Consider the following 57,671-nt stretch of genomic DNA (forward strand, 5'->3'; position numbering starts at 1 on the left):
GTCGGCGGGTCGGCGGGTCGGCGGGTCGGCGGCTCGGCGGGTCGGCGGGTCGGCGGGTCGGCGGGTCGGCGGGTCGGCGGGTCGGTGGCTCGGTGGCTCGGTGGCTCGGCGGCTCGGCGGCTCGGCGGCTCGGCGGCTCGGCGGCTCGGCGGCTCGGCGGCTCGGCAGCTCGGTACCGAGGAAGCGGCGCGCGGCACGACGACCGCCGCCGCGCCGCTCATATATCGAGCGGATCGACCTCGACGCTCCACCGCAGCACGCCCTTCAGCGCGCGCAGTTCCGGCTGCCATGCGCGCAGCGCGTGCTGCAGCGCGGCCCGCGACGCGCTTTCGAGCAGCAGCTGCGCGCGGTGGACGTTCGCGACCTTCACGATCGTCATCGGCACCGCGTCGTACACGGTCACGCGATCGGCACCCGGCAGCCCCGGCAACGCAGCCGCGGCCTGCAGCAGGAACGCGAGCGCCGCGTCGAGCGTGCGCCCCTCGGCGCGCAGCAGCGCCTGGTAGACGAACGGCGGCAGGTGCGCGTCGCGGCGCTCGCCGAGCGTCGAATTCGCGAAGCCGACGTAATCCTGCCGGCCGAGCGCGTGATACAGCGCGTGACGCGGATAACGCGTCTGCACCAGCACCTCGCCCGGCAGCCCCGCGCGCCCCGCGCGGCCGCTCACCTGCATCAGCTGCGCGAACAGCCGCTCGCTCGCGCGGAAGTCGTGCGAGAACAGCGCGGTGTCGGCATTGAGCACGCCGACGAGCGACACGCGCTGGAAGTCGTGCCCCTTCGCGATCATCTGCGTGCCGACCAGGATGTCGACTTCACCGGCGTGCACATCCGAGAACAGCGCCTGCGCACTGCCCTTGCGCCGCGTGCTGTCCGCGTCGATCCGCAGGATCCGTGCGCCCGGCACGGCCTCGGCGAGCGCCTCCTCGATGCGCTGCGTGCCGCGCCCGAGCGGCGCGATGTCGACGTTCCCGCATTCCGGGCACGAACGCGGAATGCGCGCTTCCCAGCCGCAGTGATGGCAGCGCAACGCGTGCTCGGGTTTGTGCAGCACGACATAGGCGCTGCAGCGCGGGCAACCGGCGACCCAGCCGCACGCGTCGCACGCAAGCTGCGGTGCGTAGCCGCGCCGGTTCAGGAACACGAGGCTCTGCTCGCCGCGCTCGAGCCGCGCCTTCAGCGCCGCGACGAGCGGGCCCGACAGCCCGCCCATCGACGCGCGCCCGCGCCGCCGCTCCTCTTCGAGATCGATCAGCCGCACGGTCGGCAGCGTCGCGTCGGCCACCGCGCGGCGCGACAGCGTGAGCCGCGTGTAGCGCCCCTGCTCGGCCTGCCACCAGGTCTCGAGCGACGGCGTCGCCGAACCGAGCACGACCGGAATGCCGAGATGCTTCGCGCGCCACACCGCGAGATCGCGCGCCGAATAGCGCAGCCCTTCCTGCTGCTTGTACGCGGGCTCGTGCTCCTCGTCGACGACGATCAGCGCGAGCGTCGGGAGCGACGCGAGCACCGCGAGCCGCGTGCCGAGCACGATCCGCGCGCGGCCCGTGTGCGCGGCGAGCCAGTTGCGCGCGCGTTCGCCTTCGGCGAGGCCGCTGTGCAGCGTGACGATCGCGTCGTCGGCGAGCGTGCCTGCGAAGCGCGCGCGAAACGCGGCCTCGAACTGCGGCGTCAGGTTGATTTCGGGCACGAGCACGAGCGCCTGCGCGTCGGGCCGCGCATCGAGCAGCGCGGCGAGCGCATGCAGATACACCTCGGTCTTGCCGCTGCCGGTCACGCCATGCAGCAGGAACGGCGCGAAGCCCTGCGCGGCGCGGATCGCGTCGAGCGCCTCGACCTGCTGGTCGGTGAGCGCCGGCGGCACAGTTCGTCCACCGGTTGTCGACAGGTTATCCACAGCTTTGGGCACAGGCGCGTCGGCCCAGCCGATTTCCTCGATCGCGACCCAGCCGCGCGCCGCCCAGTCGTCGAGCGTGGCCGCCGCCTTCGGGTGCAATGCGCGCGCATCGGGCAGCGTCAGCGAATCGGTGTCGGCGAGTGCCTGCGCGAGCCGCCGCAGCGCGGCCCCGCGCGCGGGCAGTGCGTCGGGGAGCGCCGCGCGGCCGGCTTCGGTCAGCCGGTGACGCACTTCGGGCGCCAGCAGCCGCCCCCAGCGCTCCGCGTCGCGCAGCGCCTGCGGCAACGCCGGCAGCGCGACTTCACCGCGACCGCGCTGGTAGTAGTCGGCCGCGAAGGAGACGAGCGCAAGCCAGTCCGGCGCCAGCGGCGGCAGCTCGGTACAGATCGCGTCGATTGCCCGCAAGCGGGACGGCGGCACGTCGGTGTGAGTCGTCACTTCGCAGACGAGGCCGACGACCTGCCGCTTGCCGAACGGCACCTGCACCAGGGTGCCTGGCTCGGGCGCCGGCTGGACGTCGCAGCGGTAGTCGAACAGGGTGGCGAGCGGATGGTCGAGGGCGACCCGCAGGTAGGTGCCGTCCATCACCGCGCTCCGGCGGCAGCGCACAGCGCACGGACGACTTGCATCCGAGTCCGCATCACGGTGACGGACTTAAAGTAAAACTTCAGATTCGGCGCTAAGTTTTGGATTCGCATTAGGAATCGCCGTATACCCTGACCAGCCTGTGGATAACTTTGTTGAGAACTCCCCGTCCAATCGCCGCAAAGCGCGCGGGGCCGTGCTTTCCGCTGTTTCCGGCCGCCGTGTGCCGCGCCCCGCGGAGCCTTATTCCATAAGGCTGCTATTCAAATTACCCAACCATAGCGAGACAATTCGACCGATGCAGGGCTCTACCGCGCTGCAACGTGGAAAATGTGCATAAGTCAAGTCTTGACAAGCGACGGATCGGCAACCGGGGCGGGGTTGCGCCCTGTTTAGCGCCGACAGCGAAACGCCGTCATCCCGCAACGCAGCATGACAGCGCTTGCGCTCAGCCCGCTGCTCCGCTACGAATCCTGCGGCTGTGCGCGTGCACTTCGTCGACGAGTTCGGCGACGTGGTCGGGCGACGTGAACTGCGAGATGCCGTGGCCGAGGTTGAATACGTGGCCGGGATGATTGCCGTAGCTGTCGAGTACCGCGCGAGCCTGCTCGCGCACCGCGGCCGGCGGCGCAAACAGGATCGTCGGGTCGAGGTTGCCCTGCAGCGCAACGCGCCCCGCGACGCGCTCGCGTGCGGCGCCGAGGTTGACCGTCCAGTCGAGCCCGACCGCGTCGACGCCGGTCGCCGCGATTTCCTCGAGCCACAGCCCGCCGCCCTTGGTGAACGTGATCACCGGCACGCGCTCGCCGTCGTGCTCGCGCTTCAGTTGCGCGACCACCCGGCGGATGTAGTCGAGCGAGAAGCGCTGGTATGCGCCGTCCGCCAGCGCGCCGCCCCACGTATCGAAGATCATCACGGCCTGCGCGCCGGCTTCGATCTGCGCGTTCAGGTACGCGGCCACGGCCTGCGCGTTCACGTCGAGGATGCGGTGCATCAGGTCGGGGCGCGAATACGCCATCGACTTCACCGTGCGGAAGTCGTCCGACCCGCCGCCTTCGACCATGTAGCACGCGAGCGTCCACGGGCTGCCCGAGAAGCCGATCAGCGGCACGCGCTGGCGGCCCTGGCCGTCGGTCAGTGCGCGGCGAATCTCGCGCACGGCGCCCGTCACGTAGCCGAGCGTTTCCTCGATGTCGGGCACCGCGAGCTTCGCGACATCGGCCTCGGTGCGCACCGGATGCGCGAACTTCGGCCCTTCGCCGACCTGGAAGTCGAGGCCGAGGCCCATCGCGTCGGGAATCGTCAGGATGTCCGAGAACAGGATCGCGGCGTCGAGCGGGAAGCGCTCGAGCGGCTGCAGCGTCACTTCGGTCGCGTAATCGGGATTCTTCGCAAGGCCGAGGAAGCTGCCGGCGCGCGCGCGCGTCGCGTTGTACTCGGGCAGGTAGCGGCCAGCCTGGCGCATCAGCCAGATCGGCGTGTAGTCGGTCGGCTCGCGCAGAAGCGCACGCAGGAAGGTGTCGTTGAGCAGGGTATGGGCCACGGTAGGAGCGACGATGCGAAGGCAAAGCGGCATTTTACCGGAGCGGGGCCGCACGGCTGCGTATGTCGATGCGATGGCGGCCATATGACGCGCGCGATGGCTCCGTTATGATCGGACGCTGATATCGAACCGATCCACGGAGGAGACCGATGAAGACATTTGCCACGCGCGCCGCACTCGCCGCCGCCACCCTGCTTTGCTGCGCCGCCGCGCACGCGCAGGGTACGACCGCACCGTCGTCCGCGGCCGCGGCCGGCTCGCGGCTCGACGACGTGCTCGCACGCGGCACGCTGCGCGTGTGCACGACGGGCGATTACAAGCCGTATTCGTACTACCGGAGCGACAGCCGCTTCGAAGGCATCGACATCGACATGGCCGAGTCGCTCGCGAAATCGCTCGGCGTGAAGGCCGACTTCGTGAAGACGAGCTGGTCGAACCTCACCAACGACTTCGTCGCGAAGTGCGATATCGCGGTCGGCGGCGTATCGACGACGCTCGAGCGCCAGAAGCGCGTGTTCTTCACGCAGCCGTACGTGGTCGACGGCAAGACGCCGATCGTGCGCTGCGCGGACGCCGACAAGTACCAGACCGTCGCACAGATCGACCGGCCCGAGACCCGCGTGATCGTGAACCCGGGCGGCACCAACGAGCGCTTCGCGAAGCAGTTCTTCACGCACGCGAACCTGACCGTCTACCCTGACAACGTGACGATCTTCAAGCAGATCATCGCGGGCAAGGCGGACGTCATGGTGACGGACGCATCCGAGACGCTGCTGCAGCAAAAGCTGAATCCGGGCCTGTGCTCGGTGCATCCGGACAAGCCGTTCCAGTTCGGCGAAAAGGCGTACATGGTGCCGCGCGGCGACGTCGTGTTCCAGCAGTATGTCGACCAGTGGCTGCACCTCGCGCTGTCGACCGGCGAATACCAGGCGATCGCCGACAAGTGGCTGAAGTAAGCACGATCGCGGGCGGCGACGGCGGCCGATAGCAGACACGACCCCGCTATCGCAGCAGGCGAACGGGGCGCGGGCGGCAGTATGGCCGTCCGCCGCCCCCCGTTACACACGGCGCAGGGGGCTGAAGACGTAAAACCGCGAAAATTGGCCGAATAGCCGACTACCGCGCGCGCCGATCACGTTTCAAAATCTTTCTGACGAATGAATCGTCATATGCGATATGTGCCGCGCGATGCACATTCGGGCGTGTAAATCGGCCATTCACCGATGCTGATACGCATGAAAAACGCATTATGTGCAACCGCTGACAACTCTGCGGAAAAGATGGGTAAATATGACCTTTTTCAGGACCCCGAAAACAGCAAAAAATCCCGGAAAGCCTTATCTGGCGGGCGTTACAACCTGAAACACTTTGTTACCGCGAGGGGTGAGCAATTCGCCCACAATGGCCTCAACGGTTTCAACACGGATGCGGTCTCGTGTGCCAAGTGTGAGCGGACGCGAAGCGCTGCGAGCCAGTCGGTCACGTACCGAAGCCCTTCCGAGGGGCATCCCTGTTGGAGTCGTTTCCGGCCCCCGCCGGATCCGGTTTCATCTTTGGTCTCCTCGCGCTAACCCCGTAGCGTGTGGTTTTTAGCGGGCTAATAAGCCCGCTTTTTTTCGTCCATCGAAAACGCAACGGCCCGCAGGCCGCCGCGTTTTTTCCTGCCGCCGGCCAACCGGCCTCTCACGCGGTCTTCTGCACGTCCAGCTTCAGTTCCTCGATCATCCGGTCGCGCATCACGAACTTCTGCACCTTGCCCGTCGCCGTCATCGGCAGCTCGTCGACGAAGCGGATGTAGCGCGGAATCTTGTAGTGCGCGATCTGGCCGCTGCAGAACGCGCGCACGTCGTCCTCGGTCATCTGCTCGTCCGTGCGCAGCACGATCCACGCGCACAGCTCCTCGCCGTATTTCGGATCCGGCACGCCGAACACCTGCGCGCTCTGAATCTTCGGATGCCTGAACAGGAATTCCTCGATCTCGCGCGGATACACGTTCTCGCCACCGCGGATCACCATGTCCTTCAGCCGACCGACGATATTGCAGTAGCCGTCCGCGTCGAGCGTCGCGAGGTCGCCCGTATGCATCCAGCCGTCGACCAGCACCTCGCGCGTCTTCGCGTCGTCGTCCCAATAGCCGAGCATCACCGAATAGCCCTTCGTGCACAGCTCGCCCGTCGCGCCGACCGGCACGATCTCGCCGTTCGGATCGACGATCTTCACCTCCAGGTGCGGCTGGATGCGCCCGACCGTCGTCGTGCGCTTCTCGAGCGGATCGTCGGTCGAACTCTGGAACGACACGGGGCTCGTCTCCGTCATCCCGTACGCGATCGTGATCTCGCGCAAATGCATCTGCGACACGACGCGCTTCATCGTCTCGATCGGGCACGGCGAGCCGGCCATGATGCCGGTGCGCAGCGTCGACAGGTCGAACTTCGCGAAGTCCGGATGATCGAGTTCCGCGATGAACATCGTCGGCACGCCGTGCAGCGCGGTACAGCGTTCGTCGGCCACGGCCGCGAGCGTCGCGACCGGATCGAATGCCTCGCCGGGGAACACCATCGCCGCGCCCTTCGACACGCACGCGAGCACGGCCAGCACCATCCCGAAGCAGTGATACAACGGCACCGGGATGCAGAGCGAATCCTGTTCGGTGAAGCGCATCGCCGCCGCGATCGAGCGTGCGTTGTTGACGACGTTGCGGTGCGTGAGCGTCGCGCCCTTCGGGCTGCCGGTCGTGCCGCTCGTGAACTGGATGTTGATCGGCTCGGTGGCCACGAGCGTCGCGCCGATCGCGTCGAGCCGAGCGACATCGAGCGTGTCGCGGCCGCGCGCCATCACGTCCGCGAAGCGGAACATGCCGGCCGGCGCCGCCTCGCCCATCGAAACGATCGTTCGCAGGCTCGGCACGCGCGCCGCATGCAGGTCGCCCGGCGTCGCGCTCGCGAGCTCAGGCGCGATGGTCTGCAGCATCTCGACGTACGCGGACGTCTTGAAGCGCTCGGCCGCGATCACGGCCTTGCAGCCGACCTTGTTCAGCGCGTATTCGAGTTCCGCGAGCCGGTAGGCCGGGTTGATGTTGACGAGCACCGCGCCGATGCGCGCGGTCGCGAACTGCGTGAGCAGCCATTCGCTGCGGTTCGGCGACCAGATGCCGACGCAGTCGCCCTTCACGATCCCGAGCGCGGCGAGGCCCGCCGCGAGCACGTCGACCTCGTGTGCGAATTCGCGCCAGGTCCAGCGCACCTGCTGTTCGCGAAATACGACGGCCGGACGATCGGGAAAGCGGCCGGCCGTGTCGAGCAGGAACCGGCTGATCGTCGCTTCGGATAGCGGCACGTCGGTCGCGCCGCGCACGTACGACAGTCCGTTTTCGGGCGCGATCAGCGCCCCCTTGCCAAGGTCTGCTGCCATCGATGTCTCCGTCCGTTTTTGTCTGATCGGCCCGGCGCGCGGCTCGCGCGCCTGCCTGCTCCGCCACGATCGCGGCGGACTGCCTCTGCCGGATGATGCCGCGCTCTGCTGACGACACTCTGACATCAAATCGCGGCGGACGGATGAAATAGCACGACCGGACGATACGATCCGGCCCGCAAAAAACAGACGAAAACGACGGGCGAAAAAAAAGCAGCCCGAAGGCTGCTTTCTTTCGCGGGATACGCGCGCGCGGCTCAGTGCCGGCTGCGGATCTTCGCCAGACGCTGGATCGCTTCGAGCTGCGCCATCGCGGTCGCGAGCTCGGATTGCGCCTTTGCGAGGTCGAGGTCCGACTTCGCGTTCTGCAGCGTTTCCTCGGCACGCTTGCGCGCTTCCTCGGCTTTCGCCGCGTCGAGGTCCTTGCCGCGGATCGCGGTATCGGCGAGCACCGTCACGGCGCCCGGCTGCACTTCGAGAATGCCGCCTGCGACGAACACGAATTCGTCGTTGCCGCCCTCGACTTCGATGCGCACCGCACCCGGACGAATCCGGGTGATGAGCGGCGTGTGGCCCGGCAGAATGCCCAGCTCACCCGTTTCGCCCGGCAGCGCGACGAATTTCGCCTCGCCCGAGAAGATCTGCTCTTCCGCGCTGACGACGTCTACTTTGATGGTTGCCATATCGACTCCAATCTCATCCACGGGTTGAGCGTATTGCGGCCGGCGCGAGCAGCCGGAACAAAGTCATCGCTGACTGATTGCTCCGGCCGGCACACGCCGGCTTGCGACTCACTCAAGCCGTTACTGGATCTTCTTGGCCTTTTCGAAGGCTTCGTCGATCGTGCCGACCATGTAGAACGCCTGTTCCGGCAGGTGGTCGCACTCGCCGTCGACGATCATCTTGAAGCCACGGATCGTTTCCTTCAGCGGCACGTACTTGCCCGGCGAGCCCGTGAACACTTCTGCGACGTGGAACGGCTGCGACAGGAAACGCTGGATCTTACGCGCACGTGCGACCGACAGCTTGTCTTCCGGCGACAGTTCGTCCATGCCCAGAATCGCGATGATGTCGCGCAGTTCCTTGTAGCGCTGCAGCGTCTGCTGAACGCGACGGGTGATCGAGTAGTGCTCTTCACCGATCACGTTCGGGTCGATCTGGCGCGACGTCGAGTCGAGCGGGTCGACCGCCGGGTAGATACCCAGCGAAGCGATGTCACGCGACAGAACGACGGTTGCGTCCAGGTGGCCGAAGGTGGTTGCCGGCGACGGGTCGGTCAAGTCGTCCGCAGGGACGTACACGGCCTGGACCGACGTAATCGAGCCCTTCTTGGTCGACGTGATGCGCTCTTGCAGCTTGCCCATTTCTTCAGCGAGCGTCGGCTGATAGCCCACTGCCGACGGCATACGGCCGAGCAGTGCCGACACTTCGGTACCGGCCAGCGTGAAACGGTAGATGTTGTCGACGAAGAACAGCACGTCGAGGCCTTCGTCACGGAAGTGCTCGGCCATCGTCAGGCCGGTCAGCGCGACGCGCAGACGGTTGCCCGGCGGCTCGTTCATCTGGCCGTACACCAGCGCGACCTTGTCGAGAACGTTCGAGTCCTTCATTTCGTGGTAGAAGTCGTTCCCTTCACGGGTACGCTCGCCCACGCCCGCGAACACGGAGTAACCGCCGTGTTCCTTCGCGATGTTGTTGATGAGCTCCATCATGTTGACGGTCTTGCCCACGCCAGCACCGCCGAACAGGCCAACCTTGCCGCCCTTCGCGAACGGGCAGATCAGGTCGATGACCTTGATACCCGTTTCGAGCAGTTCGGTCGACGGCGACAGTTCGTCGAACGCCGGAGCCTTCTGGTGGATCGAACGCGTCGTTTCGCTTTCGATCGGGCCGGCTTCGTCGATCGGACGGCCGAGGACGTCCATGATACGACCGAGGGTCGGCTTGCCGACCGGAACCGAAATCGGCTTGCTCGTGTTCTTCACGGTCAGGCCGCGGCGCAGGCCGTCGGATGCACCCAGACAGATGGTACGGACCACGCCGTCGCCCAGCTGCTGCTGGACTTCGAGCGTCAGTTCCGAGCCATCGAGAATGAGCGCGTCGTAGATCTTCGGCATGCTGTCGCGCGGGAATTCCACGTCGATAACGGCGCCGATGCACTGTACGATCTTGCCTTCTACCAAAGCAGCAGTACTCATCGCTTTTCCTTTAAATACCTGATTCTTTACTCGCGCAAGGGCGCAGTTGTCGTCCGTGGCGCGCGCTTAAACAGCGGCTGCGCCGCCGACGATCTCCGACAGTTCTTTCGTAATCGCGGCCTGGCGGCTCTTGTTGTACACGAGCTGCAGTTCGCTGATCACCGTCTTCGCGTTGTCGGACGCGGCCTTCATCGCGACCATCCGCGCCGATTGCTCGGACGCCATGTTCTCCGCGACGGCCTGGTACACCAGCGCCTCGACGTAACGCACGAGCAGTTCGTCGACGACTGCCTGCGCGTCCGGCTCGTAGATGTAGTCCCACGACGTGGCCGGCGTACCGTCATCGGCTTCGAAGTGTTCCGACGACAGCGGCAGCAGCTGCTCGATCACGGCTTCCTGCTTCATCGTGTTGACGAAGCGCGTGTAAGCGATATAGACCGCCGACAGCTTGCCTTCCGAGTACAGATCGAGCTGCGTCTTCACGGCGCCGATCAGCTTGTCCAGATGCGGGGTGTCGCCGAGGTGCACGACCTGCGACATCACCTTCGCGCCGAAGCGGTTCAGGAACCCGAGGCCCTTGCCGCCGATCGCGGTGGCTTCGACCTTCTGGCCCTTCTCTTCCAGCTCCTTGAACTTCTGCACCGTCGCACGCAGCACGTTGGTGTTCAGACCGCCGCAAAGACCCTTGTCCGTCGTGACGAGGATGATGCCGGCCGTCTGCGCGCCGTCGTTTGCCACCATGAACGGGTGGCGGTACTCCGGGTTCGCACGGCTCATGTGCGCGGCGATGGCACGGACCTTGTCTGCATACGGACGAGCGGCGCGCATGCGTTCCTGCGCGCGACGCATCTTCGATGCAGCCACCATCTCCATCGCCTTCGTGATCTTGCGCGTGTTCTGCACGCTCTTGATCTTGCCGCGAATTTCCTTCATTCCAGCCATAGCTTGCTCCTTGACCGAAGCGGCGCGGGCGCATCAGCACCCGCGCGGCCTCAGTGTGTCACTCGCGGATCAATAGGCACCGGACTTCTTGAAGGATTCGATCGCCGAGCGCAGTGCGCCTTCGTCGTCCTTCGAGAGATCCTTGGTGTCTTCGATGCGCTTGATGAGGTCAGCGTGGCTGGTCTTCAGGTTGTCGCGCAGGCCCTTCTCGAACGACAGCACTTGCTTGACGTCGAGATCGTCGAGGTAGCCGTTGTTCGCGGCGTACAGCGACACGGCCAGTTCCCAGACCTGCAGCGGCTGGTACTGCGGCTGCTTCAGCAGTTCCGTCACGCGGCGGCCGCGCTCGAGCTGCTTGCGGGTCGCTTCGTCGAGGTCCGATGCGAACTGCGCGAATGCGGCCAGTTCACGGTACTGCGCGAGGTCGGTACGGATACCGCCCGACAGCTTCTTCACGACCTTCGTCTGAGCGGCGCCGCCGACTCGCGACACCGACACGCCAGCGTTGATTGCCGGGCGGATGCCTGCGTTGAACAGGTCGGTTTCCAGGAAGATCTGGCCGTCGGTAATCGAGATCACGTTCGTCGGAACGAACGCGGTCACGTCGCCAGCCTGCGTTTCGATGACCGGCAGTGCCGTCAGCGAGCCGCTCTTGCCCTTCACTTCGCCGTTCGTGAACTTCTCGACGTACTCTTCCGACACGCGAGCAGCACGCTCGAGCAGACGCGAGTGCAGATAGAACACGTCGCCCGGGTATGCTTCACGGCCCGGCGGGCGGCGCAGCAGCAGCGAGATCTGACGGTATGCCCAAGCCTGCTTGGTCAAGTCGTCATAGATGATCAGCGCGTCTTGGCCGCGGTCGCGGAAGTATTCGCCCATCGTGCAGCCGGCGTACGGCGCGAGGTACTGCATCGCTGCCGAATCCGAAGCCGAAGCGGCGACGACGATCGTGTATTCCATCGCGCCCGTTTCTTCGAGCTTGCGAACCACGTTCATGATCGACGAAGCCTTCTGGCCGATCGCGACGTAGATACAGATCAGGTCCTTGCCCTTCTGGTTGATGATCGCGTCGAGCGCCACCGCGGTCTTGCCGCACTGACGGTCGCCGATGATCAGCTCACGCTGGCCACGGCCGATCGGCACCATCGCGTCGATCGACTTGATGCCCGTCTGCACCGGCTGCGACACCGACTTACGCCAGATCACGCCCGGGGCGATCTTTTCGATCGCGTCGGTCAGCTTCGCGTTGACCGGGCCCTTGCCGTCGATCGGGTTGCCGAGCGCATCGACCACGCGGCCGACGAGTTCCGGACCAACCGGGACTTCGAGAATGCGGCCCGTCGTCTTGACGATGTCGCCTTCCGAGATGTGTTCGTATTCGCCGAGAATCACCGCGCCGACCGAGTCGCGCTCGAGGTTCAGCGCGAGGCCGAACGTGTTGCCCGGAAACTCGAGCATTTCGCCCTGCATCACGTCCGACAGGCCGTGGATACGCACGATACCGTCGGTCACGGAGATCACGGTGCCCTGGTTGCGAACGTCTGCGCTCGCTTCAAGGCCCTGGATCCGGCTCTTGATCAGCTCGCTGATCTCAGAGGGATTGAGTTGCATTATTCGCTCCTGATAGTCAATTCTGTTGCGTGCCGGCGTGGCGCTCAGGCGGTCAAGGCAGCCTGCATCGATGCGAGGCGCGCGCGAACCGAGGTGTCGAGCACTTCGTCGCCGACCGTCACGCGCACGCCGCCGATCAGCGACGAATCGACTTCGACCGTCGGCTTCAGCTTGCGCTTGAACTTGCGTTCGAGGCCAGAGACGAGGCTTTCGAGATCCGCGCCGTTCAGCGGGAACGCGCTCACGATCTCGGCGTCGGCTGCACCTTCACGTTCGTTCTTGAGCGCCTCGAACTGCTCGGCGATTTCCGGCAGCAGCGCGATGCGATGATTGTCGACCAGCATCTGCACGAAGTTCTTCGCTTCGGCGCCGGCCGCGACCGGCGACTTCACCGCAGCAAGCAGCAACTCGGCTACTTGCGTGCGCGTCACCTTCGGGCTCGACGCGACCGACAGCACTTCCGGCAGACGCGCAACCTGGGCCAGCTCTTGCACGAGCGTGGACCAGGCGGCGATGTCACCTCCCTCGGCCACGCGGAACAGCGCTTCTGCGTAAGGGCGGGCGATGGTTGCAAGTTCGGCCATGATCAGAGCTCGGCTTTCAGTTGATTCAGCAGTTGGGCGTGGGCCGTTTGATCGACTTCGCGCTTCAGGATCTGCTCGGCGCCCTTCACGGCCAGCGCGGCGACTTCGCCACGCAGCGCTTCGCGCGCCTTCACGATTTGCTGTTCTGCTTCCGCTTTCGCCTGGGCGACGATGCGGGCGGCTTCAGCCTGGGCGTTGGCCTTGATTTCCTCGGCGACCGCCTGGGCACGCTTTTCAGCGTCGGCGATGCGCTGCTGGCCGTCGTTGCGGGCCTGCGCGAGTTCCTGGTCCACGCGCTTGTGCGCTGCGTCGAGTTCCGCCTTGCCCTTCTCCGCGGCTGCGAGGCCGTCGGCGATCTTCTTCGAACGTTCGTCGAGGGCGTTGATCAACGGCGGCCACACGAACTTCATCGTGAACCACGCGAGGACCAGGAACACGACCATTTGCGCAAACAGAGTTGCGTTGAGATTCACGGTGTTTCCTTATCTGCTATTCCGGAAAAATGAAACGGTAAGGCGCTCATCGAGTTGCATTCGATCAGCGCCCCAAGTCTCCGTTCCGCCCTGCGCCGGCTCACGCCGGTCGCATATTTCCGAGGAACCTTAGCCTGCGACGAGCTTCGACAGGAGCGGGTTCGCGAACGCGAACAGCATTGCGACACCAACGCCGATCAGGAATGCAGCGTCGATCAGGCCGGCCAGCAGGAACATCTTCGTTTGCAGCGGGTTGATGAGTTCCGGCTGACGTGCGCAGGCTTCGATGTACTTGCCACCCATCAGCGCGATACCGATACAGGCGCCGATTGCACCCAGGCCGATGATGATGCCGATACCGATGGCGGTCAGACCCTGGATGTTGGCGATGTAAGCTTGCATGATCACTCCTTTGTGAAAAGACTTGGAACTGAGATTTAAAAAACTAAAACGGAAACTCTTTTTTGCACGCCGCGCTTAGTGCTTGTCGTGCGCTTGGCCGAGATACACCAGCGTCAGCATCATGAAGATGAATGCCTGCAACAGAACAATCAGGATGTGGAAGATTGCCCAGACGCTACCCGCGATCACGTGACCAACGAAGCCGAGGAACGTTGCGTCGCCACCGAAGCTCCACATGCTGCCGAGCAGGGCGATCAACAGGAACAACAGCTCACCCGCGTACATGTTGCCGAACAGCCGCATGCCGAGGGAGACGGTCTTCGCGAGATATTCGACGATGTTGAGCGCGAGGTTAGGGATCCACAGCAGCGGGTGGGCACCGAACGGGGCCGACAGCAGCTCATGCACAAAGCCGCCCGCGCCCTTGATCTTGATGCTGTAGTAGATCATCAGGACGAACACGCCGAGCGCGATGCCGAGCGTGCCGTTCAGGTCGGCCGTCGGGACGATGCGATGGTGGGAAATCACGTCCGACAGACCGAGCAGGCCGATCACGCGGCCCGGCAGGTCGACGGGGAGGAAGTCGAGGGAGTTCATCAGCGCGACCCACACGAACACCGTGAGGGCGAGCGGAGCGATGAAGGTGCGGTTGCCGTGGACGATGGCCTTCGATTGATCCTCGACCATTTCGACGAGCATCTCGATCGCGCACTGGAAACGGCCCGGCACGCCCGACGTCGCCTTGCGGGCGGCCAGACGCAGCAGGAGGATCGTCACGATGCCGCACACGATCGACCAGAACAGCGTGTCGAGGTTCCAGACGTGGATGTCGAAAATCGACGTCTGATGCGAGGTGGAGAAATTCTGCAAGTGGTGCGCAATGTACTCGGACGGATCCGGACCGCGCGTGCCTTCGCTAGCTGCCATATCGTTAATGCCACCCAAATTGTCGAAAATCGTTTTGCCCCGTTCCGCAATACGCTATTGCCGCGATTGCGGGAACGGGCCGGTGCGATTCGTTGTCGAAACCGCACGCTGCTTGTTGCTTACCGCCAGGCCAGCGCGATCCAGTACGTCTTCAGCACGACGAGGTAGGTGACGAGGAGTGCCGGCCAGTGCACGCCGGCGTAGCCGTACGCCACTGCGGCGAACATCCCGATCGTCACACCGAGCTTCAGGGCTTCGCCCATCACCCAGCTCATCACGGTGGCCGAGCCACCTGCCTTCAGTCGTGCCACGAACAACGCGCTTGGCACCCAGCCGATCGCCCCGCCCAGAAACGCGGATTGCGCAGCGGCACCCGGCGACTTTGAAAACAGCCACCACGCCAGCGTTGCAACCAGGGACAAGACCACCTGCGCGATCACCACCTTGTAGGGGGTCACGCGCGACGGCTTGCTCACGTCCGGACCGAACAACCTCTCGGCTTCCGTCCGCGTGAGCGGAACGATGTTGTTATCTTGCTGCTCGGCATCCCAGTCGTCGTCGGACTCGCGCCGCTCGCCGGCCGCTGAAGCGGTGCGTTGCGCTCGGTGATCATCGTGCCCGTCGTTCGGCGCCTGACCCGCCATCGCAATCTTCCGCAAAATCCTTGAACCCGGCCCCTGCTTTCCGAAAGCTTTCAGGGGTGCCTAGCTAACAAATCCGGGCGATTGTAAGCGATAGTTGCAAGTGATTCAAGGCTTTAGACGCGACAAAAACCTGCGTAAAACGACGCCTCATCATGTGAAAAACGCGCGAATCCACGACGTACGATGACAGTTGTAAGGTCGCTTTTTTGCACGGGTATTTCTTGCCCGAAAAAGTCCGGCGACGAGGCAATGACGTGGCATCGACGCCTGGTGCGGGCGACACCGGCGCGACGCGTTTGCAACAGGAATTCCGCTGTGACGCGATCACGGAAAATGATCGGGCGCAGCGATGCGAAGGAGAGGAAATACTGTGACCACCGCGACGAGCGCGATGCGCGAAATACGCTCGCACGCGAGCGCGTCGATGCCTGCAATCAGTTGTTGTGCCGCCACAGTCGATCGACTGTGGATCGCCGCACTTATCAACAGCCCCGGCTTCTCACCCACTGCGAATGCTGTGCCCCACCCCGCCAAGCTTGCAGCGCGCCTGCACCGCAGGCGGCCGCATCGCTTAACCGCGCACGAGCAACCATGCACCCAATGCCGCGCTCACGAGCGCGAACGGGATCGACACGAGGTGAAACGGCAGCCACATGCGCGGCTCCTTCGCGAGACGCACCGCGATCAGGTTCGCGAGCGAACCGATCGCGAAACCGAAACCGCCGACCGATACGCCGAACGCGAGCGCCCGCCAGTCGTGCGTGAATTCCGACAGCAGGATCGCCGCCGGCACGTTGCTGATGCCCTGTGACAGCACCGCGCCTGCCGCGAACACGCGCAGCGGCGAATCGAGGTGAGTCCGCGCGATCGCGTCGTGCACGACGGGCAGCGCGGCCGCGCTGCGCAGCACGACGAACATCAGCACGAAGATCAGCAGCAGCAGCCAGTCGATCTTCAGGACTGCATCACGTCTCGCCACCACCAGCGCGATCACGACGGCAATCAGGCCCGGCACGGGATGGTGCGCATCGGCGAGCAGCACGAACGCACCGAACAGCACCGCCGCGAGCAACGCATGCAGGCGCTGGACGGGGACGGCCTGAACGTCTCCCGACAGATCGAGCGGCTTCGCGCGAAACGCACACGCCGTCAGCACGAGCAGCAGCGCCATCAGCGCCAGCGCGAGCGGCCCGAGCGTGACGACGAAGCGGCCGAACGACACGCCGCTCAATTGCCACAGGAACAGGTTCTGGGGATTGCCGAGCGGTGTCGCGACGGACCCCGCATTGACGGCCAGCGCGACCACGATCACGAGCCGCCGGAAAGGCAGCGGCGTCAGCAGGCGCAGCGACACCATCAGCGGCACGACGACGAACAGCGCGACATCGTTGGTGAGCCACATCGCGAGCGCCGCCGCGAACACGACGAGCAGCATCGCCAGCCCGCGCTCGGAATGCACGTGATGCACGATGCGATGCGCGAGCCACATCAGGCACCCGGACAGCTCGAGCGCCTTGGTCAGCATCAGCAGACCCGCGAGCGTCGCGACGGTCTGCCAGTCGACGAGACCGGCCAATGTGGCAATTGGTTGCGGACGCAACCATTGAAGAATAATCAGTGCAAGCGCCAGTACCGCCAGCACCGGCTCCTGCATCAGCCATCCGAGCCATCGGCGCGGCGCTGCCGCGCCCATGTTCTCCGTCAATCGCACCTCGTTACTCTTCCGTCGCGACGTTGCCGCGAAGGCGCGCGAGAATGCCCTCGAGCGCGTCGAGGTTGCCGAAGTCGATCAGCACCTGCCCTCGCCCGCGGCGGCCGAGCTTGATCTTCACCGTCGACGCGAGCAGGTCGGACAACTCCTCCTCGAGACGGCGCGTGTCGCGGCCGCCGTCATCCTTCGCACGCGCCTTCACCGCCGGCGCTTCCTTCGTCGTGTGCGCGACCAGCTTCTCGGTCTCGCGCACCGACATGCGCTTGTTCACGACCTGATGCGCGAGCGTGATCTGCGTCGCGGCGTCGACCGCGAGCAGCGCGCGCGCGTGCCCCATGTCGAGATCGCCGGCCAGCAGCATCGTCTGCACCGGCGAAGCGAGGTTCAGCAGGCGCAGCAGGTTCGATACCGCGCTGCGCGAACGGCCGACCGATTCGGCCGCCTGTTCGTGCGTGAAACCGAACTCGTCGAGCAGACGCTGGATACCGTGCGCCTCTTCCAGCGGGTTCAGGTCCTCGCGCTGGATGTTCTCGATCAGCGCCATCGCCGCGGCTGCCTGATCGGACACGTCCTTCACGAGCACCGGCACTTCGTCGAGGCCAGCCAGGCGTGCCGCGCGGAAACGCCGCTCGCCTGCGATGATCTCGTATTTGTCAGACGAAATGGGCCGTACCAGGATCGGCTGCATCACGCCTTGCGCGCGAATGCTGGCCGCCAGCTCCTGCAGGCTGCCTTCGTCCATCCGCGTCCGCGGCTGGTACTTGCCGGCCTGCAGCTTGCCGAGCGCGAGCGTGTTCGGTGCCCCTTCGATCTTCACCGCTTCGGTGATGTCCGCACTGCCGCCGAGCAGCGCTTCGAGGCCACGTCCCAAGCCCTTCTTCTTTGGTACCGCGTTCATGTCTTTCTTCCTCGCTTCGCTCATGTCCGGATCACGACACCTCGAACGCGCGCACGCGATCGATCATCTCGGCACCGAACTGGAGATACGCCTGCGCACCGCGCGAATTGCGGTCGAACACGACGCCCGGCAACCCGTAACTCGGCGCTTCCGCGAGGCGCACGTTGCGCGGAATCACCGCGTCGAACACCTTGTCGCCGAAGTGCGCTTTCAGTTGATCGGAGACTTGCTGCTGCAGCGTGATGCGCGGATCGAACATCACGCGCAACAAGCCGATGATCTTCAGGTCGCGGTTCATGTTCGCGTGAACCTGCTTGATCGTGTTGACGAGATCCGACAACCCTTCCAGCGCGAAGTACTCGCACTGCATCGGGATCACGACGCCATGCGCCGCGCACAGCCCGTTCAGCGTCAGCAGCGACAGCGTCGGCGGGCAATCGATCAGCACGAAGTCGTAGTCGTCGGCCACATGCTCGAGCGCGGCCTTCAACCGACGCTCGCGGTTGTCGATGCTGATCAGTTCGATCTCGGCACCCGACAGCTCGCGGTTGGCCGGCAGCACGTCGTACGTGACACCCTCCGGACGCACGCGTGCGTCCGTCACCGAGACGCCGTCAACCAGCACTTCGTACACAGTCGACTCGCAGGCGGCCTTGTCGATCCCGCTACCCATCGTCGCGTTGCCCTGCGGGTCGAGATCGATCAGCAGGACTCGTTGCTCCTGCGCTGCAAGGCTTGCGGCGAGATTGACCGATGTCGTCGTCTTGCCGACGCCCCCCTTCTGGTTCGCAACGCAGAAGATCTTTGCCATCGTTGGTGTGTTCCCTTTACCTTCAAACAAACAGCGCGCTACCGCGCGCCTTCAATTCGCCTCGTCGACGGTGACCTCGATCAGATGCCGTTCGGCATCGAGCATCGGTACCGCCAGCCGCATCGTCTGCTTTACGCGACTGCCTTCCGGCAGCCGTGCAATTTCGTCGTCCGGGTGGACACCCTTCATCGCCCAGATCGATCCGCCGGGCGCGACGAGATGTCGAGCAAGTTTAACGAAGTCGGATAGATCCGCGAAGGCGCGGGATACGATCATGTCGAATTTTTCCGGCACTTCGACACCCGGCTGCAGCGATTCGACCCGCCCGGTGACGACCGACAGGTTCGCGAGCTTCAGCTCCGCACGCATCTGAGTCTGAAATGCAGACTTCTTCTGCACGATATCGTTCAGCGTCACTTGCCAGTCCGGCCGGACGATCGCCAGCACGATACCGGGCAACCCGCCGCCCGAACCCACGTCGAGCACGCGCGCCGATGCACGGTCGCGCAGATGCGGAACGATGGAGAGTGAATCAAGAATGTGCTGGATCAGCATCTGCTTCGGGTCGCGGATCGCGGTCAGGTTGTAGACCGCGTTCCACTTGCCGAGCAGCGCGACGTAATCGAGCAGCTGGTTGCGTTGTGTATCCGTCAATGCGATGTCGAGCGCGGCCGTGCCGTCGACGAGCATTTGTTCAAGTACGTCCCGATTAACCGCCGGCGCGCGACGCGCCGTCATTGTTGCGTCGGGACGGTGCCGTCCCCCTGCTCGGTCGCCTCTGCGGCAGTGCCATTACGACGGCCGAGGCCACGGCGCTTCAGGTGCACCATCAGCAGCGAGATCGCAGCCGGCGTGACGCCCGAGATCCGCGATGCCTGGCCGATCGTTTCCGGCCGGAACTCGTTGAGCTTCTGGCTCACTTCGAACGACAGGCCGCGCACCTCGCGATAGTCGATACCGTCCGGCAGGCGCGTGTTCTCGTTCGCATCGTTGCGCTCGATCTCGCTCGCCTGGCGTTCGATATAGCCCTGATATTTGATACCGATCTCGACCTGCTCCTTGATCTGCTCGAGCAGCACCGGATCGTCGGCCAACGGCTCCGCCGGACCGCATTCGCCGCCCTTCAGGCCACACACGCCATCGTAGCTGATACCCGGGCGACGCAGCAGCTCCGCGAGGCTGTACTCGTGATCGATCGCCTTGCCGAGCAGCGCGGTCGCCTCTTCCGGCGGCAGCGTCTTCGGCGTGACCCATGTCGACTTCAGTCGTTCGGTTTCACGTGAAACAGCGTCGCGCTTCCGGCTGAACGCATCCCAGCGCACGTCGTCGACCAGGCCCAGCTCGCGGCCGATCTCGGTCAGGCGCATGTCCGCATTGTCTTCACGCAGGCTCAGACGATACTCCGCACGGCTCGTGAACATCCGGTACGGCTCGGCCACACCACGCGTAACGAGGTCGTCGACCAGAACCCCAAGGTACGCCTGGTCGCGACGCGGGCACCATGCGTCCTTCTCCTGCACGTAACGGCCTGCGTTCAGACCGGCCAGCAGGCCTTGAGCGGCCGCTTCTTCATAGCCCGTCGTGCCGTTGATCTGGCCCGCAAAGAACAGCCCGTTGATCGCCTTCGTCTCGAGCGATGCCTTCAGCGCGCGCGGGTCGAAGTAGTCGTATTCGATCGCATAGCCGGGGCGCAGGATGTGCGCATTCTCGAGGCCGCGCATCGAGTGCACGAGTTCGAGCTGCACATCGAACGGCAGGCTCGTCGAAATCCCGTTCGGATAGAACTCGTTGGTCGTCAGCCCTTCCGGCTCGAGGAAGATCTGGTGCGATTCCTTCGACGCGAACCGGTGGATCTTGTCCTCGATCGACGGGCAGTAACGCGGGCCGACACCTTCGATCACGCCTGTATACATGGGCGACCGGTCGAGGCCGCCGCGAATGATGTCGTGCGTGCGCTCGTTCGTATGCGTGACCCAGCACGGCAACTGCTGCGGATGTTGCTCCGCACGGCCCAGGAACGAGAACACCGGGATCGGATCGAGGTCGCCCGGCTGCTCGTCCAGCTTCGAAAAGTCGATCGAGCGGCCGTCGATACGCGGCGGCGTACCGGTCTTCAGGCGGCCCTGCGGCAGCTTCAGTTCCTTCAGACGCGCCGACAGCGACACGGCCGCCGGATCGCCCGCGCGACCGCCCGTGTAATTGTTCAGGCCGACGTGGATCTTGCCGTCGAGGAAGGTACCCGCCGTCAGCACCACCGCACGTGCGCGGAATCGGATGCCGATCTGCGTGACGGCGCCCACCACGCGGTCGCCTTCGACCATCAGATCGTCGACGGCCTGCTGGAACAGCCACAGGTTCGGCTGGTTCTCGAGCCGATGGCGGATCGCAGCCTTGTACAGGATACGGTCGGCCTGCGCACGCGTCGCGCGCACGGCCGGGCCTTTCGACGAATTCAGGATCCGGAACTGAATACCGCTCTCGTCCGTCGCAGCGGCCATCGCGCCGCCGAGCGCATCGACTTCCTTGACCAGATGGCCCTTGCCAATACCGCCGATCGACGGATTGCAGCTCATCTGCCCGAGCGTTTCGATGTTATGGGTCAGCAGCAGCGTCTTCGCACCCATACGGGCCGATGCCAACGCGGCCTCCGTGCCGGCGTGCCCGCCGCCGACGACGATGACGTCAAATTCTGTGGGAAAAAGCATGGTGGATTCCGCGCGCAGGACTGCGCACGAACCTATCTGAGAAATGTATGGGCCGAATTATAGCGGGTTCGCTTTTCACCCGAAGGCCGTCCGAATGGTAGGGACCGTTCATTTAGCCGGTTTTTTTTCGGCCGATCGGCCGAGCTGTGCCGCCTAGCCGGCCTTGGCGGCGCTGGCGCGACCTCACCGCACATCGCCAAGCTGTGCAAAACCGAGGACCCGGTAGCGGCTCGTGAACCGACATCACCGTGACATCACAGTATTTCCGGTCAATCGCCCGGCACTTATCCCCTGTGGCGACCGACCACCGTCAACGCTCATTCCCTGTGCAACCCGACGCGATGAGCCCGCACTCTCGTCACAGTGCTTCCGCTGGTTGCTCCGGCACTTATCCCCACACTCGATTCACCGTCACGTCGCCCTCCCCCGAAACAAAAACGGCGTGTTTCACGTGAAACACGCCGCCCGTTTCCCGCCCACCGCCTCACACATCAAGCCGTTTTCTTCGCAAGCCCCAGATACGTTTCGATTACCTGCGGATTCTGCGCCAACTCGGCAGCCGGCCCTTCCAGCGCAAACTCGCCGGTCTCCAGCACATAGCCGTAGTCCGAGATCTGTAGCGCGGCCCGCGCGTTCTGCTCGATCAGCAGCGTCGCGACGCCCGTGCCACGCAACGCGCTGATGATATGAAAAATCTCTTTCACGATCAGCGGCGCCAGCCCGAGGCTCGGCTCGTCCAGCATCAGCAGGTCGGGCTTACCCATCAGCGCGCGGCCCACCGCAAGCATCTGCCGTTCGCCGCCCGACAGCGTGCCGGCCGCCTGCTTGCGCCGCTCCTTGAGCCGCGGAAACAGCGCGAACACATGATCGAGCTGGTCGAGGAAGTTCGACTCACCCGCGACCTTGCGGCGATACGCGCCCAGCACGAGGTTGTCCTCGACGGTCATCGTGCTGAACAGCTCGCGCTTTTCCGGCACAAGGCACATCCCGCGCGCGACGCGCTGCTCGACGGGCAATGCGCCTACGTCGTTACCGCGGTAAACGATCGCGCCCGACGCGTGCCCGGTCACCGGCAACGCGCCCATGATCGCGTTCAGCAGCGTCGACTTGCCGGCTCCGTTCGGGCCGATCACGCTGACGATCTGCCCTGCGCCGACCTTGATCGCCGCACCGTGCAGCGCCTCGACCTTTCCGTACCGCACCGCCAGCCCGCGTACCTCGAGAATCGGCATCGTCGTGTCCGTCATCACTCCACCCCGCCCAGATACGCTTCGAGCACCGCCGGATCCTGCTGCACGTCCTGCGGCAGCCCTTCCGCGATCCGCGTGCCGAATTCCATCACCACCAGCCGGTCGGTGAGGTTCATCACGAAATCCATGTCATGTTCCACGAGCAACACGCTCATCCCTTCGGCCTTCAGGCGCCGCAGCAGGTCCGCGAGCTGCTGCTTCTCCTGGTAGCGCAGCCCGGCCGCCGGCTCGTCGAGCAACAGCAGCGTCGGATCGCAGCACAGCGCGCGCGCGATTTCGAGAATCCGCTGCTGGCCAAGCGCGAGGCTGCCCGCTTCGTCGTACATGTGCTTCTCCAGCCCGACGCGGCGGATCTGTCGTGCCGCTTCAGCCAGCAGCTGCGCTTCCTCATGTGCATTGAGCCGCGCGATGCTGCGCCAGACGCCCGTATGGCCGCGCAAATGCGCGCCGATCGCGACGTTCTCGAGCACCGTCATCGTCGGCAGTAGCTTCACGTGCTGGAACGTCCGGCCGATCCCGCGGCGGACGATCTGGCGCGACGTGAGCCCGTTGATCCGCTCGCCGCGGAACGTGATCGTGCCGCCGGTCGGCTGCAGCACGCCGGTCACGAGGTTGAACGTGGTCGACTTGCCCGCGCCGTTCGGGCCGATCAGGCCGACGATCTGCCCCGCTTTCACATCGAAACTGACGTCGTTGACGGCCACCAGCCCGCCGAACTGCTTGCGCGCGTTGTCGACCACGAGCAGCGGCTCGCCCGCCACCGGCTTCGCGCGCTGCGGCAGCGGGTCGGCATGGTCGGGCACATGTGCGCGCGGCCCGCGTGGAAACAGCTTCGCGACGAACGGCCATACGCCCTGGCGCGCGTACTGCAGCAACAGCACCATCAGCACGCCGAACACGATGATCTCGAAGTTGCCTTCCGAGCCGAGCAGCTTCGGCAACAGCGTCTGCAGGTAGTCCTGCAGCACGGTGAGGATCGCCGCACCGAGCACCGCGCCCCATACGTGCGACACGCCCCCGACCACGGCCATGAACAGGAATTCGATCCCGTGGTTCAGGCCGAACGGGGTCGGGTTCACCGCGCGCTGCAGGTGCGCGTACAGGAAGCCCGATACCGCGGCGAGCACGGCCGCGTAGGTGAAGATCACGACGCGCATCCACGCGGTGTTCACGCCCATCGCTTCGGCCATCACGCCGCCGCCGCGCAGCGCGCGGATCGCGCGGCCGGGCCGGCTGTTGAGCAGGTTCTGCACCGACACGATCGCGGCCAGCACGACGGCCCAGATCAGGAAGTACAGGCTGCGGCCGCTGCCGAGCTCGATGCCGAACAGGTTCAGTGCCGGAATCCCGTTGATCCCGTCGTACTTGCCGAGCAGCTCGAGGTTGCCGAACAGATAGAACAGCGCGAGCCCCCAAGCGATCGTGCCGAGCGGCAGGAAATGCCCGGACAGGCGCATCGTGACCGCGCCCAGTACCAGCGCGACGAGCGCCGTCAGCACGACGCCGACGATCAGCGCGAGCCACGGCGACACGCCGTATCGCGTGGTCAGGAATGCGGTCGCATACGCGCCGATGCCGACGAACGCGGCCTGCCCGAAGCTCGTCATCCCGCCGACGCCCGTCAGCAGCACGAGCCCGATCGCGACGATCGCGTAGAGGCCGATGTAGTTCAGCAGCGTGATCCAGTATTCGGGCACCTGCAGCGCGCCGGGCAGCACCGGCAGCGCGAACAGCACCACGAGAAACACCCAGAAGGTCTTGTTGCGTACCATCGTCTTCATCGCGTCACTCCTCTTCCTCTTCCGCATGCGGCGCCGCGAAACTGCGCCACAGCAGCACCGGGATGATCAGCGTGAACACGATCACTTCCTTGTACGCGCTCGCCCAGAACGACGAATACGATTCGAGCATGCCGACCAGCAGCGAGCCGGCGGCCGCGAGCGGATAACTGACCAGCCCGCCGATGATCGCGCCCACGAAACCCTTCAGGCCGATCAGGAAGCCGGAGTCGTAATAGATCGTCGTCAACGGACCGACGAGGATGCCGGACAGCACACCGAGCCCGGCCGCCAGCGTGAATGCGAGCCGCCCTGCTTCGGTCGTGCCGATGCCGACCAGCCGCGCGCCGAGCCGGTTCACCGACGTCGCGCGCAGCGCCTTGCCGGCGATCGTGCGGCCGAAGTACACGTAGAGCGCGCCGATCAGCACCAGCGCGGTCACGACCACGAGGATGCTCTGCACCGACACCGTCATGCTGCCGACCGACAGCGACGCATCCGCGAAGCCGTTGGTGCGCGAGCCTTCAGCGCCGAACATCACGAGCCCGAGGCCGACCATCGCGAAATGGACGGCGACCGACACGATCAGCAACAGCAGCGTCGTGCCTTCGGCGATCGGCTGGTAGACGAGCCGGTAGACGAACGGCCCCATCGGCACGACGATCGCGAGCGTCAACGCGATCTGCGCAAGCATAGGCAGCGGCTGCGCGGCAAAGCTGCGCGTGATCGCGAACACCGCGAGCGGCAGCAGCACGTAGCGGCTGCCGAGCGTCGCAAGCGTGCGGCCGAGTTGATGGCGGCGTTCGCGATGGCGGACCAGGCCGCCGACTTCCAGCAGGAAGCACGCGATGCCCATCACGAACAGCAGCCAGCAGGTGGCGGGAAATTTCTGCGCCTGCAACGCCGCAAGCGTGAGCGCACCGTAGGCGACGAATTCGCCCTGGGGAATGAAGATCACCCGCGTGACGGAAAACACCAGCACGAGCGCCAGCGACAGCAATGCATAAATGGCGCCGGTCGTGATGCCGTCTTGCGCGAGGATCGCCGCAATCGAGAGATCCATACGTTTCGTGTATCGAGAATGCTGCGGAGAAACGGCGACGGGAGCGGCCCGCGCGCGGACGGCAAGACCGGGGGTCAGGCGTCGCGTTGCGGGCTTCCCGGCATTCCATGCGGCGCGAGCACGGATCGCCGCGCCGCCGACGGCGCGCACGGCACCGTTCGCGCCGCGCCCGCCGGTTTCACGTGGTGCTTACTCGGCCTGCAGCTTCCACTTGCCGTCGACGATCTGCACCATCACGCGTGCCCGCGTGTCGAAGCCGTTGTGATCGGTCGCCGTCGTGTTGATCACGCCGTGCGACACGGGCAGATCCTTCACGCTCTCGAGCGATGCGCGCAGCGCCTCGCGGAACGCCTCGGTGCCCGGCTGGCCCTTCTTCAGCGCATCGGGAATCGCACGCTGCAGCAGCAGGCCCGCATCCCATGCATGGCCGCCGAAGGTCGCCAGCGAACCGGCCCCGTACGCCTTTTCGTATGCGGCCTTGTAGCCGAGCGCCGGCTTCTTCACCGGATTCGAATCGGGCAGCTGGTCGGTCACGAGCACCGGGCCGGCCGGCAGGATCTCGCCTTCGCAATCCTTGCCGCACACGCGCAGGAAGTCGTTGTTCGCGACGCCGTGCGTCTGGTACACCTTGCCCTTGTAGCCGCGCTCCTTCAGCGTCTTGGCCGGCAGCGCGGCCGGCGTGCCCGAACCGGCGATCAGCACCGCGTCGGGATTCGAGCCCAACAGCTTCAGCACCTGCCCCATCACCGACGCGTCGGTGCGGTTGAAGCGCTCGTTCGACACGAGCTTCAGGCCGTTCTTCTCGGCCGCCGCGCTGAACGTCTTGTACCAGCTGTCGCCGTACGCATCGGCGAAGCCGATGAAGCCGACCGTCTTCACGCCGTGCTTCGCCATGTAGCCGGCGATCGCGTCGGCCATCAGCTGGTCGTTCTGCGGCACCTTGAACATCCATGCGCGCTTCGCGTCCATCGGCGAGATGATCTGCGCGCTCGCCGCGAGCGAGATCGTCGGCGTCTTGCCCTGCGACACCGGATCGAGCATCGCGAGCGAGTTCGGCGTGACGGACGAGCCGATGATCGCGTCGACGTGATCCTCGTCGATCAGCTTGCGCGCGTTCTGCACCGCGCGGCTCGTGTCGGACGCATCGTCGAGCACGATGTACTGGACGCTCTTGCCCGCGATTTCCTTCGGCAGCAGCGCGATCGTGTTCTTTTCCGGAATCCCGAGCGAGGCGGCCGGCCCGGTGGCCGACAGCGTCACGCCGATCTTCACCTGCGCCGACGCCGTGGCCGCCGCACCCACGAGGCCCGCGGCAAGCAGAACCTCCATCCATCGATTCATCTTCATTTACGTTGTCTCCAAACGCTGCTCGAAAAATCCGTGGGTCGCTCGGGCGGCTCCCGGTCCTCAAACAAGTTAATAAATTAACTATCTCGCCGTACCGCGTCTACGCTCGTTTTCCCGTGAAACGCCGGCGTCGCAATCGAGCCCCGGCGATCGCACGCACGCACGCGCCGCGGCGCGTTCCGAAACGGTCGTTCGACCGCCACGATGGCGGCAGCAATGTCGCCAGGATGAAGGGAACGGGGAAACGCAGCGTTGCGCGAGACGCGATCGATGCGAATGCAACGATCGCGGGAAGGTCGGCCGGCCGAGCCTGGTTCGGCTCCGCAAGCGCGCGGCACACGATCGGAAACCGGCGGTTCATGCGCATCCGAACGACGCGTCGGATGCGAACGCAACGACCGGAGAAGCCGCCGTGCCGGGCAATCGCTCCAGAACGCGCATACCGTCCGCAGGACGGCTCGTGAAAGCCCGGGCATACCGATGCACCGCCGCACCCGAACGAGCGGCGCCAGCCGCCCCTCGCACCCCGATCCATCGTCCCGCGCTTCTCATCCAACCGCACTCCCTCTTCTGCATTTTGCTTGTAGGAGAACTGCCGACTATTTTCCCGACCGCACGGTCGGCGAAAGCTGAGTGTAACGGACGCTTTTTGCGCACGCCAACCGGGTAAGCCCGGACGGCATGCGCGTGGCTGCGCGCCAGCGGCGATCGACCGGCAGGGGTGGACGAAAACGGGGGGACGGGATGAAACGCGAGCGATGCAAGATGAGGTGAGGCAGAAACGGGCGGGAAACGCGGCGCCACTCGCCTGCACCATCAATGGAAATTCGCGCACACAAATGAAAAAGCGCTGTTGGATTCCGTCCAACAGCGCTTTGGGGTCCGGGCACTTTGTGCCTCGATTGTCTCCTCGTTCTCCACCTGCAAATTCGTTTCGCGGTGCATCAGAACTGAAACGAAGATTAAAGGACCTTTCACCCTGCGACAACTTAGCATTTACCCCTATGGTGCATCGCCGCACGAAAATGGGGCACCAGCCTTGCCGCGCGGCACCGTCCCGAGGCCGCCGCGACGCCCTTCCCGGCCGCGCCGGATGGTGCTTCGCATCAACGCGTCGCCACGCCGCGGCGCGCTGCAATCAGGACGGCCTGAGCGTCTTGACCCGTGCGACCATCTCGCCGACGATCCCGCGCCGGAACGCAAGCACGCATGCGATGAAGATCAGCCCGGTGACGATCGTCGCCGATTCGCCGAGCGAGTGGAACCAGCCGATGCCCGTCATCGACGCGAGCCATTCGCCGATGTCGCCGAGCCGGTCCTCCAGCGCGACGATCAGCGCCGCGCCGAGCAGCGGCCCGAACAGCGTGCCCATCCCGCCGACGAGCGTCATCAGCACGACGAGGCCCGACATCGTCCAGTACGCGTCGGACAGCGTCTCGAAGCCGAGCACCAGCACCTTCAGCGAACCGGCCAGCCCCGCGAGCCCGGCCGACAGGATGAACGCGAGCAGCTTGAAGCGGTCGGTGTCGTAGCCGAGCGAGATCGCGCGCGCCTCGTTTTCCTTGATCGCGACGAGCACCTGGCCGAACGGCGAGTGCACGATGCGCACGATGAACGCGCACGCCGCCACGATCACCGCGAGCACGACGTAGTACAGCGCGACGTCGTTGGACAGGTCGACGACCCCGAACAGATGCCCGCGCGGCACGCCCTGCAGGCCGTCCTCGCCGTGCGTGAACGGCGCCTGCAGGTAGATGAAATAGACCATCTGCGCAAACGCGAGCGTGATCATCGCGAAGTAGATGCCCTGCCGGCGGATCGCGAACAGGCCGACGACGAGCCCGAGCAGCGTCGCGGCGAAGGTGCCGACGAGCACGCCGAGCTCCGGCGTGAAGCCGAGCGTCTGGATCGTATAGCCGGTCGCGTAGCCGGCGGTCGCGAGGAACATCGCATGGCCGAACGACAGCAGCCCCGTATAGCCGATCAGCAGGTTGAACGCGGCCGCGAACAGCGCGAACGTGAGCACCTTCATCACGAACACCGGATACGCGCCGATGAAGGGGGCTGCGAGCAGTGCGGCGAGCAGCACGCCGTAGAGCACTTTTCTCTGCATCATTTTTCCTTGCCGAACAGGCCAGCCGGGCGGATCAGCAGCACGATCGCCATGATCACGAACACCACCGTGGCCGACGCTTCCGGATAGAACACGCGCGTGAAGCCCTCGATCACGCCGAGCATCAGCCCGGTGATGATCGAGCCGAGAATCGAGCCCATCCCGCCGATCACGACCACCGCGAACACGGTGATGATCATCGGCTGGCCCATCAGCGGCGACACCTGGATCACCGGCGCCGCGAGCACGCCCGCGAATGCCGCGAGCGCGACGCCGAAGCCGTAGGTGAGCGTGATCATCATCGGCACGTTCACGCCGAACGCCTCGACGAGCTTCGGGTTCTCGGTGCCCGCGCGCAGATAGGCGCCCAGGCGCGTCTTCTCGATCACGAACCAGGTCGCGAGACACACCGCGAGCGACGCGACGACCACCCACGCGCGGTAGTTCGGCAGGAACATGAAGCCGAGATTGGTCGCGCCGGACAGCTGCGAAGGCACGTCGTACGGCTGGCCGGACGACCCGTAGACCGAGCGGAACACGCCTTCGACGACGAGCGTGAGGCCGAACGTGAGCAGCAGCCCGTACAGGTGATCGAGCTTGTACAGCCAGCGCAGCATCGAGCGCTCGACCAGGATCCCGAACGCGCCGACGATCAGCGGTGCGAGCGCGAGCATCGCCCAGTACGGTAACCCGAAATACGACAGCCCCATCCACGCGAGCATCGCACCCAGCATGAACAGCGCGCCGTGCGCGAAGTTGATCACGTTGAGCAGCCCGAAGATCACCGCCAGCCCGAGGCTCAGGATCGCGTAGAACGAGCCGTTGACGAGCCCGAGCAGCAACTGGCTCAGCATCGCCGGCAACGGAATGCCAAAGATTTCCATCGACTTAGCCGTCCGAATGAGTTTCGTTGCGTGCGCAACCGTCATGCCGTCGCGCATGCGGGCGGTGCAGCGGCCACATCGCTGCGGCCGCGCCCGCGCTTACTTCCATGCCGCGCAGCGCGTCTCCTGCTTGGTCGTGAATGCCTGCTCGCCCGGAATCGTCGCGAGCACCTTGTAGTAGTCCCACGGCTCCTTCGATTCCGACGGCTTCTTCACTTCCATCAGGTACATGTCGTGAATCATGCTGCCGTCCTGGCGGATGTAGCCCTTCGCGTAGAAGTCGTTGATCTTCGCCTTCTTCAGCTCGGCCATCACCTTGTCGGAGTCGGTCGTGCCGGCCGCCTGGACCGCCTTCAGGTAGGTCGTCACCGACGAGTAGTCGGCCGCCTGCAGGCTCGACGGCATCTTCTTCATCTTGCCGAAGTAGCGCTGCGCCCACTGGCGCGCCGTCGCGTCGCGGTTCCAGTACCAGCTGTCGGTCAGCACGAGGCCCTGCGTCGTCTCGAGGCCGAGGCTGTGCACGTCGTTGATGAACATCAGCAGCGCGGCGATCTTCATCGTCTTCGTGATGCCGAACTCCTTCGCGGCCTTGATCGAGTTGATCGTGTCGCCGCCCGCGTTCGCGAGGCCGAGGATCTGCGCCTTGGACGACTGCGCCTGCAGCAGGAACGACGAGAAGTCCGACGCCGACAGCGGGTGCCGCACCGTGCCGAGCACCTGGCCGCCACTCGCCTTCACGACGTCCGACGTGTTCTTCTCGAGCGCCTTGCCGAACGCGTAGTCGGCGGTCAGGAAGAACCAGCTCTTGCCGCCCTGCTTCACCACCGCCGAGCCGGTGCCCTTCGCGAGCGCCATCGTGTCGTATGCGTAGTGGACCGTGTACGGCGTGCACTGCTCGTTGGTCAGCGTATCGGCGCCCGCGCCGATGTTGATGTAGACCTTCTTCTTCTCGGCCGCGACCTGGTTCATCGACAGCGCGGTCGCGGAGTTCGTGCCGCCGACCAGCAGGTCGAGCCCGCCGCGGTCCATCCATTCGCGCGCCTTCGACGCGGCGATGTCCGCCTTGTTCTGGTGATCGGCATAGACGACCTCGATCGGCTTGCCGAGCACCTTGCCGCCGAAGTCGGCGACCGCCATCCGGATCGCCTCGAGGCCGCCCTGCCCGTCGATGTCCGCGTACAGCCCCGACATGTCGGTGATGAAGCCGATCTTCACGCTATCCGCGGCGTGTGCGGCGCCGGCGGTGAACGCTGCGGTCGCGACCGCCAGGCACGCGTGTGCGAGGGTCTTCATTTTCATTGACGTCTCCTGTTGTTCTGATGCGTTGTGGTTGTTCGTAGGCCGCCACGGCTAGCGGCAAGGGAAACGGGGCGGCGTCACACCCCGAGCAGGTCGTGAAGGATCGGCATCTTGCCTTCCAGTTCGGATGAGCGGAAATGCTCGACGATGCGGCCATGTTCCATCACGTAGAAGCGATCGGCGAGCGGCGCGGCGAAGCGGAAATTCTGTTCGACCATCACGACCGTGTAGCCGCGCGCCTTCAGCGCGACGATCATGCGCGCGAGCGCCTGCACGATCACCGGCGCGAGGCCTTCGGAAATTTCATCGAGCAGCAGCAGGTTCGCGCCGGTGCGCAGGATCCGCGCCACCGCGAGCATCTGCTGCTCGCCGCCGGACAGCCGCGTGCCCTGGCTCTGCCGGCGCGACGCGAGGTTCGGGAACATCGTGTAGATCTCGTCGAGCGACATCGCGTGCTCGCGCGGGCCGATCGGCGGCGGCAGCATCAGGTTCTCCTCGCACGACAGGCTCGAGAAGATTCCGCGCTCCTCCGGGCAATAGCCGACGCCGAAATGCGCGATGCGGTGCGTCGCGAGGCCGATCGTCTCGTTGCCTGAAACCTTGATCGAGCCGCTGCGCCGGCCGGTGAGGCCCATGATCGCGCGCAGCGTCGTGGTGCGGCCCGCGCCGTTGCGGCCGAGCAGCGTGACGACCTCGCCGCGATGAACGCTCAGGTCGACACCGTGCAATATGTGGGATTCCCCGTACCAGGCCTCGAGGCCCGTGATCTCCAGCGCGGGCGTGCCGCTCTCGACGCCGCTCAATTCGCGTTCCTCCCGTTCGCTGTGCTTCATGCGTGCGCCCCCGCGAGCGCCGCATCGGCGCTGCCCATGTAGGCCTCGATCACCAGCGGATTCTTCGACACTTCCGCATACGAGCCCTCGGCCAGCACTTCGCCGCGTTGCAGGACGGTGATCGTGTCGGAGATGCCCGCGATCACGTTCATGTTGTGCTCGACCATCAGGATCGTGCGGCCGCTCGCCACCTTCTTGATCAGCGCGGTCACGCGATCGACGTCCTCGTGGCCCATCCCTTGCGTGGGCTCGTCGAGCAGCATCAGTTCGGGTTCCATCGCGAGCGTCGTCGCGATCTCGAGCGCGCGCTTGCGGCCGTATGCGAGTTCGACCGTCGGCACGTGTGCGAAATCGGTGAGGCCGACCTGCGTGAGGAGATCCATCGCGCGATCGTCGAGGCGCCGCAACGTGCGCTCGCTGCGCCAGAAATGGAATTCGGTCCCGAGCGCGCGCTGCAGGCCGATGCGCACGTTCTGCAACGCGGTCAGGTGCGGGAATACCGCCGAGATCTGGAAGGAACGGATGATGCCGCGCCGCGCGACCTGCGCGGGCCGCTCGTCGGTGATGTCGATGCCGTTGAAGACGATCTGGCCGGCCGTCGGTGTCAGGAACTTGGTCAGCAGGTTGAAGCAGGTGGTCTTGCCCGCGCCGTTCGGTCCGATCAACGCATGGATCGCGCCGCGCCGCACACGCAGGTTGACACCGTTCACGGCGGTGAAGCCCCTGAATTCCTTCGTCAGTCCGCGTGTTTCGAGAATCGTGTCGCCGAGAATCATGTTCCCTTCCGTACGAAGTCAGGCGAAGCACCGGGAGGATTCGCGCAAGCGACCGCGAACAAGTCCGCGGATCAGCGGGCTGCCCCCGGGGCGCCGTATTACGCCTCGAGGGTGGTCTCCCGCGCCGACGCGTATGCACACTGCGCAACATTGTCGCGCCGTTGGTGCAGTGCAATCATCGGGATTTGCACTTATAGGGCGGGCTGCCATATCGGGCGCGGCTGAGCGAGAATTTTCGACGCGCTTTTTTGACGCGCGCATCATCAAGGTGCGCATGCTCGCATCGGACGTGCCTGATTGAACGCATGCATGTGACGCTGCGCGTCATGTCGTCGCGCAAAAAAAGCCGCGTGACATAAGCGATAAGCGGGTGCGCGAAGCAATTGCCGTGCGCATCGCTGGCCCGTGTCATTGTGATGCTCGCGCGTCACCTTTGCTTCGCATAGCGAAACAGCGGGCGCTCGGATGACAGCCCGCTGTCGCGCGTGTCAGCGTGGCGTCACGCAGCCGTCATCGTCGCGTCCGTTCGCACCTGCGTCGCGTCGTGCGCCGCGCGTCGATCGGCGCGAATCATGTCGCTTGCGCGCTCGGCGATCATCAGCGTCGGCGAATTCGTGTTGCCCGACGTGATGAACGGCATCACCGATGCGTCGACGATCCGCAGCCCGGCGATGCCGCGCACGCGCAGCCGGCTGTCGACGACGGCACGCGCGTCGTCCGCGCGCCCCATCCGGCACGTACCGACCGGATGGAAGATCGTCGTGCCGACCGCGCCCGCCGCTTCGATCAGTTCGGCTTCGGTCCGGTATCGCTCGCCCGGCAGGATCTCCTCCGGACGGTAGCGCGCGAGCGCCGGCGCGGATGCGATGCGGCGCGTGAGGCGCAGCGCGTTCGCGGCGACCTGGCGATCGTGGTCGGTCGACAGATAGTTCGGTGCGATCGACGGTGCCACGCCGGCATCGGGGCTCGCGATATGCACGCTGCCGCGCGAACTCGGCCGCAGATGGCAGACGGACGCCGTAAAGGCGTTGAAGCTGTGCAGCGGCTCGCCGAAGCGCTCGAGCGACAGCGGCTGCACGTGATATTCGAGATCGGGGCGCGTGAGCGAGGGATCGTCGGGATCGGATTTTGCGAACGCGCCGAGCTGCGACGGCGCCATCGACATCGGCCCGCGTTGCAGCAGCGCGTATTCGGCACCGATCATCAGCTTGCCCCACCAGTGCGCGGACAGCGTGTTCAACGTGCGGACGCCTTCGACGCGAAATGCCATCCGCAGCTGCAGGTGATCCTGCAGGTTCTCGCCGACGCCCGGCAGGTCCTGCACGACGTCGATGCCGAGCGCCTGCAGCCGTGCGCCCGCACCGATGCCCGACAGTTCGAGCAGCTGCGGCGAATTCACCGCGCCGGCGGTCAGCAGCACTTCGGCGCGTGCGTGCGCGACGTAGTCGGTGCCGCCGCCGCGATACTCGACGCCGACCGCGCGCCGCCCGTCGAAGATCACGCGCTGCGCATGCGCGCCGGTTATCACGGTCAGGTTCGGGCGCGTCATCGCGGGGCGCAGGAACGCTTTCGACGTATTCCAGCGCACGCCGCGCTTCTGGTTCACCTCGAAATAGCCGACCCCGCTGTTGTCGCCGCGGTTGAAATCGTCGGTCGCCGGGATGCCCGTCTGCTGCGCGGCCTGCGCGAACGATTCGAGGATCTCCCAGCGCAGCCGCTGCTTCTCGACGCGCCAGTAGCCGCCTGCGCCGTGTGCGTCGCTCGCACCCGCGTGGTGGTCCTCGCTGCGCTTGAAGATCGGCAGCACGCTGTCCCACGACCAGCCCGCGTCGCCGGTTTCCTGCGCCCAGCTGTCGTAATCCTCGCGCTGGCCGCGCATGTAGATCATCCCGTTGATCGACGAGCAGCCGCCGAGCACGCGACCGCGCGGATACGACAGTGCGCGGCCGTTGAGCGCCGCCTCTGGCTGTGTCTTGTACAGCCAGTCCGTGCGTGGATTGCCGATGCAGTACAGATAGCCGACCGGGATGTGGATCCAGTGATAGTCGTCCTTGCCGCCCGCTTCGAGCAGCAGCACGCGGATCTCGGGATCCTCGGTCAGGCGGTTCGCGAGCACGCAGCCTGCGGTGCCCGCGCCGACGATCACGTAATCGAATTCGCCCTCGAGCGTGCGTTGAGTCGTCACGACTTGTCTCCTGTCGACCCGAGTTAGCGCTTTAGCGCTTACTCGGGTCCCATGGCGTGGCTGGATGGAGTTGGCGCTTCAGCGCTTACTCCATCCCCACGGCGGTCGACCCGAGTTGGCGCTTCAGCGCTTACTCGGGTCCCATGGCGTGGTTGGATGGAGTTGGCGCTTCAGCGCTTACTCCATCCCCACGGCGGTCGACCCGAGTTGGCGCTTTAGCGCTTACTCGTGCCCCGTGCTTTGCGGTCGACCCGAGTTAGCACTTCATCGCTTACTCGTGCCCCATGCAAAGCGCATTGTTGTGTCCCGCGCGGCGCAATCCCGCGCGTCGTTTTCAGCATAGTGCGTCGCGGGCGACGCGATCGATGAAGCGTACTCCGCCTGCTGTCCACCGATCCAATGAGTTATGCTGAACTGCGTTATAAGCTGCACTCATATCACGACGATGGATCTCACCCTGCTCCGTGCGTTCGCGACGGTCGCCCGCGAAGGCAACCTGACGCGCGCCGCCGTGCAGTTGCACCTGACGCAGCCGGCCGTCAGCCTGCAGATCAAGCATCTGCAGGAAACGCTCGGCGTCACGCTGTTCACGCGCACGTCGCGCGGGCTCGCGCTCACACGCGACGGCCAGACGCTGCTGCCGCACGCGGAGCGCGCGCTGGCCGCAGCCGCCGACGTGCAGCGCGCCGCTGCCGCGCTGCGGCACGAGGTGCGCGGCCGGTTGCGGATCGGCACGATTCTCGACCCCGGTTTCCTGCGGCTCGGCGGCTTCCTGCGCGCGCTGGTCGAAACCCATCCGCAGATAGAAACCGCGCTGCGGCACGGGATGTCCGGCTGGGTGCTCGAGCAGGTGCGCGCGCGGGCGCTCGACGTCGGCTACTACATCGGCCGTCCCGGCGAGGACGAGCCGCGCGACGACACGCTGTTCCACACGGTCACGCTCACGCGTTTCCAGTACCGCGTGCTCGCGCCGGCCGGCTGGAAGGAGCGCGTGCAGCGCGCGCACGACTGGCGCGCGCTCGCCGCGCTGCCGTGGATCTGGACGCCGCCGGCGTCCGCCCATCACCGGCTGCTGTCGCGGCTGTTCGCGGCGGCCGGCGCGCAGCCGGTGAAGGTCGCCGAGGTCGACCAGGAGCAGTCGATGCTCGATCTCGTGAAATCGGGGATCGGGTTGACGCTCGCGCGGGACTCGACCGCGCTGGCCGAAGCGCACGCGCACGCGCTGACGATCGTCGAACGCGTGACGGTGCCGACCGAGCTGACTTTCGTGGCACTCGTCGAACGGCGCGACGAACCGGCAATCGCGGCCGCGCTGCGACTGATCGAGACGCAGTGGGCGATATGAGCGTGGCTGATGTCGGTGTGACGGGTCGTGCAGTGGACTTTTGCGGCTGACTTGCGGATCTTGCGGATCTTTCAAATCGCCAACTCGCCCGCGCATGACCGGCGAAAATCACATACGAGCCCCAATCGCCCGCTCCGCGTCGCGTTGCCGCGCGCCAGTCGCTCGTCACGCCACCATCGCAGGCTTTTTGCTAGATTGTCCGTTCGCACACCGCGAGACCCCTGATTGAAGGAGACCCGCATGGCCCGCAACATCGAGATCAAAGCCCGCGCCCGCGAATTCGACCAGCTGCGCGAACGCGCCGCGACGCTCGCAACCGAAGCACCGCTCTTCTACCGCCAGCAGGATTTCTTCTACGACGTGCCGCGCGGCCGGCTGAAGCTGCGCCGCTTCGAAGACGGCACGCCGGCCGAACTGATCTTCTACCAGCGCGACGATCGCGACGGTCCGAAAGCGTCGTACTACACGCGCAGCCCGGTCACGAACCCGGACGCGATGCACTCGCTGCTCGCGACTGCGCTGACCACGCGCGGCATCGTGACGAAGGAACGGCACGTGTACCTCGTCGGCCGCACGCGGATCCACCTCGACCGCGTCGACGGCCTCGGCGACTTCATCGAACTGGAAGTGGTGCTCGGCCCCGACGACGACGAAGCCGGCGGCGAAGCCGAGGCGCATGACGTGTTCGCGAAGCTCGGCGTGGCGCACGAGGATCTCGTCGCGGTCGCGTACGTCGACCTGTTGAACGCCGACGCGCAATCCGCAGCGGCCTAATCGAGCCCTATCCGCGGGGCGGCGCCTTGCGCCCCGCCGCCAGCCCTGCCGCCGCGTCACGCGGCGCCGGGCGCCAGGTGCGCGAGCGGCAGCGCGCCATTGCGTTTGAACGTCGTCAGCACGATGTTCGAGCGCACGCTGTCGACGCCCGGCACGCGCATCAGCTTCTTCATCACGAACTGCGACAGCGCGTTGAGATCCGGCGCGACGATCCGCAGCAGATAGTCGGCATCGCCCACCACGGCATGGCATTCGAGCACCTCAGGCAGCACGTCGATCTGTTGCTGGAACTGCTCGATGATCGAATCGCCGTGGTGCTTGAGCTTCAGGCTCGTGAACGCGGTGACGCCGAGCCCGAGCTTTTCGGGGCGCAACATCACGCGATAGCCTTCGATCACGCCGGCCGCCTCGAGCCGCTGCAGCCGCCGGCCGATCTGCGACGGCGACAGCGGCACCTCCTCGCCGAGCTGCTGGTGCGTCGCGCGGCCGAAGCGCTGCAGCACGTCGAGAAGCGCGAGATCGAAGTGATCGAGTTCCAGCATGAGTATTCTCCGCATTGATTCCGATTTTGATGCGCGATTATCGCATCATCAGGCGAATCAACGCCATCTTTGCGCCCATTCCGCATGTCCCCCGCTCTACACTTGCATGGTTCCCATCACAGCGTGCAGAGCCTCACCATGTCCACCGTCGTCACCGCGAAACTGCAGGAGCAGTTCGATGCGGGCCTCGAAACCCGCGCCGATTTCACCATCGACCAGCCGCTCGAACGTTACGGCCAGGTCGACCACGCGGTGTGGCAGCAGCTCTATGCGCGCCAGTCGGCGCTGCTGCGCGGTCGCGCGTGCGACGCGTTCGTCGCCGGGCTCGGGAAGATCGACCTGCCGGCCGATCGCGTGCCGTCGTTCGCCGACGTGAACCGCCAGCTGAAACCGGTCACCGGCTGGGAAATCGTCGCGGTGCCGGGCCTCGTGCCCGATCGCGTGTTCTTCGAGCACCTCGCGAACCGGCGGTTTCCGGTCACCTGGTGGATGCGCCGCCAGGACCAGCTCGACTACCTGCAGGAACCCGACTGCTTCCACGACCTGTTCGGCCACGTGCCGTTGCTGATCGAGCCGGTGTTCGCCGACTACATGCAGGCCTACGGCCGCACCGCGCTCGCGGTCGCGGACGACGAAGCGGCGCTCGCGCGGCTGGCGCGCCTCTACTGGTATACGGTGGAATTCGGCCTGATCCGAGACCCGCAGGGCACGAACGGGCTGTCGATCTACGGCGCCGGGATCGTGTCGAGCAAGGGCGAGAGCCTCTACAGTCTCGAAAGCGCGGCGCCGAACCGGCTCGGTTTCGACCTCGAGCGCGTGATGCGCACGCGGTACCGGATCGACACGTTCCAGAAGACCTACTTCGTAATCGACGATTTCGCGCAGCTGTTCGCGCTGGCCGACGTCGACGGCCGCGCGCTGGCCGACCGGCTGGCCGCGCAGCCCGAATTCGCGGCCGGCGCGGTATGCGATGGCGATCTCGTGCTGCATCGCGGCACGGGAGAAGGCTGGCCGGACGACGCGGACGCGTAAGGCCGCGGGCCACGCCGGCGTGATTCGTGCACCGGCGCCCGCCTTCCGATGCCCGTCGCCAGATGGCCGTCGCCAGATGGCCGTCGCCGGATGCCCGTCGCCCAACTATGAAACAATGACCGGTACCGGCTTTGCCGCGTGGCCCTTGCCCGCGTGCGGGCGCCGTTACCGAACGAGGTGCAACATGATCCACAAGCTCACATCAGAAGAACGCAAGACCCGGCTCGAAGGCCTGCCGCACTGGACGGCCGTGCCGGGCCGCGACGCGATCCAGCGCAGCCTGCGCTTCGCCGATTTCAACGAGGCCTTCGGCTTCATGACGCGCGTCGCGATCAAGGCGCAGGAAATGAACCACCATCCGGAATGGTTCAACGTATACAACCGCGTCGACGTGACGCTGTCGACCCACGATGCGGACGGCCTGACCGAGCGCGACATCGCGCTCGCGACGTTCATCGACCAGGTGTGCGCACATACCCAACCGGCCGCCTGAGGTCGTCCTCTACCGCCGCGCGTCTTTCGACGCGCGGCGCGTCAACTTTTCATTTCGATGAACGTTTTCTAGGATGTACTCAGCGAAAGCCTTCAACTTTCCAAGCCATCCTTAAGGCGCACGTAAGTCTCGTACGCTTTCCGCGCCCTGGGGTCCAAACCTTCCAGTTGCAGCGCGCTTGCGCGCTGTACAATCAGCAGCGCATACGGCTTGGAGAGCGCGCTGGCCTCTTCGCAGAGTTTGAGTTCGTCGCCGCTCGACGGCGAGCGGGCGCGCCAGAAATTGATCGCGGCTTCGAGGTCGTGGATCGAAATATCGGACATGATTGGATTTAATCGTTCGCTGGCCGCCATGCTTGATGTCAGGCGATGCGGCGCCCCTGTGGAAACGGCGTCGTGCTGTCCGCGTGCCTGAACCGCCAACCCATTGTACTTGAGCGAACTTCATGCGACTCCTTCTGATCGAAGACGACCGCCCCATCGCACGCGGTATCCAGAGCAGCCTCGAGCAGGCTGGCTTCACCGTCGACATGGTGCATGACGGCATCTTTGCCGAACAGGCGCTGGCACAGAACCGCCACGAACTCGTGATCCTCGACCTCGGCCTGCCGGGCATCGACGGGATGACGCTGCTCACGCGTTTCCGCCAGACCAACCGCCACACGCCGGTCATCGTGCTGACCGCGCGCGACGAACTGAACGACCGGATCCAGGGCCTGAACTCCGGCGCCGACGACTACATGCTCAAGCCGTTCGAGCCGGCCGAGCTCGAAGCGCGCATCCGCGCGGTGATGCGCCGCAGCGGCCCGCACAGCGACATGCCGCGTCCGGAAGTGTCGCTCGGCGGCGTCCGCCTGTCGGGCGTCGATCGCCGCATCTTCAACGACGACAAGCCGCTCGAACTGTCGCCGCGCGAATTCGCGGTGCTGGAAATGCTGCTGCTGCGTCACGGCCGCGTCGTCAGCAAGGCCCAGCTGCAGGATCACCTCACGCACTTCGGCGGCGATCTCGGCGACACCGCAATCGAAGTCTACGTGCATCGCGTGCGCAAGAAACTCGAGCAGTGCCGCGTCGAAATCGTCACGGTGCGCGGCTTCGGCTATCTGCTGCAGGAAATCCGCCAGACCGCGAGCGTCTGAGCGGCGCCGCACGCCGGCCGGCCGCGTGCCGCCGGCGAGCCGCCCTGCCCGCGTCGCCGTCCGGCGCACGTCCGCGCCGCTCCCCGTGAGCGGCGCTTATCCATTTGCCCGTCGAAATGTCTTCTGATCCGGCTGTGACCACCAGCCTGCGCCGCTCGCTGCTCCGGCGCCTCGCCGCGCCGCTGTCGATGCTCGCGCTGATGAGCGGCCTGATCGCCTACTGGCTCGCGTGGCAATACACGCAACACGTGATCGACCGCTCGCTCGCCGATCTCGCGACCGCCATCTCCAAACAGATCCAGATCGCCGGCCCCGACGCGCCCTTCACGGTGCCGCCGCTCGCGCAGGCGATGTTCTCCGATCCGGCCGAGGCGCTGATCTACCGGATCAGCGACGGCGAGCAGGAACTCGCCGGCGATCCGAAACTGCCGCTGCGGGGCATCAACGTGCGCCGCATGCATCACGCGTACGTGTTCGAGGCCGAGTACGACAACCGCGCGGTGCGGGTCGCGCAGGTGCGCGTCGAGGAAGTCGACGGCGGCCGGCCGATGGTGGTCGAGGTCGCGCAGCCGGTGCGGCACCGTTACCGGATCGCGGCCGAATTCCTCGTCGCGATCATGATGCCGCTGCTGCTGCTGCTGCTCGCGGGCTGGGGCATCGTGTGGCGCGTCGTCAACCAGCAGCTCGGCCCGCTCACGCATCTCGCCGATTCGCTGAACCGGCAGACCCACACGTCGCTGGAGCCGGTCGACGAAACCGACGTGCCGCTCGAGATCCGGCCGCTGACGAGCGCGATGAACGCGCTGCTCGGCCGCCTGAAGACCGCGCTCGACGCGCAGCGCAAGTTCATCGCCGATGCCGCGCACCAGCTGCGCACGCCGCTCACGGCCGTGAAGCTGCATGCCGAGCAGGCCGCCGTCGCGCGCGACCCGCAGCAGACCTATGCCGCGGTGCGCGAACTGCGCGCGGCCGCCGACCGCGCGGTGCGGCTGTCGAACCAGCTGCTGTCGCTCGCGCGCGCGGAGCCGGGCGAACAGGCCGCGCGTTTCGTCGACGTCGACCTGGCCGCGATGGCGTTCGAGACGGGTGCCGAATGGGTGCCGCGCGCGCTCGCGTCGCATGTCGACCTCGGCTTCCAGCGCAGCGACGATCCCGGCGAAGACGAAACGCTGAACGTGCGCGGCAACCCCGTGCTGCTGCGCGAGGTGATCGCGAACCTGCTCGACAATGCGTTGAAATACGTGCCGCTCGCCCGGCCGCACGGGGCGCGGATCACGGTGAACGTCGCCCGCGGCGCGCTCGAGACCGGCGAACCGGCCGCCGAGATCGTCGTCGAGGACAACGGCCCGGGCGTGCCGGCCAATCAGCAGGCCGACCTGTTCAAGCGCTTCTTCCGTGGTGACGCGCAAAGCGGCAACGGCGTCGAGACGGGCGCCGGGCTCGGGCTCGCGATCGTGCACGACATCATCGCGATGCACGGCGGCACGGTGTCGTACGAGGATGCATCGGAAGGCGGTTCGCGCTTCGTGGTGCGGGTGCCGCTCGCCAGGCGCACCGGGAAGCCGGCGAGCGAGACGCCGGCCGCCGCGCCGACGCACTGAGGCGCGCGCGGCGAACCCTCATCAGGCTGGATGGACGGCCGCGCGGCGGCCATCCGGCGGTGAAACAGCCGCGCGCGATGCGCGGCCTCACCGGTCACTTCTTCTTTTTCTTGTCCTTCGCGCCGGACTCGGACTTGCCGTCCTTCCTGTCCTTCTTCTTTTTCTTCTTGCCGTCGTCGTCCGGCGTGGCGAGCAGCGTGCCGCGGCATGCGGTCGCGCCGCAATGGCACGCGTATTCCCGCTTGAGTTTCTTCGTCAGCTTCTCGTCGATCACGAGGCCGTAGTCGTAGAACAGCTCTTCTTCCGGCCCGATGTCGCGCAGTGCGTGGATGAACACGCGGCCCTTGATCTCCTCGGCCTCGCAGTTCGGCGCGCACGAATGGTTGATCCAGCGCGCGCTGTTGCCGTCGATCTTGCCGTCGATCACCCCGCCCTCTTCCAGTGCGAAGTAGAACGTATGGTTCGGCTCGTTCGGGTCGTGCGGATGGCGGCGCAGCGCTTCCTTCCACGAAATTCGCTCGCCCTTGTATTCCACTACGCGTTCGCCGGCCTTGATCGGCTCCACCGCGAACACGCCCTTGCCGTGAACTCCCGAGCGGCGTACCGCGATCCTGCGTGAACTCATCGAACGAATCCTTTGAAGACGACTTGAATGGAAGACGGCCGCGCTGTCGTTTTGCACGGCCCTGCGTCGCGCAAAACGAAAACGCGGCACCGGTCGGTGCCGCGTCGGGACATGCGGCGAATCACCCGCATCCTACACGTTCAAGATTGCTTCGTTCAACATCGCGCGCAATATCGCGCGCTTGACGCTCAGCGCTGGCCGAATGCGATGTCGCCGAACAACGCCTTGTGCTCGCGCGGCTGCGAACGCCAGTACTGCGGCGGCGCCGACACCTGCGCGCCGAGCTCGGCAGCCGCATGCCACGGCCAGCGCGGGTCGTACAGCATCGCGCGCGCCATCGCGACGAAATCGGCGTCGCCCGACTCGATCAGCCGGTTCGCATGCGCGGGATCGTTGATGAGGCCGACCGCGATCGTCGGCATCCCGACCGCGCGCTTCACCGCCTGCGCGAACGGCACCTGGTAACCGGGCGACAGCGGAATCTTCTGTAGCGGCGACACGCCGCCGGACGACACGTCGATCCAGTCGCAGCCGCGCTGCTTCAGCTCGTGCGCAAAAGCGATCGTGTCCTCGAGTTCCCAGCCGCCCTCGACCCAGTCGGTCGCCGACACGCGCACGCCGACCGGCCGGTCCGCCGGAAACGCCGCGCGCACGATCTCGAAGATCTCGAGCGGAAAGCGCATCCGGTTTTCGCGCGAGCCGCCGTATTCGTCGGTACGCTGGTTCGCAAGCGGCGACAGGAACTGATGCAGCAGGTAGCCGTGCGCCGCGTGCACCTCGATCGCATCGATGCCGAGGCGCGCGGCACGCTTCGCGGCGGCGGCGAACGCGTCGCGGATCCGGTTCAGACCGGCCGCGTCGAGCGCGAGCGGCGGCGTCTCGCCGTCCTTGTGCGGCAGGGCCGACGGTGCATGCGGCAGCCAGCCGCCATCGGCGACGGACACGAGCTGGCCGCCCTTCCACGGCACCTCGCTCGACGCCTTGCGCCCCGCGTGCGACAGCTGCATCGCGACGCGGACCGGCGAATGCTTGCGGATCGCCGCCAGCACGGGCTTGAGCGCTGCTTCGGTCGCGTCGTCCCACAAACCGAGGTCGCCGGCCGTGATGCGCCCGTCGGGTTCGACCGCGGTCGCTTCGATGCACAGCAGGCCCGCGCCGGACAGCGCGAGATGGCCGAGGTGAATCATGTGCCAGTCGGTCGCCTCGCCGCGCTCGGCCGAGTACTGGCACATCGGGGAGATCACGATCCGGTTCGGAAGGGTCACGCCGCGCAGCGTGAACGGGGAAAACAGCGCAGTCATGGAGGCCGCTCGCCAGGAAAGGGAAACAGCGGACGAGCGTAGCATGCGGGCTCGAAGCCTGCTGGCGGCCGGTTCGGCAGTAAGCGGATGGTCAGGTAGCGCCGCCGCGCCGCCGGCAGCGATGCCGCGCGCACACGGCATGCAGCGGTGCGCCGGCCGGCAAGACCTGCGGGCCGGTCACACGCGGCGCCGGCTCGCTCGGGATCAAAGCCCGACGCTGTCGAGCCACTCCGCGAACATGCGTCGCGCGGCCGCCTCCAGCGCCGGACCGTGCCGCACGGTGTCGGCGCGCAGCTGGCGCGCGTCGATGCCGGGCGTCGACGCGATTTCGCCGGCGTTGCCGATCAGCCAGGGTTCGAAGCGGTCGGCACGGATTTCGGGATGGCATTGCAGCGCCAGCACGTGCTGCCCCCACGCGAACGCCTGGTGGCGGCAGGCCGGTGTCGAGGCCAGATGGATCGCGCCGCCCGGCAGGTCGAACGTATCGCCGTGCCAGTGCAGCATCGAGGTCGCCGCGCCGTCGAGATGGCGCAGAGGCGACGCGCGGCCCGCGTCGGTGAGCGTCAGCGGCGCCCAGCCGAGTTCCTTCTGCGCAGCCGGATAGACGCGCGCACCGAGCGCGCGGGCGATGAACTGCGCGCCAAGGCAGATGCCGAGGATCGGCAGCCCGGCGTCGATGCGCTGGCGCACGAGCGCCGTGAGCGGCGCGATCGACGGATACTGCGCGTCTTCGTACACGCTGAGTGGCCCGCCGAGCATCACGAGCAGCGCCGGCTTGAGCGCGTCGAGCACCTCGACGCGCGACGCGCCGACGTCGACGTAGCGCACCCGCCGCCCGCGCGCCCCGAGCACCTGCTCGAAGCTGCCGAGGTCCTCGAAATGCACGTGGCGGATCGCCACCACTTCAGCGTTCATCATCGGCCTCCCGGTCGATCGACGGACGTCAGCCGGCGAACACCTTCCAGGTCTTCTTTTGCGTTGCCGCGTCGGCTTCTTCGTGCACCGAACAGTCGAGACGCAGATCGCTGTCGGCCATCGACAGGTCGAGCGCCGCGCAGTGATGCACGGTCTTCTTCGACTGCTTGCCCGGCTGGAAATGCGTGCACGTCAGGCACATGCGCTGCGGCGGCGTCGCGCCGGCCACCTGCAGTTCGCGCAGCGTCTTCAGCAGCGCGCGGTACAGCGCGCCCTGCTCGTCCGCGCCGAGCTTGCCGACCGCCTTCGTCAGGAATTCCGGCCATTGCAGCGCCTTCTTCGCCGCGGTACGGCCGCGGGCCGACAGGCGCACGGCAAGCGCGCGGCCGTCGTCCAGCGCGCGGCGCTTCTCGACGAGCCCCTTCGTCTCGAGCGTGCTGACCGCATCGCTGGTGGTCGCAGCCGTGAGCTGTGTCTCGCGCGCGATCTCGCCGAGCCGCATCGGGCCCTTGCGTTGCAGCAGCAGCACGAGGATCTCGCCCTGCGTCGGCGTGAGGCCCGCGCCTTCCGCCCAATCCCATGCCTGGCTTCGCATGGCCGTACTCAACCGCAGCAAGCTGTGGGTCACACGTCCCGAAGCCTGATTCCCGTAAACGCCTTCGCTCATAGTCTTTTCGCTTTGCCGCCGCCCGGATTGCCGAGCAGCCGTAGTGTGGAGATCGAATGTCTATCTCAAAACAGACGCTCATCGAGGAGCGTCGACACGGCCGTCGCGAGGCACACGCGGCGGTCGCGTTCGCGGCGACCGGTGAGACACAGGTCATTCCGGTGTCCGCAAAGCCGACATTCTAAGCGAGAGCGGAAAATCGCACAGCTAAGTTATCCCCTTCATTCTGTGGAAAATCGCTGGATAACCGGATTTTTTCGTTGTGCCGGCAATCCCTGCCGGCCTCACGGCGCAACGCGCAAACATTTTCCTGTTCGAATCGGCCATCGTGCGGCTGGTGGCGATCCACCGGGTTATCCATACCGCAGTGCGTTGACTTTGCAGCGGAATATCCAGTTATCCACAGATTTTCAGGAGGACTGGCGACGCGGAACGCCCGAATCGGCGTCGACCGGCATTCAGCGAATCGCCGCGCGGTCGAGCCTGTAATCTGCAAAACATTTTTTCATTCACGCCAGCGCAGGCACTGCTGGCGGACCGTCTCGTTCAGCGATTTTTCCTGTTTGAAAACGGTTCTCAACCACGATGCGTCATTCACGCGCGCCTTCGCGAGCGCACCGATCTCGTCGAGTGCCGCGCGCGAGCCGAGCGCGGCCGCATGCGGCGCGATCCGGTCGAGCGTGTCGAGGATGTCTTCCGCGATCGTGCGACGCTCACCTGTCTGAGGATTGACGCAGGTGCCCTCGAGCCCGAAGCGGCAGGCTTCGAAACGGTTGAATGTGTAGACGAGATAGTCGTCCTCCGACAGCTTCAGCGGCCGGTCGGTCAGCAGGTAGCGCGCGAGCGTCTGGATGTAGCACGCGATCGCGGCCGCGCGGTCGACCGACAGCGGCGTGTCCATCACGCGCACCTCGATCGTCCCGTAGCCGGGCTTCGGCCGGATGTCCCAGTAAAAGTCCTTCATCGAGTTGACGACGCCCGTGTTGACCATCTTCGTGAAGTACTCCTCGAAGCTGTCCCAGGTCAGCACGAACGGCGCGCGGCCCGACAGCGGGAACGCGAACACCGAATTCAGGCGCGCCGAATGGAAGCCGGTGTCGACGTTCTGCACGAACGGCGACGACGCGGACAGCGCGATGAAGTGCGGAATGAAGCGCGACATCGAGTGCAGCAGGAACAGCGCGCTGTCCGGATCGGGACAGCCGATGTGCACGTGCTGGCCGAACACGGTGAACTGCTTCGCGAGATAGCCGTACAGCTCGGAGATGTACTGGAAGCGCGGCGCGTCGTAGATCTGCCGGTCGCTCCATTGCTGGAACGCGTGCGTGCCGCCGCCGGCGAGCCCGACGTTGAGCTGGTCGGCCGCCTTCACCAGCACGTCGCGGATCGCGTGCAGCTCGGAGACCGCCTGCTCGTGCGAATGGCAGATGCCGGTCGACAGCTCGATCATGCTCTCGGTGATTTCAGGCGTGATGTTGCCGGGGAAGGTCTCGCCCTGGATCAGGCGCATCAGGTCGGATGCAGCCTTGGTGAGGTCGTAGTTGTGCGTGTTGACGACCTGGATCTCCAGTTCGACGCCGAACGTGAACGGTTCGGAATTGACGAAGGTTTCGAGTGCCATGGCAGGTTCCGGAATCAGTTTCTGTCGCTGCGTTCGCTGACCGCCGACAGGCAGCGGTAGACGACGAACGGGCTGACGAGCTGCAGGATCACGATCGTGCACATCACGATCGCGCGCAGGTGCGGGTCGAAATTCGGATAGAGCTGGTAGGTGTCGTCGACGAGCAGGTACGACAGCGCGGACATCGGTGTCAGCGCGATGCCGAGCGCGACGCCCTGCTTCATCCCGAGCCCGCTCGGCTTCGCGAACGCGACGACGCCGGCGAGCTTGGCGGCGAGCCGCGTGACGATCAGCGCGATCGCGAGCAGGCCGCCGAGCGCGATGTCGCCCCACGTGAACGACGTGAGCGTCAGCACGAACAGGATCACCGTCAGCAGCCAGCCGGCCGTGCCGAAATGCTCGGGCCACAGCTGCGGCCGCGCTTCGAGGTTCTTCACGATGATGCCGGCGAGCAGCAGCGTGAGCAGTGTCGACAGCTTCAGCGCCTGCGCGACCGCGATCGCGAGCATCACGAGCCCGAACAGCGCGACGAACGAATGCTCGTCGCGCATCGTCGCGGTCATGTGACGGAACAGGTAATTGCACGCCCGCGCGACCAGGTACGCGACGATGAACGAACCGGCGATCAGGTAGGCGGGTTGCAGGATCGTCGCGAAAACGTTCCCGTACGCTTCCTGGTGGAGCCAGCTCGTGACGAGCTTGGTCAGCACGATCGCGTACACGCTGTTCAGCGCGGTCAGCGTGATGAGGCGCTGCGACACCTGCCCTTCCGCGCGCAGCTCGGTCTTGAGCTGGATCACCATCGACGGCGACGTCGCGATTGCGATCGCCGACAACACGAGCGCGACCATGCCCGACACGCCGAGCGCGAGCATCACGAACAGCACGAGCACGAACGTCAGCGTCGCCTCGGCCAGGCTCGACGCAATGAGCCACGGATTGCGGCGGATCCATTTCAGGTCCAGGCGGCTGCCGAGCTCGAACAGCAGCAGGCCGAGCGCGACGTCGATCAGCAGCCGCGAGGTTTCGTCGGTGCTCGCGTCGATCACGCCGAATCCGAACGAACCGGCGATGAGACCGATCACCGCATACCCGGTGATGCGCGGCAGCCGCCATGCGCGATAGCACAGCTCGCCACACAGACCGGCCGCGAACAACGCGAGCCCGGCCCAGAACACGGCATCCGGCGCGAGCGGCCAATTGGGCAGGAATGAAAACGCCGACTTCATCGTGGTGACTTCTCCTTTGGAAGCAATCGCCAGCGGCGCGGGGTCAAGCGTCAGAAATGAGATGCGCGCCGGCTGGGTATCGCCCCGAGTGTGAATGTTGTGGTCGACGACGGCGGGACATGGGATCCGCCTCTTTCCGCCATCCGGCGGAACTGTCGTTCAGGCTGCCGATCTGGATTGTCGGCCTGGTGTGTGAACGGACTGCGCAGTCTCGATGATTCAGATTCGAAATCGAGCCGACCGTTCCATTGAAGCATGTCCGGCGCTTGGCCGAACGAACGCGAAGGAAACCGATTGTGCCACAGCTTTTTCGCTCCGGAACCGATTGAATCGACTCGCGGCGCTGTGAGGCGCCACAGGTCTTTGGTTTCAATGGTTTACTTGTATATATACGTAGTAGAAGTTAACAAGGCGCTCACAGTTCTGTGGATAACTTCGGTTTACGCAACAAGATCAAGGCGTTGGCGCGGCCATAAGTCGTTGCACAGGCTGTTTGCTCACAGAGGTTTGAGTTGGGCAACTTTCGGGCCGTTTCACAGCTGTGCCGAGTTGCCCAGTTTACGTCCACTGTGATTGCACACGAAGTGCGTGCGGATTTCGCGCGGTTATCCACAGCGTCGCGTGGATAACCTTGCGCGAAAAAATCGAAGGACTGTGAGGATTCGGCTGACGAGATCAGCCGATCTGGCGGCCGCGCAGCGCGCGGATCAGGAACCGGGCCGGGTCGACGGCATCGGCGAGTTCGCGCTCGAGCGGCAGCGGCTCGCCTTCCAGTTGCGACGCGATCAGTTCGGCGCCGAGCGCGGCCCACACGAGGCCGCGGGAACCGTAGCCGAATGCGCCGTACAGGCCCGCGGTGCGCGGCAGGTCGCGCGCCCTCGCACCGCTCAGCGCGCGTGCGTTCGCGACGGCCTGCGCTTCGTCGGCGAGCGGGCCGATCACCGGCACGCGATCGGCGACGACCCAGCGAAACGCGACGCGCCCGCGCAGCGTATCGACGTCCGGCAACTCGCCGATCAGGCCGGGCAGCAGATGCCGGACGCGCTCGATATTTTCGATATGCCCGGCGCCGCGCATCGCCGGATCGAGGTCGTCGGGTTCGAACGTCGCGCCGATCAGCAGCGTGCCGTCGTCGAGGGGTACCGCATAGCCGTCGCCGATCGCGGGGCACGGCAGCGGTGCCGTGCTGCCGGGCGGCAGCAGCGTGAGCTGGCCGCGCACCGGCTGCAGCGCGACGTGCCGCAGGCCCGCGAGACGCACGGCGTCGCCGGCGTTCGCGAGCACGACGACCGGCGCCTCGGCGAGCGTCGCGCCTGCCGCGTCGACGGCGCGCCACGTGTCGCCATCGCGCTCGATTCGCGCGACTTCGGTGCCGGCGAGCAGTGTCACGCGTTCACCGGCCGCCGCGACTTGTGCGGCGCAGACCCCGGCCGGCCAGACGGCGCCGCCGTGCGGAAACAGCAGGCCGCCATGTGCGACCGGCAGGTTCAGATGCGCGCGCGCGGCGTCCGTGTCGAGCAGCGACACGTAGTCGGACGGTGCGCCGAGCGCGTCGAACGCGTCGCGCATCCGCACGAAATCGTCGGCCGATTCCGCGAGATGGATCATCCCGCGCGCGCTGCGCGCGAACGCATGACCCGCATGCTCGAGCGCGCGCCAGCGTGTCAGTGCATGCAGGAAACCGCTGCGCGTGAGGCGGCTCGCGACGTTGTCGTCGCGCGTCATCAGTGGATGGAATACGCCGGCCGGATTGCCCGATGCGTCGCTCGCGATCCGCGCGTGCCGCTCGATCAGTGTGACGTTCCAGCCGCGCGCGGCGAGACGTTCGACGACCGCGCAGCCGGCCAGGCCCGCGCCGATCACGATCGCGTCGCGCGCGGCAACCGGCAAGGCGCGCGGCGGTTCGTGCCGGCGCATCCGCCAGCGCGGTGCGTATTCGCCCGCGAGCATCGCGAACTTGCCGGCCAGCCCGGCCATCTTGCGATACGTGAAACCCGCTTCGAGGAGCGCTTGTTTCACCACGCCCGCGCTCGAATAAGTCGCAAAGGTCGCCTTCTCGGCGGCGATACGTGCGAGCGCGCGGAACACATCGGCCGACCAGAGATCCGGGTTTTTCGCGGGCGCGAAACCGTCCAGATAGAACGCATCGGCGCGGGCGACCAGTTTCGGCAGCATCTCGCACGCGTCGCCCAGCGCGAGCGTGAGCACGACCCGGCCAGCGTCGAATTCGAGGCGATGAAAACCGGGAACGAGCATCGGCCACGCATCGGCGAGCATTTCTGCTTCCGTCGATATAGTTGTGTTCGCAACCATATGGGACAGTGCCAGGCGCAGGTCATCGCGCGAAAACGGATGCTTCTCGAACGACACGAAATGCAGCCGTTCGCAGCGCGCGGGATCGTCGCGCCAGGCGGCCCAGGTCGCGAGGAAGTTGACGCCCGCGCCGAACCCCGTCTCGACGATCGTGAACGTGCGCCGGCCTTGCCAGCGCCCGGGCAGCGCGTTGCCCGCGATGAACACGTAGTTCGCCTGCGCGAGCGCGCCCGCGACGTTGTGATAGATGTCGCCGTACGCGGGCGAGATGAGGGTGCCGTCGTCGCGGAACGCGAGCGTGGCGGGAACGAGTCGGTCGGGCATGCGAAACAAAAAACGTGGCAGCCAAGCCTGGCAAGGGATTGCGCGGAGGCGTCCGGCGGGTCGTTGGCAAAAACCAACGGCGTTGCGCGGCGGCGGACCCGGCTGCGTATCCCGTCCGGTTGGCGCAGGTCAAAAAACGGGCAATCGACGATTCATTCGGCGAAATACCGATGAAAATCTTTGAAACCCTTGTCGTTATTGGGTTTGCGCTGCGCTATCATAGCAACGCCGTACCGCGGGGTGGCCTTCCGGCAAACCGGACGGCACGTCGCGCGGGCCAGGATTCGGCGCTGTGCCGTCGAAGTCTGACTCTCGACGGCACGGTTCGCGCACGTATAATCGGCGCGTTCGCGCTGTTCGTGTCAAACCTAACCTGAAAAAGGAACCTTAATGAACAAACAGGAACTGATCGACGCCGTCGCCGCCCAAACGGGCGCCAGCAAGGCTCAAACCGGCGAAACGCTGGACACGCTGCTCGAAGTCATCAAGAAGGCCGTGTCGAAGGGTGATGCGGTTCAGCTGATCGGCTTCGGCAGCTTCGGTTCGGGCAAGCGCGCAGCACGTACGGGCCGCAACCCGAAGACCGGCGAAACCATCAAGATCCCGGCAGCCAAGACGGTCAAGTTCACGGCTGGCAAGGCGTTCAAGGACGCCGTCAACAAGCGTTAATCCAGCGCCTGTTCCAGGAAAAAAACCCGCCTTTCGGCGGGTTTTTTGTTGGGCGCGCGCGGCATTTTTGCCACAGTTCGCGCCCCTCTTGCAAGATTTAACGGTTGCCTGTCGCAGGCCGTTTTTACCGCGTATTACGCGTGCACGATCTGCGTGTCGCCGGGATCGTCGTCGTCGTGCGCATCGACATCCCACACCGGAAACGGATCGTCGAACGTGCTCCATTGCGCCGCACCGAGCGCGAATTCCGCATCGGTGAGCAGGCATGCGTCGAGTTTTGCGCGCCATGTGTCGGCATCGAGCCCGATGCCGATCAGCACCAGTTCCTGACGGCGATCGCCGACCGAGCGGTCGTCGAGGTCGCCCTGCCACTCCGTGCGAATTTCGGCGAGCAACTCGTCGTCGTCCGGCCATTCCGCGCGATCCTGCGCGGCCCACCAGAGGCCCGCCGGGCCATGCCGGCATACGCCGCCCGCCTGCGACAGCGAGCCCGCGATGTCGTTGCGCGTCGCGAGCCAGAAGAAGCCCTTGCTGCGCAGCACGCCCGGCCACTCCTGATGCAGCAGCGCCCAGAGCCGTGCCGGATGAAACGGCCGGCGCGCGCGGTAAACAAAATTGCCGATGCCGAATTCGTCGGCTTCGCCATGCACGTGCGCATGATGCGGATCGTGGCACTCGGGATCGTCGCAATGCGTGTGATCGTGATCGAGCGACGCGAGCCAGCCCGGCGCGTTCGCGGCCTCGTCGAAATCGAAGCGGCCGGTGTTCAGCACTTCCTCGAGCGGCACGTTGCCGAACGTCGACACGACCTGGTGCGCGCGCGGGTTGAGCCGCGCGAGGATGTGCTGCAGGCGCGCGAGTTCTTCCGAGCCGACGAGGTCGGTCTTGTTGATCACGAGCACGTCGCAGAACTCGATCTGCTCGATCAGCAGCTCGACGAGCGTGCGATCGTCTTCGTCCGATGCGGCGATGCCGCGCGTCGCGAGCGCGTCGTCGGAACCGTAGTCGCGCAGGAAATTGTAGGCGTCGACCACGGTGACGAGCGTGTCGAGCCGCGCGACGTTCGACAGCGATGCGCCGTCGTCGTCGACGAACGTGAAGGTTTCGGCGATCGGCATCGGCTCCGCGATGCCGGTCGATTCGATCACGATCGCGTCGAAGCGGCCATCCGCCGCGAGATTGCGGATCTCGACGAGCAGGTCGTCGCGCAGCGTGCAGCAGATGCAGCCGTTCGACATCTCGACCAGGCGTTCCTCGACATGCGACAGCGCCTGCGCATCGCGTACGAGCGACGCGTCGATGTTGACCGCCGCGAGATCGTTGACGATCACGGCGACTTTCATGCCTGCGCGGTTCGCGAGGATGTGATTGAGCAGCGTGGTCTTGCCGGCGCCGAGGAAACCGGACAGCACGGTGACGGGCAACGGCTGGTTCATTGCCGGATTCATAACGATTTGCACCAACGGAAAAAAGGGAAAAGCGGCCGCGGCGCCCTGACGGGGCGCGATCGGCCCGGAGCCGGTCGCCCGGGCCGGTCGAAACCGCAGCGTGAGATCCGCATTGTGCATCAAACGCGCGCCGGCCGAGCGGCACGGCGTCGGCAAGCGCCGCGGCGCGGCGTCACTGCTCGGGCGGCATCAGCTTCCACTGCGTCAGGATCCCGGCGATCTGCCGCGCATACTTGTCGCGCAGCGACGGCGTTTCCGAATGATAGGCGCCGACGGCCTGCCATGTGTTGCCGTAGCGATTCATCTTCTGGCGCAGGTGCCACGCGGCGATGTAGACGTTCTTGCACGGCTGCATCAGCGTGTCGCGGCCGATGCCGTAGCGCGACAGCGCCGGCAGGTGGATCGAATTGATCTGCATCAGGCCATAGTCGACCGAGCCGTTCGTATTCTTGTTCAGCGCGTCGGGCCGGTTGTGCGACTCCTGCCACGCGATCGCGCGCAGGATCAGCGGATTGACCTTCTGGTAGCGGGCGGCCTCGTCGAAACAATCCGCGCGTGCGCTTCCGCAGGCGAACCACACGCCGGCGGCGATCAACGCGATCGAAGCGAACCGTCTGTTCATGGTGCGGAAAACGAAAGGAATGGGCGCAAGGATCGGGAAAACCCGTGTCCGTTATTCGTGCGACTGGAAACGTGCCGCCCGTATCATACCGAGAGTCCGTCACGTGGCGACATGCGAACGACGGCTGCCCGTTTATACCGCATTTTCGTGTCGATTCATCGCAAAAACGACGGCGACGGACGGCATGCCGGGGCGGCGCCGAAATCTTACATATTGCATACGGCGCGCCGGATACATGTCGTATGTGAGACAGTCCTCGGCTCAATGTGATATTTCGGACATGAAAAGCTGCTAATGTCGCCTCTTTCGGACCTGGATCCCAGCACTACCGCCGGAAGTGGCCTGAGCCGGCATCGACCCATTCATCCATGACAAGAAATCGCTTCGTTATGCGGCGCATCGCGACGACCCTGATCGTCGCCGGCATCATCGTCTCGCAGGCCGCCTACGCTCAGGTCACGCTCAATTTCGTGAATGCGGACATCGACCAGGTCGCCAAGGCGATCGGTGCCGCAACCGGCAAGACCATCATCGTCGACCCCCGCGTGAAGGGGCAGCTCAATCTAGTGGCCGAACGGCCGGTGCCGGAAGACCAGGCGCTGAAGACGCTGCAGTCGGCGCTGCGCATGCAGGGCTTCGCGCTCGTGCAGGATCACGGGGTGCTGAAGGTCGTGCCGGAAGCCGACGCGAAGCTGCAGGGCGTGCCGACCTATGTCGGCAATGCGCCGCAGGCGCGCGGTGACCAGGTCATCACGCAGGTGTTCGAGCTGCGCAACGAATCGGCGAACAACCTGCTGCCGGTGCTGCGGCCGCTGATCTCGCCGAACAACACGGTCACCGCCTACCCGGCGAACAACACGATCGTCGTCACCGACTACGCGGACAACGTGCGCCGCATCGCGCAGATCATCTCGGGCGTCGATAGCGCCGCGGGCGCGCAGGTCCAGGTCGTGCCGCTGCGCAATGCGAACGCGATCGACCTCGCCGCGCAGCTGCAGAAGATGCTCGACCCGGGCGCGATCGGCAACAGCGACGCGACGCTGAAGGTGTCGGTCACCGCCGACCCGCGCACCAACTCGCTGATGCTGCGCGCGTCGAGCGCGTCGCGCCTTGCGGCCGCGAAGCGCCTCGTGCAGCAGCTCGACGCGCCGAGCGCGGTGCCCGGCAACATGCACGTCGTGCCGCTGCGCAACGCCGACGCGGTGAAGCTCGCGAAGACGCTGCGCGGGATGCTCGGCAAGAGCAGCAGCGACAGCGGTTCGTCGGCGTCGTCCAACGACGCGAACAGCTTCAACCAGGGCGGCGGCTCGTCGCAGAGCGGCAACTTCTCGACCGGCACGTCGGGCACCCCGCCGCTGCCGTCGGGCGGCCTCGGCGGTTCGTCTTCGTCGTCGTACGGCGGTGGTTCGTCCAGCGGCGGCGGTCTCGGCACGGGCGGCCTGCTCGGCGGCGACAAGGACAAGAGCGGCGACGACAACCAGCCGGGCGGGATGATCCAGGCCGACGCGGCCACCAACTCGCTGATCATCACCGCGTCCGATCCCGTTTACCGCAACCTGCGCTCGGTGATCGACCAGCTCGACGCACGGCGTGCGCAGGTCTATATCGAAGCGCTGATCGTCGAGCTGAACTCGAATACGTCCGGCAACCTCGGCATCCAGTGGCAGATCGCCCAGGGCCAGTTTCTCGGCGGCACGAACTTCAGCGCCCCCGGTACGCCCAGCGGCAACATCCTCGGGGTGTCGGGCGCGGTTGCCGCCGGTGGTACGGCGGGGCTCGGCGCGCTGGGGCAGACGCTCCTGCCGGGCCTGAACGTCGGCTGGCTGCACAACATGTTCGGCGTGCAGGGCCTTGGCGCGCTGCTGAATTATTTCGCGGGCGTGAGCGACGCGAACGTGCTGTCGACGCCGAACCTCATCACGCTCGACAACGAAGAGGCGAAGATCGTCGTCGGCCAGAACGTGCCGATTCCGACGGGGTCGTATTCGAACCTGACGAGCGGCAACACGAACAACGCATTCAATACCTACGATCGCCGCGATGTCGGCCTCACGCTGCACGTGAAGCCGCAGATCACCGACGGCGGCATCCTGAAGCTGCAGCTCTACACCGAGGATTCGGCGGTCGTCACCAGCACGTTGACCGCCACGACCGGCCCGACCTTCACCAAGCGCTCGATCCAGTCGACGATCCTGGCGGACAACGGCGAAATCATCGTGCTCGGCGGCCTGATGCAGGACAACTACAACGTGTCGAACAGCAAGGTGCCGCTGCTGGGCGACATCCCGTGGATCGGCCAGCTGTTCCGCTCGGAATCGAAGAACCGACAGAAGACCAACCTGATGGTGTTCCTGCGCCCGGTGATCATCACCGACCGGCAGACCGCGCAGGCGGTGTCGGCGAACCGCTACGACTATATCCAGGGCGTCACGGGCTCGTATAAGTCTGACAACAACGTCATGCGTGACAAGGACGATCCGACCGTTCCGCCGATGCCGCTCGGCCCGAGCGAAGGCGGCTCGGCACTGAACCTGTTCGACCTGACGAAGATTCGCCGCCAGCAGCAGGGCCCGCAGCCGGCGCAGCAGGCGCAACCGGCCGTCCAGCCGCAAGCCGTGCCGCAGCAGCAGATGCAGCAACAGCCGCTGACGGTGCCGTCGGGAGCCTCGCAGTGACCGACGTGCTCGCGTCCTCCGCCCACGACGGCGCGCCGGGCGAACGGCAGCCGCCGTCGCCGCTCGCCGCGCGCCTGTTGCCGTACGGCTTTGCGAAGAGCGGCCAGGTGCTGATCGCGCACCAGCTCGACGACACGCTCGAGGTGTGGATCAGCGAACGCACGAACGATGCGGCGCTCGCCGAAATCGCGCGCAACTTCGGCTCGATCTCCGTGCATCGCGTGCCGGCCGACGAACTTGCGCAGGCGATCAACCAGGCCTACGCGCGCCAGGACGGCAGCGCGGCGCAGATCGTCGGCGAGGTCGAAGGCGAAGTCGACCTGTCGCGGCTGATGCAGGACATCCCCGAAGTCGAGGATCTGCTCGAATCGGAGGACGACGCGCCGATCATCCGGATGATCAACGCGCTGCTCACGCAAGCGGCGCGCGAACAGGCATCGGACATCCACATCGAGCCGTTCGAGAATGCATCGGTCGTGCGCTTTCGCGTCGACGGCACGCTGCGCGACGTCGTGCGCCCGAAGAAGGCGCTGCACGGCGCGCTGATCTCGCGGATCAAGATCATGGCGCAGCTCGACATCGCCGAGAAACGCCTGCCGCAGGACGGCCGCATCACGCTGCGCGTCGGCGGCCGGCCGGTCGACGTGCGCGTGTCGACGCTGCCGACCGGGCACGGCGAGCGCGCGGTGCTGCGTCTGCTGGAAAAGGATGCGCAGCGCCTGAACCTCGAAGCGCTCGGGATGGGCCGCGACACGCTCGTCCAGTTCGACAAGCTGATCGCGCGACCGCACGGCATCGTGCTCGTCACGGGCCCGACGGGCTCGGGCAAGACGACGACGCTGTATGCGTCGATGTCGCGGCTCGAAACGGCGACGACCAACATCATGACCGTCGAGGATCCGATCGAATACGACCTGTCCGGCATCGGCCAGACGCAGGTGAACGAGCGGATCGGGATGACCTTTGCCCGCGCACTGCGTTCGATCCTGCGCCAGGATCCGGACGTGATCATGATCGGCGAAATCCGCGACCTCGAAACCGCGCAGATCGCGGTGCAGGCGTCGCTCACGGGCCACCTGGTGCTCGCGACGCTACACACCAACGACGCGGCATCGGCCGTCACGCGCCTGACCGACATGGGCGTGGAGCCGTACCTGCTCGCGTCGTCGCTGCTCGGCGTGCTCGCGCAGCGCCTGGTGCGGCAGCTCTGCCCGGTCTGCAAGGAAGAGCGGCAGGAGGAAGGCCGCACCGTGTGGCATCCGGTCGGCTGCGACAAGTGCGGGCATTCGGGCTACACGGGCCGGCGCGGCGTATACGAACTGCTGGTGGTCGACGATTCGATCCGTACGCTGATCCACCGCAACGCGGCCGATGCGGAGATTCTCGCCGCGGGCCGCGCGGAAGGGATGCGCACGCTGCGCGACGACGCCGAGCGCTGGCTCGCGGCCGGTGCGACGTCGCTCGAGGAAG

General features: G+C 65.8%; 50 protein-coding genes (1 of these 50 running past the window's edge). 11 read left to right on the plus strand and 39 right to left on the minus strand.

Going from position 1 to position 57,671, the window contains the following annotated elements; all coding sequences use genetic code 11:
- Positions 1 to 217 precede the first annotated feature (217 nt).
- A complete protein-coding gene (locus tag DIE02_RS25060) occupies positions 218 to 2,479 on the minus strand; it encodes a primosomal protein N' (RefSeq protein ID WP_124486826.1) in 2,262 nt (753 codons plus the stop codon).
- 448 nt (positions 2,480 to 2,927) lie between these two features.
- On the minus strand, positions 2,928 to 4,022 hold the full coding sequence (gene hemE, locus DIE02_RS25065) for a uroporphyrinogen decarboxylase (protein ID WP_311766871.1): 1,095 nt from the start codon (positions 4,020 to 4,022) through the stop codon (positions 2,928 to 2,930).
- Between the two features lie 149 nt (positions 4,023 to 4,171).
- On the opposite strand from hemE, the gene DIE02_RS25070 reads away from it, so the two are divergent.
- Positions 4,172 to 4,978 carry a transporter substrate-binding domain-containing protein gene (locus DIE02_RS25070; protein WP_124486824.1) on the plus strand — a complete coding sequence of 269 codons (807 nt, stop codon included), beginning with the start codon at positions 4,172 to 4,174 and terminating at the stop codon, positions 4,976 to 4,978.
- Positions 4,979 to 5,705: 727 nt separating this feature from the next.
- Here DIE02_RS25070 and DIE02_RS25080 read toward each other — a convergent pair.
- From DIE02_RS25080 to DIE02_RS25205, 26 genes are all read right to left on the minus strand, one after another.
- Complete coding sequence (locus DIE02_RS25080; protein ID WP_124486823.1) at positions 5,706 to 7,433, minus strand: AMP-binding protein; 1,728 nt, start codon at positions 7,431 to 7,433, stop codon at positions 5,706 to 5,708.
- A 257-nt stretch (positions 7,434 to 7,690) separates the two neighbouring features.
- Positions 7,691 to 8,116, minus strand: coding sequence for a F0F1 ATP synthase subunit epsilon (locus DIE02_RS25085; protein ID WP_006477288.1), 426 nt, complete (start codon positions 8,114 to 8,116; stop codon positions 7,691 to 7,693).
- A 120-nt stretch (positions 8,117 to 8,236) separates the two neighbouring features.
- Positions 8,237 to 9,631, minus strand: a complete 1,395-nt coding sequence (gene atpD, locus DIE02_RS25090; protein WP_044845237.1) for a F0F1 ATP synthase subunit beta — start codon at positions 9,629 to 9,631, stop codon at positions 8,237 to 8,239.
- 66 nt (positions 9,632 to 9,697) lie between these two features.
- Positions 9,698 to 10,573, minus strand: a complete 876-nt coding sequence (gene atpG, locus DIE02_RS25095; RefSeq protein WP_034209645.1) for a F0F1 ATP synthase subunit gamma — start codon at positions 10,571 to 10,573, stop codon at positions 9,698 to 9,700.
- A 69-nt stretch (positions 10,574 to 10,642) separates the two neighbouring features.
- Positions 10,643 to 12,184, minus strand: a complete 1,542-nt coding sequence (atpA, locus tag DIE02_RS25100) for a F0F1 ATP synthase subunit alpha (RefSeq protein ID WP_014895499.1) — start codon at positions 12,182 to 12,184, stop codon at positions 10,643 to 10,645.
- A 44-nt stretch (positions 12,185 to 12,228) separates the two neighbouring features.
- Positions 12,229 to 12,768: a F0F1 ATP synthase subunit delta gene (locus DIE02_RS25105; protein ID WP_014895498.1), complete on the minus strand. Its 540-nt coding sequence runs from the start codon at positions 12,766 to 12,768 to the stop codon at positions 12,229 to 12,231.
- A 2-nt stretch (positions 12,769 to 12,770) separates the two neighbouring features.
- Positions 12,771 to 13,241: a F0F1 ATP synthase subunit B gene (locus DIE02_RS25110; RefSeq protein ID WP_006477283.1), complete on the minus strand. Its 471-nt coding sequence runs from the start codon at positions 13,239 to 13,241 to the stop codon at positions 12,771 to 12,773.
- 129 nt (positions 13,242 to 13,370) lie between these two features.
- Positions 13,371 to 13,643: a F0F1 ATP synthase subunit C gene (atpE, locus tag DIE02_RS25115; protein WP_021160442.1), complete on the minus strand. Its 273-nt coding sequence runs from the start codon at positions 13,641 to 13,643 to the stop codon at positions 13,371 to 13,373.
- 75 nt (positions 13,644 to 13,718) lie between these two features.
- Entirely contained in the window at positions 13,719 to 14,570 is an 852-nt protein-coding gene (atpB, locus tag DIE02_RS25120; protein WP_039351439.1) for a F0F1 ATP synthase subunit A, read from the minus strand.
- Positions 14,571 to 14,689: 119 nt separating this feature from the next.
- Positions 14,690 to 15,214 carry an ATP synthase subunit I gene (locus DIE02_RS25125; protein WP_124486822.1) on the minus strand — a complete coding sequence of 175 codons (525 nt, stop codon included), beginning with the start codon at positions 15,212 to 15,214 and terminating at the stop codon, positions 14,690 to 14,692.
- A 324-nt stretch (positions 15,215 to 15,538) separates the two neighbouring features.
- Entirely contained in the window at positions 15,539 to 15,721 is a 183-nt protein-coding gene (locus DIE02_RS25130) for a hypothetical protein (RefSeq protein ID WP_124486821.1), read from the minus strand.
- 64 nt (positions 15,722 to 15,785) lie between these two features.
- A complete protein-coding gene (locus tag DIE02_RS25135; protein WP_124486888.1) occupies positions 15,786 to 16,907 on the minus strand; it encodes an SLC13 family permease in 1,122 nt (373 codons plus the stop codon).
- A 22-nt stretch (positions 16,908 to 16,929) separates the two neighbouring features.
- Positions 16,930 to 17,823: a ParB/RepB/Spo0J family partition protein gene (locus tag DIE02_RS25140; RefSeq protein ID WP_006482728.1), complete on the minus strand. Its 894-nt coding sequence runs from the start codon at positions 17,821 to 17,823 to the stop codon at positions 16,930 to 16,932.
- A 31-nt stretch (positions 17,824 to 17,854) separates the two neighbouring features.
- Positions 17,855 to 18,634: a ParA family protein gene (locus tag DIE02_RS25145; protein WP_044845234.1), complete on the minus strand. Its 780-nt coding sequence runs from the start codon at positions 18,632 to 18,634 to the stop codon at positions 17,855 to 17,857.
- A gap of 51 nt (positions 18,635 to 18,685) precedes the next feature.
- The gene (gene rsmG / locus DIE02_RS25150) at positions 18,686 to 19,372 is read right to left on the minus strand and encodes a 16S rRNA (guanine(527)-N(7))-methyltransferase RsmG (RefSeq protein ID WP_124486820.1); all 687 of its coding nucleotides are present in this window, start codon (positions 19,370 to 19,372) and stop codon (positions 18,686 to 18,688) included.
- Complete coding sequence (mnmG, locus tag DIE02_RS25155) at positions 19,369 to 21,339, minus strand: tRNA uridine-5-carboxymethylaminomethyl(34) synthesis enzyme MnmG (protein WP_044845232.1); 1,971 nt, start codon at positions 21,337 to 21,339, stop codon at positions 19,369 to 19,371. Before mnmG ends, rsmG begins: the two co-directional genes overlap by 4 nt.
- Before the next feature lie 491 nt (positions 21,340 to 21,830).
- Entirely contained in the window at positions 21,831 to 22,586 is a 756-nt protein-coding gene (locus DIE02_RS25160; RefSeq protein WP_044845231.1) for an ABC transporter ATP-binding protein, read from the minus strand.
- Positions 22,586 to 24,370, minus strand: a complete 1,785-nt coding sequence (locus DIE02_RS25165; protein WP_052664664.1) for an ATP-binding cassette domain-containing protein — start codon at positions 24,368 to 24,370, stop codon at positions 22,586 to 22,588. Before DIE02_RS25165 ends, DIE02_RS25160 begins: the two co-directional genes overlap by 1 nt.
- A 4-nt stretch (positions 24,371 to 24,374) precedes the next feature.
- Positions 24,375 to 25,430 (minus strand): branched-chain amino acid ABC transporter permease, encoded by a 1,056-nt coding sequence (locus DIE02_RS25170; protein WP_124486819.1) that lies wholly within the window; start codon positions 25,428 to 25,430, stop codon positions 24,375 to 24,377.
- Positions 25,431 to 25,619: 189 nt separating this feature from the next.
- Positions 25,620 to 26,777 (minus strand): ABC transporter substrate-binding protein, encoded by a 1,158-nt coding sequence (locus DIE02_RS25175; protein WP_124486818.1) that lies wholly within the window; start codon positions 26,775 to 26,777, stop codon positions 25,620 to 25,622.
- A 1,138-nt stretch (positions 26,778 to 27,915) separates the two neighbouring features.
- A complete protein-coding gene (locus tag DIE02_RS25180) occupies positions 27,916 to 28,890 on the minus strand; it encodes a branched-chain amino acid ABC transporter permease (protein ID WP_044845249.1) in 975 nt (324 codons plus the stop codon).
- Entirely contained in the window at positions 28,890 to 29,774 is an 885-nt protein-coding gene (locus DIE02_RS25185) for a branched-chain amino acid ABC transporter permease (RefSeq protein WP_044845228.1), read from the minus strand. Before DIE02_RS25185 ends, DIE02_RS25180 begins: the two co-directional genes overlap by 1 nt.
- A 99-nt stretch (positions 29,775 to 29,873) precedes the next feature.
- Positions 29,874 to 31,073, minus strand: a complete 1,200-nt coding sequence (locus DIE02_RS25190) for an ABC transporter substrate-binding protein (RefSeq protein WP_044845227.1) — start codon at positions 31,071 to 31,073, stop codon at positions 29,874 to 29,876.
- A 77-nt stretch (positions 31,074 to 31,150) separates the two neighbouring features.
- Positions 31,151 to 31,906, minus strand: a complete 756-nt coding sequence (locus tag DIE02_RS25195; RefSeq protein ID WP_124486816.1) for an ABC transporter ATP-binding protein — start codon at positions 31,904 to 31,906, stop codon at positions 31,151 to 31,153.
- A complete protein-coding gene (locus DIE02_RS25200) occupies positions 31,903 to 32,682 on the minus strand; it encodes an ABC transporter ATP-binding protein (RefSeq protein WP_040142748.1) in 780 nt (259 codons plus the stop codon). Before DIE02_RS25200 ends, DIE02_RS25195 begins: the two co-directional genes overlap by 4 nt.
- A gap of 499 nt (positions 32,683 to 33,181) precedes the next feature.
- A complete protein-coding gene (locus DIE02_RS25205) occupies positions 33,182 to 34,867 on the minus strand; it encodes a GMC family oxidoreductase (protein ID WP_124486815.1) in 1,686 nt (561 codons plus the stop codon).
- 445 nt (positions 34,868 to 35,312) lie between these two features.
- On the opposite strand from DIE02_RS25205, the gene DIE02_RS25210 reads away from it, so the two are divergent.
- Together DIE02_RS25210 and DIE02_RS25215 are read left to right on the plus strand one after the other, a co-directional pair.
- Positions 35,313 to 36,212, plus strand: coding sequence for a LysR family transcriptional regulator (locus tag DIE02_RS25210; RefSeq protein ID WP_044845224.1), 900 nt, complete (start codon positions 35,313 to 35,315; stop codon positions 36,210 to 36,212).
- Positions 36,213 to 36,452: 240 nt separating this feature from the next.
- Positions 36,453 to 36,986, plus strand: coding sequence for a class IV adenylate cyclase (locus DIE02_RS25215; RefSeq protein WP_124486814.1), 534 nt, complete (start codon positions 36,453 to 36,455; stop codon positions 36,984 to 36,986).
- A 56-nt stretch (positions 36,987 to 37,042) separates the two neighbouring features.
- Here DIE02_RS25215 and DIE02_RS25220 read toward each other — a convergent pair whose 3' ends face one another.
- On the minus strand, positions 37,043 to 37,528 hold the full coding sequence (locus tag DIE02_RS25220; protein WP_006408082.1) for an Lrp/AsnC family transcriptional regulator: 486 nt from the start codon (positions 37,526 to 37,528) through the stop codon (positions 37,043 to 37,045).
- Positions 37,529 to 37,666: 138 nt separating this feature from the next.
- Here DIE02_RS25220 and phhA point away from each other — a divergent pair, with 138 nt between their 5' ends.
- Both phhA and DIE02_RS25230 read left to right on the plus strand, forming a co-directional pair.
- Complete coding sequence (phhA, locus tag DIE02_RS25225; RefSeq protein ID WP_221622574.1) at positions 37,667 to 38,560, plus strand: phenylalanine 4-monooxygenase; 894 nt, start codon at positions 37,667 to 37,669, stop codon at positions 38,558 to 38,560.
- Positions 38,561 to 38,744: 184 nt separating this feature from the next.
- The gene (locus DIE02_RS25230; RefSeq protein WP_044845221.1) at positions 38,745 to 39,053 is read left to right on the plus strand and encodes a 4a-hydroxytetrahydrobiopterin dehydratase; all 309 of its coding nucleotides are present in this window, start codon (positions 38,745 to 38,747) and stop codon (positions 39,051 to 39,053) included.
- A 92-nt stretch (positions 39,054 to 39,145) separates the two neighbouring features.
- Here DIE02_RS25230 and DIE02_RS25235 read toward each other — a convergent pair whose 3' ends face one another.
- Positions 39,146 to 39,376 (minus strand): DUF3717 domain-containing protein, encoded by a 231-nt coding sequence (locus tag DIE02_RS25235; protein ID WP_044845220.1) that lies wholly within the window; start codon positions 39,374 to 39,376, stop codon positions 39,146 to 39,148.
- A gap of 122 nt (positions 39,377 to 39,498) precedes the next feature.
- Between DIE02_RS25235 and DIE02_RS25240 the strand changes: the two genes are divergently transcribed.
- A complete protein-coding gene (locus DIE02_RS25240) occupies positions 39,499 to 40,191 on the plus strand; it encodes a response regulator transcription factor (protein ID WP_006401494.1) in 693 nt (230 codons plus the stop codon).
- A gap of 116 nt (positions 40,192 to 40,307) precedes the next feature.
- Positions 40,308 to 41,792 carry a sensor histidine kinase gene (locus tag DIE02_RS25245; protein WP_124486812.1) on the plus strand — a complete coding sequence of 495 codons (1,485 nt, stop codon included), beginning with the start codon at positions 40,308 to 40,310 and terminating at the stop codon, positions 41,790 to 41,792.
- Positions 41,793 to 41,886: 94 nt separating this feature from the next.
- Here DIE02_RS25245 and DIE02_RS25250 read toward each other — a convergent pair whose 3' ends face one another.
- The 7 genes from DIE02_RS25250 to mnmC all read right to left on the minus strand — a co-directional run bounded on the left by DIE02_RS25250 (position 41,887) and on the right by mnmC (position 50,787).
- Positions 41,887 to 42,417: an SET domain-containing protein gene (locus DIE02_RS25250; protein WP_124486811.1), complete on the minus strand. Its 531-nt coding sequence runs from the start codon at positions 42,415 to 42,417 to the stop codon at positions 41,887 to 41,889.
- 188 nt (positions 42,418 to 42,605) lie between these two features.
- Entirely contained in the window at positions 42,606 to 43,718 is a 1,113-nt protein-coding gene (locus DIE02_RS25255; protein WP_124486810.1) for an NADH:flavin oxidoreductase/NADH oxidase, read from the minus strand.
- Positions 43,719 to 43,922: 204 nt separating this feature from the next.
- Positions 43,923 to 44,633: a glutamine amidotransferase gene (locus DIE02_RS25260; RefSeq protein WP_124486887.1), complete on the minus strand. Its 711-nt coding sequence runs from the start codon at positions 44,631 to 44,633 to the stop codon at positions 43,923 to 43,925.
- Between the two features lie 28 nt (positions 44,634 to 44,661).
- Entirely contained in the window at positions 44,662 to 45,300 is a 639-nt protein-coding gene (locus DIE02_RS25265) for a MarR family winged helix-turn-helix transcriptional regulator (RefSeq protein ID WP_044845216.1), read from the minus strand.
- Positions 45,301 to 45,805: 505 nt separating this feature from the next.
- A complete protein-coding gene (locus DIE02_RS25270) occupies positions 45,806 to 46,921 on the minus strand; it encodes a YbdK family carboxylate-amine ligase (RefSeq protein WP_006490006.1) in 1,116 nt (371 codons plus the stop codon).
- A 14-nt stretch (positions 46,922 to 46,935) separates the two neighbouring features.
- Complete coding sequence (locus tag DIE02_RS25275; protein WP_044845215.1) at positions 46,936 to 48,150, minus strand: cation:proton antiporter; 1,215 nt, start codon at positions 48,148 to 48,150, stop codon at positions 46,936 to 46,938.
- 675 nt (positions 48,151 to 48,825) lie between these two features.
- Positions 48,826 to 50,787: a bifunctional tRNA (5-methylaminomethyl-2-thiouridine)(34)-methyltransferase MnmD/FAD-dependent 5-carboxymethylaminomethyl-2-thiouridine(34) oxidoreductase MnmC gene (gene mnmC, locus DIE02_RS25290; protein WP_124529803.1), complete on the minus strand. Its 1,962-nt coding sequence runs from the start codon at positions 50,785 to 50,787 to the stop codon at positions 48,826 to 48,828.
- A 14-nt stretch (positions 50,788 to 50,801) separates the two neighbouring features.
- Between mnmC and DIE02_RS25295 the strand changes: the two genes are divergently transcribed.
- On the plus strand, positions 50,802 to 51,164 hold the full coding sequence (locus DIE02_RS25295) for a hypothetical protein (RefSeq protein WP_124486807.1): 363 nt from the start codon (positions 50,802 to 50,804) through the stop codon (positions 51,162 to 51,164).
- A 13-nt stretch (positions 51,165 to 51,177) separates the two neighbouring features.
- On the plus strand, positions 51,178 to 51,456 hold the full coding sequence (locus DIE02_RS25300; RefSeq protein WP_006401505.1) for an HU family DNA-binding protein: 279 nt from the start codon (positions 51,178 to 51,180) through the stop codon (positions 51,454 to 51,456).
- A gap of 134 nt (positions 51,457 to 51,590) precedes the next feature.
- On the opposite strand, the gene DIE02_RS25305 is transcribed toward DIE02_RS25300, so the two are convergent.
- On the minus strand, positions 51,591 to 52,904 hold the full coding sequence (locus tag DIE02_RS25305) for a GTP-binding protein (RefSeq protein WP_124486806.1): 1,314 nt from the start codon (positions 52,902 to 52,904) through the stop codon (positions 51,591 to 51,593).
- Positions 52,905 to 53,076: 172 nt separating this feature from the next.
- Positions 53,077 to 53,526, minus strand: a complete 450-nt coding sequence (locus tag DIE02_RS25310) for a lytic transglycosylase domain-containing protein (RefSeq protein WP_044845212.1) — start codon at positions 53,524 to 53,526, stop codon at positions 53,077 to 53,079.
- A gap of 368 nt (positions 53,527 to 53,894) precedes the next feature.
- On the opposite strand from DIE02_RS25310, the gene gspD reads away from it, so the two are divergent.
- Complete coding sequence (gene gspD, locus DIE02_RS25315; RefSeq protein ID WP_124486805.1) at positions 53,895 to 56,201, plus strand: type II secretion system secretin GspD; 2,307 nt, start codon at positions 53,895 to 53,897, stop codon at positions 56,199 to 56,201.
- On the plus strand, positions 56,198 to 57,671 hold the 5' portion of the coding sequence (gene gspE / locus DIE02_RS25320; RefSeq protein WP_124486804.1) for a type II secretion system ATPase GspE. 26 nt of this gene lie beyond the right edge of the window; 1,474 of the gene's 1,500 nt are visible here — the first part of the coding sequence; it begins with the start codon at positions 56,198 to 56,200; its stop codon lies off the right edge, out of view. The genes gspD and gspE overlap by 4 nt, the downstream gene beginning before the upstream one ends.

Origin of the sequence: Burkholderia sp. Bp8991 (assembly GCF_003853795.1) — a bacterium.
Taxonomy (GTDB): Bacteria; Pseudomonadota; Gammaproteobacteria; order Burkholderiales; family Burkholderiaceae; genus Burkholderia.

What these genes read in the sequence shown, in the direction of transcription:
- DIE02_RS25060 (WP_124486826.1), bottom strand. Translation starts at nt 2,479, where the DNA reads ATGGACGGCACCTACCTGCGGGTCGCCCTCGACCATCCGCTCGCCACC.
- DIE02_RS25070 (WP_124486824.1), top strand. Translation starts at nt 4,172, where the DNA reads ATGAAGACATTTGCCACGCGCGCCGCACTCGCCGCCGCCACCCTGCTT.
- DIE02_RS25080 (WP_124486823.1), bottom strand. Translation starts at nt 7,433, where the DNA reads ATGGCAGCAGACCTTGGCAAGGGGGCGCTGATCGCGCCCGAAAACGGA.
- DIE02_RS25085 (WP_006477288.1), bottom strand. Translation starts at nt 8,116, where the DNA reads ATGGCAACCATCAAAGTAGACGTCGTCAGCGCGGAAGAGCAGATCTTC.
- atpD (WP_044845237.1), bottom strand. Translation starts at nt 9,631, where the DNA reads ATGAGTACTGCTGCTTTGGTAGAAGGCAAGATCGTACAGTGCATCGGC.
- atpG (WP_034209645.1), bottom strand. Translation starts at nt 10,573, where the DNA reads ATGGCTGGAATGAAGGAAATTCGCGGCAAGATCAAGAGCGTGCAGAAC.
- atpA (WP_014895499.1), bottom strand. Translation starts at nt 12,184, where the DNA reads ATGCAACTCAATCCCTCTGAGATCAGCGAGCTGATCAAGAGCCGGATC.
- DIE02_RS25105 (WP_014895498.1), bottom strand. Translation starts at nt 12,768, where the DNA reads ATGGCCGAACTTGCAACCATCGCCCGCCCTTACGCAGAAGCGCTGTTC.
- atpE (WP_021160442.1), bottom strand. Translation starts at nt 13,643, where the DNA reads ATGCAAGCTTACATCGCCAACATCCAGGGTCTGACCGCCATCGGTATC.
- atpB (WP_039351439.1), bottom strand. Translation starts at nt 14,570, where the DNA reads ATGGCAGCTAGCGAAGGCACGCGCGGTCCGGATCCGTCCGAGTACATT.
- DIE02_RS25125 (WP_124486822.1), bottom strand. Translation starts at nt 15,214, where the DNA reads ATGGCGGGTCAGGCGCCGAACGACGGGCACGATGATCACCGAGCGCAA.
- DIE02_RS25135 (WP_124486888.1), bottom strand. Translation starts at nt 16,907, where the DNA reads ATGGGCGCGGCAGCGCCGCGCCGATGGCTCGGATGGCTGATGCAGGAG.
- DIE02_RS25140 (WP_006482728.1), bottom strand. Translation starts at nt 17,823, where the DNA reads ATGAACGCGGTACCAAAGAAGAAGGGCTTGGGACGTGGCCTCGAAGCG.
- DIE02_RS25145 (WP_044845234.1), bottom strand. Translation starts at nt 18,634, where the DNA reads ATGGCAAAGATCTTCTGCGTTGCGAACCAGAAGGGGGGCGTCGGCAAG.
- rsmG (WP_124486820.1), bottom strand. Translation starts at nt 19,372, where the DNA reads ATGACGGCGCGTCGCGCGCCGGCGGTTAATCGGGACGTACTTGAACAA.
- mnmG (WP_044845232.1), bottom strand. Translation starts at nt 21,339, where the DNA reads ATGCTTTTTCCCACAGAATTTGACGTCATCGTCGTCGGCGGCGGGCAC.
- DIE02_RS25160 (WP_044845231.1), bottom strand. Translation starts at nt 22,586, where the DNA reads ATGACGGACACGACGATGCCGATTCTCGAGGTACGCGGGCTGGCGGTG.
- DIE02_RS25165 (WP_052664664.1), bottom strand. Translation starts at nt 24,370, where the DNA reads ATGAAGACGATGGTACGCAACAAGACCTTCTGGGTGTTTCTCGTGGTG.
- DIE02_RS25170 (WP_124486819.1), bottom strand. Translation starts at nt 25,430, where the DNA reads ATGGATCTCTCGATTGCGGCGATCCTCGCGCAAGACGGCATCACGACC.
- DIE02_RS25175 (WP_124486818.1), bottom strand. Translation starts at nt 26,777, where the DNA reads ATGAAGATGAATCGATGGATGGAGGTTCTGCTTGCCGCGGGCCTCGTG.
- DIE02_RS25180 (WP_044845249.1), bottom strand. Translation starts at nt 28,890, where the DNA reads ATGCAGAGAAAAGTGCTCTACGGCGTGCTGCTCGCCGCACTGCTCGCA.
- DIE02_RS25185 (WP_044845228.1), bottom strand. Translation starts at nt 29,774, where the DNA reads ATGGAAATCTTTGGCATTCCGTTGCCGGCGATGCTGAGCCAGTTGCTG.
- DIE02_RS25190 (WP_044845227.1), bottom strand. Translation starts at nt 31,073, where the DNA reads ATGAAAATGAAGACCCTCGCACACGCGTGCCTGGCGGTCGCGACCGCA.
- DIE02_RS25195 (WP_124486816.1), bottom strand. Translation starts at nt 31,906, where the DNA reads ATGAAGCACAGCGAACGGGAGGAACGCGAATTGAGCGGCGTCGAGAGC.
- DIE02_RS25200 (WP_040142748.1), bottom strand. Translation starts at nt 32,682, where the DNA reads ATGATTCTCGGCGACACGATTCTCGAAACACGCGGACTGACGAAGGAA.
- DIE02_RS25210 (WP_044845224.1), top strand. Translation starts at nt 35,313, where the DNA reads ATGGATCTCACCCTGCTCCGTGCGTTCGCGACGGTCGCCCGCGAAGGC.
- DIE02_RS25215 (WP_124486814.1), top strand. Translation starts at nt 36,453, where the DNA reads ATGGCCCGCAACATCGAGATCAAAGCCCGCGCCCGCGAATTCGACCAG.
- DIE02_RS25220 (WP_006408082.1), bottom strand. Translation starts at nt 37,528, where the DNA reads ATGCTGGAACTCGATCACTTCGATCTCGCGCTTCTCGACGTGCTGCAG.
- phhA (WP_221622574.1), top strand. Translation starts at nt 37,667, where the DNA reads ATGTCCACCGTCGTCACCGCGAAACTGCAGGAGCAGTTCGATGCGGGC.
- DIE02_RS25230 (WP_044845221.1), top strand. Translation starts at nt 38,745, where the DNA reads ATGATCCACAAGCTCACATCAGAAGAACGCAAGACCCGGCTCGAAGGC.
- DIE02_RS25235 (WP_044845220.1), bottom strand. Translation starts at nt 39,376, where the DNA reads ATGTCCGATATTTCGATCCACGACCTCGAAGCCGCGATCAATTTCTGG.
- DIE02_RS25240 (WP_006401494.1), top strand. Translation starts at nt 39,499, where the DNA reads ATGCGACTCCTTCTGATCGAAGACGACCGCCCCATCGCACGCGGTATC.
- DIE02_RS25245 (WP_124486812.1), top strand. Translation starts at nt 40,308, where the DNA reads ATGTCTTCTGATCCGGCTGTGACCACCAGCCTGCGCCGCTCGCTGCTC.
- DIE02_RS25250 (WP_124486811.1), bottom strand. Translation starts at nt 42,417, where the DNA reads ATGAGTTCACGCAGGATCGCGGTACGCCGCTCGGGAGTTCACGGCAAG.
- DIE02_RS25255 (WP_124486810.1), bottom strand. Translation starts at nt 43,718, where the DNA reads ATGACTGCGCTGTTTTCCCCGTTCACGCTGCGCGGCGTGACCCTTCCG.
- DIE02_RS25260 (WP_124486887.1), bottom strand. Translation starts at nt 44,633, where the DNA reads ATGAACGCTGAAGTGGTGGCGATCCGCCACGTGCATTTCGAGGACCTC.
- DIE02_RS25265 (WP_044845216.1), bottom strand. Translation starts at nt 45,300, where the DNA reads ATGAGCGAAGGCGTTTACGGGAATCAGGCTTCGGGACGTGTGACCCAC.
- DIE02_RS25270 (WP_006490006.1), bottom strand. Translation starts at nt 46,921, where the DNA reads ATGGCACTCGAAACCTTCGTCAATTCCGAACCGTTCACGTTCGGCGTC.
- DIE02_RS25275 (WP_044845215.1), bottom strand. Translation starts at nt 48,150, where the DNA reads ATGAAGTCGGCGTTTTCATTCCTGCCCAATTGGCCGCTCGCGCCGGAT.
- mnmC (WP_124529803.1), bottom strand. Translation starts at nt 50,787, where the DNA reads ATGCCCGACCGACTCGTTCCCGCCACGCTCGCGTTCCGCGACGACGGC.
- DIE02_RS25300 (WP_006401505.1), top strand. Translation starts at nt 51,178, where the DNA reads ATGAACAAACAGGAACTGATCGACGCCGTCGCCGCCCAAACGGGCGCC.
- DIE02_RS25305 (WP_124486806.1), bottom strand. Translation starts at nt 52,904, where the DNA reads ATGAATCCGGCAATGAACCAGCCGTTGCCCGTCACCGTGCTGTCCGGT.
- DIE02_RS25310 (WP_044845212.1), bottom strand. Translation starts at nt 53,526, where the DNA reads ATGAACAGACGGTTCGCTTCGATCGCGTTGATCGCCGCCGGCGTGTGG.
- gspD (WP_124486805.1), top strand. Translation starts at nt 53,895, where the DNA reads ATGACAAGAAATCGCTTCGTTATGCGGCGCATCGCGACGACCCTGATC.